Source organism: Spirosoma areae (assembly GCF_054781775.1).
In genome coordinates, this window is record NZ_BAAGTT010000015.1 from 1 (window position 1) to 41479 (window position 41479).

Below are 41479 nucleotides of genomic sequence, written 5' to 3' on the forward strand. Positions count from 1 at the left end.
CCTCACCTAACCCGTAAAACGCTGTCCTTTGCCAAAACGGATGATAGTCATTTTGCGCGTACACTCAACTTTATTAACCATTATAATCAAACTAAATCAGCTTGACATTTACCACTACCTAATTTAACGATGAGTGTAGCTATCAAATCAATCGCCCTCGGATTAGTTCTGGGGGTTCTTTCGATTGGCTGTGCAGTAACCAACATTGGCGCACCAAAAGATGCGGCCAAGCTCACGCCGAATGAGCAGCAGGTTTTCGTGAAAGGAGCTGATATAGGCTGGCTGCCCCAGATGGAAGCAACGGGCTACAAATTTTATAACGACAAGGGCGTTCAACAGGACTGCTTCCAAATCCTGAAAGATCATGGCATAAACACCGTTCGCCTAAGAACGTGGGTCAATCCATCCAATGACCGGCACAGTGGTCACTGTAGTAAAGAAGAGACCGTTGCCCTGGCCCAGCGCGCCAAAAAATGGGGTATGCGGATTATGCTTAATTTTCATTACAGCGATACCTGGGCTGATCCTGGCAAACAGGTCAAACCAGTCGCCTGGCAGGGGCACGACTTTCCAACCTTATTAACCGATGTATATGGATACACGTATGGCGTAATGACAGCGCTGAAAGCGACAGGCATATCGCCCGAATGGGTACAGGTTGGCAACGAAATTCCCGGCGGCATGATCTACCCCGAAGGGAGCACGGCAAACTGGAGTCAATTGGCCCAACTGATTAATAAAGGATATGAAGCCATTAAGGCCGTAAGCCCAGCGTCGAAGGTTATTCTTCATCTGGATCAGGGCAACAACCGGGAGCGGTTCAGAACCTGGTTTGATAACGCAAAGGCACAGGGCGCCCGGTACGACGTCATTGGCCTGTCCTATTACCCTTACTGGTTGCCCGGCAATCCTGATTATACGCTCTCCATTGAGGATTTAGCCGCTAATATGAATGATCTGACCACGCGGTACGGCAAAGAAGTCATGGTGGTTGAGGTGGGTGGCGAGGATACCAACGTTCAGAACACGTATGATATGCTGGTAGCTGTTCAGCGCAAAGTCAGGGCCGTACCGAATCAAAAAGGGCTTGGCGTACTTTATTGGGAACCGCAGGGAGCCAGAAGCTGGAGTAAGTATGCGCTGAGCGCCTGGGGTGCGGATGGCAAACCGACCAAGGCATTAGATGCCTTTCTGGTTGACTAAAGGTAGATTCAGGGATCCGGATAGTCGCTTCATACAGGAGAGTGCAGGAGTCATATACGTTCGGTGGGTACGTACTTTACCTGAAGAATCCTAATCGTCAGAATAGGCTGATGTTTAGGCTCCGGTTACTTTTGAAGATTATAAAACAGATAACGTGGCGGCTTATTGAAATACATCGCTCAAATTGAGTTCTATACCGTTTGTCGGATCAATGAGGGATGCGTCGTGAAAAACAGAGATTTTTTGGTCAGGGGTAAGTAAGAAAATTGTTTGTAGAGATGGTTGTACTAACCAGTCTGAATGCACGCCAGCCCCAAAATAAACATCGAACTTAGCTACCAATTCTTCTACCGACTGCGTAGGCGACAGGATTTCCATAGCGGTTAGTGGTAGTTCAGTCATGCGGATTTCATCATGACGGCTATCAAATGGAATAAGTGGGTACACGCAAATGTCGGGTGTGTAGTCTAATCCACTTATTTTCAATGCGTATCTCTGTTGCAATACGATACTGCTTACGGTAAGCATATAAAATACCTGTAAGATTAGTTTGAATAAAGGCGTGATTTTTACTGGGCATGGGCTTACGGCGGTCGGCTTCGTAATCAGATAGGAGCGGGGCAACGAGCGTTTCCATAAGTCAAGGCTGTTTTAACAAAGATAACAAAACCAGACGGTATACATGAGGAAATATACGAGAACAGGTCTACTCCTGACGGTCCTGCTAATGGGCAGTATCAATATACAAGCTCAGCCCAAATGGCCCGCCATTACGCAGCAAACCAAACCCTGGACGCGCTGGTGGTGGATGGGCAGCGCCGTTAACGACAAAGACCTCACTCGCCTGATGGAACAGTACCGGCAGGCGGGGTTAGGTGGCGTTGAGATAACCCCAATCTATGGCGTCAAAGGCGAAGAGAAACGGTTCATCAACTTCCTGTCGCCGACCTGGATGGACCGACTTACCCACACACTTACGGAAGCGAAACGGCTTGGCCTGGGCGTCGATCTGGCGCAGGCGTCGGGATGGCCGTTTGGTGGTCCCTGGGTAACATCGGCAGATGCCTGTAAATATGTTGCTTACCAGACCTACGCCCTGAAAGCCGGAGAGCGGCTAAACGAAGCCATTACCTACATACAGAAGCCCATCATCCGAACTGTCGGAGAGAAAATTGACCTCACGAAACTAGTGGAGCCGGTCGCAAAAAACCCTGATTTGCAGCTTCATGCCTTCGATCAGGTGCGGTTTGAGAAACCGTTGCCCCTAATAGCACTGATGGCATACCCGGAAAAAGGCGAGCCTATCGACCTGACGAACAACGTAGATGCCCGTGGGAAACTGAATTGGGTTGCCCCCATCGGTAACTGGACGCTCTATGCGGTATTTGAAGGCTGGCATGGCAAGCAGGTCGAGCGGGCGGGGCCGGGGGGCGAAGGCGATGTCATTGACCATTTCTCTAAAACTGCTACGCAGCATTATCTTCAGCGTTTCGATGATGCCTTCAAGGGCCGGAATCTGACGGGCCTGCGGGCATTTTTCAATGACTCCTACGAAGTAGACGACGCGCAGGGCGAAGGCAACTGGACGCCCAACCTATTCGCGGAGTTTACTAAACGGCGTGGCTACAACCTTAGATCCCATTTACCTGCTTTATTCGGCAAAGACGAGGAGGCTATGAACAAGCGCGTTCTGAGCGACTATCGGGAAACCATTTCGGAACTTTTACTGGAAAATTACACCAAAACCTGGAGCGATTGGGCCAAAAGCAAAGGCAAGATTATTCGCAATCAGGCGCATGGCTCCCCGGCCAATATTCTGGATTTATACGCCGTAACCGACATTCCCGAAATTGAAGGGACAGAGATGCTGCGAATCAAATTCGCGTCGTCGGCAGCGAATGTGACGGGCAAAAAATTAACCTCGTCGGAGTCGGCGACCTGGAATAACGAGCATTTTTTGTCGAAGTTGAGCGACATCAAGAAAGACATGGACCGCTTCCTGCTTGGGGGCGTGAACCACACATTTTATCATGGCACCAACTACTCGCCCCAAAGCGCCCCCTGGCCGGGCTGGTTGTTCTACGCAGCCGTGCATTTCAACCCGAACAACACCTTCTGGATCGATTTTAGTAAGCTGAATCAGTACGTAACTCGTTGTCAGTCATTTCTGCAAACAGGCAAACCTGACAACGATGTGCTGGTGTATCTGCCCATTTACGACGCTTATACCCGGCCCGGTAAAGTGTTGCTCCAGCATTTCGATGGGATGGAACATGGCTTTACGGGAATGCCCGTGGAGCGTTACGCCGAAACGCTGCTGGAAAAAGGGTACGGCTTCGATTTTATTTCGGATAAGCAATTGCTCAATGTTACTTCGGCCAATAGACAGTTGCAGACGGGCGGGGTGGGATACAAAACCATTCTTCTGCCCGAAGCGCAGTTTATTCCACTGCCGACATTCCAGCAATTACTGAAACTGGCGCAGAACGGCACAACCGTAGTTGTCTGCGGGCAATTGCCCGGCGATGTGAATGGGTTAGGCAACCTCAACAGCCGCCGAAGCACGTTCAAAAGCCTGCTGGCTCAACTTAAATTCGTGGATACGGAGAAGGCGGGCATTCAGAAAGCTTCAGTCGGCAAGGGGGCGTTTGTGCTCGGAAAGGATGTTGATACCCTGCTGGCCTATGCAGCCGTGAAGCGCGAAGCGATGGTCGATAAGGGTTTGCAATACGTCCGGCGGAGCCACGCAAATGGAAACTACTACTTTATTGCCAATTGGGGCGAAAAGGCGGTAGACGGCTGGGTGCCGCTTCAAACCACCGCCCAATCGGTGGCAATGTACAACCCCATGACGGAGAAAATGGGCATGGCCGGGCTTCGCACATCGGCAGGTGGGACGCGTGAGGTGTACCTGCAACTGGCTCCCGGCGAATCCTGCATTCTGGAAACGAACACGGCCAAAATAAATGGACCAATTTATGCTTACGCCAAACCGGCTGGAGAAGCGCAACCCATCAATGGCACCTGGTCAATCAACTTCGTGAAAGGCGGGCCGACGCTTCCGGCAACCATTAAAACGGATAAATTAGTATCGTGGACGGAACAGAAAGGCGAGGACGTAAAGACGTTTTCGGGAACGGCGGCTTACACCATCACATTCACTAAACCAACCGGAACCGCCACTAACTGGCTGCTCGACCTGGGCAACGTTGCCGAAAGTGCAGTGGTTCAGCTAAATGGGAAGGACATGGGGACACTCATCGGGCCAACTTACCAACTCATTATCCCCGCTACTGCGCTCAAGGCGAGCAACACCTTAATGGTAAACGTTTCCAACAGCATGGCTAACCGCATTATCGACATGGACCGGAATCATGTGGCGTGGAAGAAATTTTACAACATCAACCTGTCGGCCCGCCTGCGCGAAAATCGCGATGAAAACGGAAACTTCACCGCCGAACGCTGGACGCCCAAACCATCGGGTTTGCTCGGCCCGGTAACGCTCACGCCAATGGCTTCAGTAGACGAGGGTGCTTCTATAAGACCCTAACTCCCCACATTCGGGGATTGATTCCCACCCGCGCATCATCGTACTTTACAGGAAATGATTTCTTATGCGCGTGCTTCTCTACGAAGACAACCCGGCTATCCGCGATGCGCTGTTGGTTCTGCTCGATGGAATGCCGGACATTGAACTGGTTGGCGCGTTTCCCAATCCGGTCAGTTGGGCAAGGCAGGTGCGCGATACCCGCCCGGATGTTATTATGATGGATATTGAAATGCCCGGTCTCGACGGCATTCAGGCCACGCAGGCTATCCATGCAGCGTTTCCAGCCATCAATATTGTCATGCTGACCGTCTTTGAGGAGGAAGACAAAATATTTCGGGCCTTATGCGCCGGAGCCGTCGGCTATATCCTGAAAAATTCGACGCCTACCCGCCTGATTGATGCCGTACAGGATGCCCATGCCGGAGGTGCGCCACTCTCCCCAAGCGTGGCGCGCAAGGCTGTGCGCTTCTTTCAGCAGTTGCCACTGGCCCGCTTTGCTCAATCCAATGCCGAGCCGCTAACCAATCGTGAACACGAAACCCTGCGCTATTTAGTGGAAGGGTTGAGCTACAAAATGATCGCCGACCGGATGAGCATTAGCTACGAGACGGTGCGAACGTACATGAAGCACATTTACGAAAAACTTCACGTTGTTTCGATGACCGAAGCCGTCGCGAAGGCGCTGCGGGAGGGCTTGGTGTGACGTGGCGATACCATGCCCTTCCCGCTAAGCCACTCGTCCATAGTCTTCTCCCCGAATTTGGGGATTGACAGTTAGTAAGAACCAGTCCACCTTTGCGATACACAAAACACGTATTGCACCCATGAAAAAACTGCTACTCACCATTGCCTTTGCCGTGACTAATCTGATTCTCTACGCCCAAAATCAGGATATGATTGAGGATTGGGAACGGGCCAAAGCCTACACGAAGGCCTACTTAGATGCCATGCCCGAAGACGGTTATGATTTCCGCCCAACGCCCGACATCCGCAGTTTTGCCCAACAGTATTTGCACACGGCCGCAGTCAATTACCGCTACATCAATTTTGCCACTGGCCAACCCAATCCTTACCCCGGCGATGATCTGGAAAAAGTAAAAGAGATGCAGTCGAAAGCCGCCGTTACCAAAGTGACAATGGAAAGTTACGACGCCGTGATCCTTGCCCTAAAAAATTTAACCAAAACACAGGCGCAGGAGAAAGCAGTCTATTACCGCTGGGAGACTACTAAAGAGATGATATTCCGAAAGGGCCTGGAGCACCTGTCGCATCACCGGGGCCAAACAACCCTCTACCTTCGTCTAAAAGGAGTTATACCGCCCGGCGAAACACTATTGAATGCCACTGAACGAATAAATACTGTTGAGACAAAACCGTAGTCGTCATATGGGCAGGTGAGAAACAAACTTGTTCTACACCCATCAGTATAGCAGCCTACGGTAATACGCAGATTTTCAGTAGCTTTGGTTTATGCGTAAACCATAACCACCATGTTGCTGAAAGGAAAAACGTACCGAATCGTTCCGCAATCGTTCGGGCGGGCGATGGGTTTATTAGTTGGCTTCTGCCTGTGCTTTTCTTCAGCGTTTCCCCAAAAAAAACCCGTCTGGTTTGAGCGGCTCAGTGTGAAAGATGGGCTTTCGAGTAACAACGTGCGTGCCATCATTCAGGATCGGCAGGGGTTTATCTGGTTCAGTACCTACGGCGGCATCAGCCGCTTCGACGGCTACTCGTTCAAAAACTACCAATATGATGCACAGGATACCACTACGCTCGGTAGTAATCACGTTATCGACCTCTGGGAAGACCCAACGGGCATTATGTGGGCGGCAATTTCGAACGGTGGGCTGGCCCGGCTTGACCCACGCACGGATCGTGTCCGGCGGTATCTGGCCAACCGAAATCACCCCGGTGGCCTGCATACCAACGACGTAACGGCCGTTCGGGGCGACCGGTACGGAACTATCTGGGTGGGCACCATCGAAGGGTTGTGCCAGTTCGATCCGCAAACGGAAACCTTTACCCGGTATCGGCACAATCCGACCGATTCGACCAGTATGAGCACCAATACAATGGTTGCCGATTTGTGCGAAGATCACACCGGAACCCTTTGGGCCGCCACCATCGAAAAGGGCATCAATCGCATCAATGTAAAGCAGGGTCAAGCTGGAGAACCGCCGGGCGTTACGTTTACCCGCTATCTGCACAATCCGGCCGATGCGACCTCTATCATCAGCAATCAGGTCATGGATATTTGTGTGGACCACACTGGCGCGTTGTGGATTGGTACACTCAGCGGTCTGAATCAATTTGACCCACGAACGGGCCGTTGCATTGCCCTGTATCAGAATAAGCCTACTAATCCAGCTTCACTCAGCAACAACCGTGTTAATCGGCGATCCATTGCCGAAGATCAGCACCGGAATCTCTGGATTGGCACCGACAATGGCTTAAATCGCCTGAATCCTGAGCGGACCCACTTTGACCGGTTTTATCATGACCCAATCAATCCCCACAGCCTGTCAGACAACGCCATCAACGCCGTTTTGATTGACCGCACCGGTGTTTGCTGGTTCGGCACCAACGATGCCGGTATCAGCAAATTCGACCCGAACCGGCGAATGCTGACCTTTACAGACTATCAGCCGGATCAGGTCAACCCGTTCGGCCGCTATAACATTCGATCCATTTGTCAGGATAATGCCGGAATCTTCTGGATCGGAACGGAGGGCGGGGGACTATTCCGATACGACCCAGCCACCCGGCGATTCCGAAATTTTCGCCGTAGCAATACACCCGACGGCTTATCGACAAACTTTATTGGGCCGATGCTGAAAGACCGCGATGGGAGCATCTGGATTGGCATGGGCAGCGACTGGAAAAGTGGTACGCCGGGGCAGATAGCCCGCCTTGACCCGAAAACTGGTCGGTTTACCACGTTTCTACCCTTTAAGGCGCCCCATAATTACGCCTTCGTGCTGGATATCGTTGAGGATGAACGCGGTATACTCTGGTTCGGAACGGGGTTCCTGGGGATGATTTTGTATGACCGGAAGCAGAATCGCTGGCACCGATACGCGCACGATCCGGGGAATCCGGCCACGCTGCGGGGAAAATGGTCGCGGGCCGTAGTCAGCGACCGGCAGGGGCATATCTGGATCGGTACCGATGCCGGACTGGACCGGCTGGACTATCAAACCGGCCGCATTACGCACTTCATTAATGACCCTAAAATACCCAATAGTCTTAGTTCCAACTACATTATGAGCTTGTGCCTTGATCGGGCTGGCCGGCTCTGGATTGGTACGGATGGGGGTGGGCTTTGTCAGTACGATTCGGCTCATCAACAGTTTATCCGCTACACCCAGAAAGATGGGCTAATCGACAACAGCGTGAGTAATCTGGTGGAAGACAATACCGGAGATTTATGGCTGAATACACGAAAAGGGCTTTGTCGTTTTTCGCCCGGAACCAGCACGTTTACGGCCTTCGATGCCGATAATGCCGATGAGAATTATTTCATTTCAGGAAATGTCCACCTCGGAGCCGCTTTCAAAGCTGGTGACGGAACCCTTTATTTTGGCGGCAAAACCCGTATCGTTCAGTTTCACCCGCACGATCTTCGGTTTAATCCGACCAAACCACCGGTTGTGTTGACCGCTCTACGCTTATTTGACAAACTTCTGCCGGGAAACTACAATGGGCAAACAGTGACGCTCGACCATGATCAAAACAGCCTGACGTTCGAGTTTGCCGCTCTGAATTATACCTCTTCTGAAAAGAACCAATACGCCTACCAACTCGAAAACTTTGAACCGAATTGGGTCTACGCGGGTACTCGCCGAAGTGTTACGTATACCAACCTTGACCCTGGCACCTATACCTTTCGAGTCAAAGGGTCTAATAACGACGGCCTTTGGAATAACGCAGGCACGTTTCTAACTCTCATTATCCAGCCCGCCTGGTGGCAAACCGGCTGGTTTCGGGCGATGCTGCTTCTGACCATAGCGGGACTGATTTATGCCTTTTATCGCTACCGATTGGCGCAGATTCGCCATATTCAACTCCTGCGCGACCAGATCGCCCGCGACCTCCACGACGACGTTGGGGGCGTTTTGAGCGGCATTTCGTTCTACAGCGAAGCCGCCAGCGCCATGCACCGCGAGGGACGCTTTCAGGATTCCTACCACCTCCTGCAAAAAATTGCCGACAACGCCCGTACCACCATTGAGCGCATGAGTGATGTGGTCTGGTCGATGCGCTCCGACACCAACAATGCCCTACGTCTGGCCGAACGATTAGAAAGTTTTGGGCACGAACTGCTGGCGCACCGCAACATCCAGCTAATCGTCGAAACGGAGCCGGTGCTGGAAAAATTTAGTCTCTCGCCCGATGTGATTCGGAACCTGTATTTGATTGGTAAAGAAGCCCTTCATAACGTAGCCAAGCATTCCGGAGCGACGGAAGTACGATTAATGATTTGGCAAACCGGCGGCAAAATAAGTCTAACAGTGCAGGACAACGGGCAGGGCTTTGTCAGCTCAGCCAACGGCAGAGGGAACGGGCTGGACAGCATGATGAAACGGGCCGAAGCTATCGGAGCAACCTATCACCTCAGGAGCCCGCCAAATGGCGGAACCGGCGTGTACGTCGAGCGATGAGGAGCTTCTTCTCCCCGAATTTGGGGATTGACAGCCGCCCGGAAACCAGTCAACTTTGCGATACACAACTCTCGTATCGCACCCCATGAAAAACCAGCTATTCACGATTGCCTTTGCCTTAATTAGCCTCGGTCTCTATGCTCAAAATGCAGACGAAGAAGCGATTAAGAAACTCTGCGTTGCCCAGCACGAAGCCTGGACCAGGCGCGACACTCCGACTCTGCTGGCTATGAACGCCCCTGTTCCCTACAGTAGCCGGTATTGGGCTACAGAAAGTGGCTGGATAGGAGCCGTCAATGGAAGCGACCGAATCAGTAAAGCCTACACCGATGCCATCAGTAAGTCGCCCCAACCCATGAACACGAACGCGGTGCAGTCAAACTGGCAACTCAAACCATTGGGCGAAAACTACTTCTGGGTTACCTATGACCAAACTTCGACTGGCACTGACGGCAAAGCAAACCGCCAAAAAGAAGCCAAGTTATTAGAGAAAATAAGCGGGCAATGGAAGTTTGTATCGGTCATTAGCCTGCCGTTAGCCAAAAACTGATTATTATCCGGTAAAACGTCCGCAACCCCCAAACCAGAAAAACTAATGGAATCGACGACAGAAACTATCCACGCCATTGACATCCCGGTTGCCATTTCGGCTTACGCAGCCCTCGAAGCCGGTCAGCCGCTGATGCCGTACAAGTACACGCCTAAAACGCTAAGTGCTCTGGATGTGGAGATTAAGATTACACACTGTGGCATGTGCCATACCGATTTGCATTTGGTGAATAACGATTTTGGTATTAGTGCTTATCCATTCGTGCCGGGTCACGAAATTGTCGGTGTCGTGTCGCAAGTCGGGGTGTCTGTCACAGACCTGAGTGTAGGGCAGCGGGTTGGCGTAGGCTGGCTGGCCGGTGCCGATTTCACCTGCGAGCAGTGTCAGACGGGCCGGGATAACCTCTGCGTAAATGGCCAGCCAACCTGCTTAGGGCGGGAGGGCGGCTATGCTCAGTATATCCGGGTGGATTCGCGCATGGCTTTTCCAATACCCGATGCTCTGGCCTCCGAATATGCAGGTCCACTCCTGTGCGCCGGGATTACCGTGTTTGCCCCCCTGATTCGACATCATGTCTCGGCGGCTACCCGATTGGGCGTGGTCGGAATTGGTGGTCTGGGGCACCTGGCGTTGCAGTACGGCCGGGCGCTTGGCTGTCAGGTAACAGCTTTTTCCTCGTCGCCCGACAAAGAAACCGAAGCCCGGCAGTTTGGCGCCGACCGGTTTGTGAACACGAGCGCTGAGGGCGCGTTGGCTGCTGCGGCCAACTCCTGCGACTTCCTGCTCTCGACCGTAACCGCCGACCTGCCCTGGGCTGAGTATGTAAACGTGTTACGCCCTGATGGTAAGCTGTGCTTAGTTGGGGTGCCCGATGCGGACGTAAAAATATCCGCCTTACAACTGATTCTGGGTCAGAAGAGTTTGCTCAGCAGTATTATCGGCTCCCGGTCCGAGATACGGACCATGCTCGACTTCTCGGCCCGTCACCAGATTAAACCCCAGATTGAGGTGTTCCCGCTGGCAGAAGTTAACATCGCCCTGCGCCGGATTGCCGACAATTCTGTTCGCTATCGTGCCGTGTTGACGATGGCTTAATCCTATTTTAATGCAAAATAAATAATGGAGAATGAAGGTTGAGTGGCCTTCATTCTCCATTATTTATTTTGCATTATTCATTACCTATTAAACCAGCTCTTCCTCAGGTTGCTCTTGCTTCTCCATGTTGAGGGCGGGGTCTTTCTTGCCAAACCACTTCATCCGAATGCGTTCGTTAACCCAGTACATACAGGGTACAATCACAAGCGTTAATACGGTTGAGAATGTCAACCCGAAGATGATGGTCCAGGCCAGGATATTCCAGAATATCGAACTATCGCCACCGATAACGATGTGCGGATCGAAGTCACGGAAAAGGCCCACGAAATCCACGGTGATACCGAACGCCAGCGGAATCAGACCCAGCACGGCAGCCGACGCGGTCAGCAAAACGGGTGTCAGACGAATACCGCCCCCTTCAATGATGGCTTCGCGCAGGGGAACGCCCCGGCCCCGCAACTCTTCAATGAACTCGATGAGCAGAATCCCGTTTTTCACCACGATACCGGCCAGCGCGATAATACCAATACCCGACATGATGATCGAGAACGTTTTACCGGCGATGACGAATCCAAGAAGCACTCCAATCAGGGAAAACAGGATGGTTACGAAAATAATAAGCGGCTTCACAACCGAGTTAAACTGCGTCGCCATAATTAGGTAAATGAGTAACATCGCGATCCCAAACGCAGATACCAGGAAATCCATCGACTCTTTCTGGTCTTCCTGCTCACCACCAATCCGAACTTCGTAGCCATTTGGCACCTCTAATTCTTTGATAACCCCCTGAATCTGAGCAACAATCTCGTTGGCATTGTAGCCTGGCACCACATCGGAACTCAGGGTAACAATCCGCTCCTGATTCTTGCGGTTAATCTGGCTGAACGTGGTCGAATAGCTGATGTTGGCGACCGACGTAATCGGAACCTGCCGCAGTTGACCACCCATCACCATGTCGCGATAGACGACATTCAGGCTTAACAGCCGGTCAATCTGGCTGCGATCATCCGGTTTCAGTCGAACCATAATTGGGTATTCATCCTTGGCATCGCGGAATTTCGACACCTCAAGACCGAACAGAGCGGTCCGAATGGCCATGGCAACCTGCGCGGAGGAAATGCCTTCGCGTTCCGCTTTTTCGCGGTCGATGTCGATCACGATCTCGGGCTTGTTCGTAATCAAATCCGACTTCAACTGGTCGATGCCCTGAATCCCCGCCTGACTGATTTTCTGCCGAACCTGTTTTTCCAGGCTTCTCAGTTCGTCAAATTCTTCGCCCGCAATTTCGATGGCGATGGGCTTACCCGTTGGCGGACCGCCTGCTTCGCGTTCTACCGAAATTTCGCTGCCTGGCAGGCCCTTCATGGCCGTCCGTACCTTCGCTAATAAGGAATCCGTTGAAATACCGTTCCGCTCTTCATTGCCTTTAAACGCCACCGTCACTTTCGACTTTTGGGGCGTTGCCGACCGGTCTGGATTTTGCGGATCGCCCGCGTTTTTACCGATGTTCGAGATAACCGAGTTGACAATATCCGTCGCCTTGTTGTCGTCAAGCACCTTAAAGACGCGCTTTTCAATCACCCGCGTCACCGAATCCGTTACGCGGGCATCGGTGCCAACGGGCATCACATTATAAACGTAGATGTAATCAGGCTCACCACTGGGGAAGAAAATCACTTTAGGCTTGGCAATGCCAACGATAAAGAATGTCAGAATCAGCAGGCCAAAGGAAGCCAGGATAGCAAACACAGGTCGCCATCCGGTTAATACCCACGAAATCAATCGGCGATACCCATTTTTAAGGCTCGGCAATACGCGCTCCTGGAAGGGAACAATCAGTTTTGGCGTCAGCACATAATGATTGAACACGTACAGGATAATAAACAGAACGAATAAATTGCCAATCCCCCGGTCAATCACATAACCGATACCAGCTAATACGGTCATGATAATAAGGGGCCGTCTGATTTCGGCAAACGTCTGGCGATCTTCGTGGTTATCGTCCTCGTGCCGCTTCATGAACGTTACGGCGAAGACGGGGTTAATCACATAGGCCACAAAGAGCGATGCAAACAAGGTCAGAATGAGTGTTAGCGGCAAAAATTTCATGAACTCGCCCACAATACCCGGCCAGAACAACAGCGGAAAGAACGGCGCAATCGTCGTCAGGGTACCTGACAGTACAGGTGCAAACACTTCGCCCGCAGCCGCTTTCACGGCCTGTTTGATGTCCCAGTCTTTGTTTTGATTGAATAATCGGTGCGAGTTTTCAATAACGACAATGGCATCATCCACCACCAGCCCTAAACCGAGCAGGAAGGCAAACAACACCATAATGTTCAGCGTAAACGATGTGCCGACAACCGGCCCAACCACCGGCATGAGAACAAAGGCTACCAAGGCTGAAAGTGGCACCGAGAGGCCTACGAAAATGGCATCCCGAACGCCCATAAAGAACATAAGTACCAGCACCACAAAAATGAAACCCAGGACGACCGTGTTGATCAGGTCATTAACGTTTTCGCGGGTCCGCTCCGACTGGTCGGCGGTGATTTTAACATCTAAGCCCTTTGGAAAGCGCGTTTCCTTATATTCATCAATCGTTGTTTCAATCCGGTCGGCGGCAGAAATCAGGTTGGCTCCGGCGCGTTTGATCACGTTCAGCGTTACAACCGACTTGTTGTCCAAACGGGCAAAATTCTGCTGCTCCTCGAAGTTATCCCGAACCTGAGCAATGTCGCCGAGCCGAACCGTTGCCCCGGTTGCGGTGCGGATTTGCAGATTCTGAATCTGCGAAACGTCGGTAAACTCACCCTTTACCCGTACTGTCCGGCGAACGCCATCGACGCTCAGATCACCGCCCGATACGTTGACATTCTCACCCTGAATGGCCTGCTGAATATCGGAGAACGCTAACCCTGCCGATTGCATCCGGGGCAGATCGACGTTGATCTGGATTTCCCGCTCCAGCGCGCCAATGATGTCGACACGGCGGATTTCGGGCATTCCTTCAATCACATCCTGCAAATCTTCGGCATACTCTTTCAGTTGTTTCAGAGAGAAATTACCAGCCATGTTGATGTTCATAATCGGCAATTCCGAGAAATCAACATCCTGGGCCGTTGGGCCTGCATCGAGTTTCTGCGGCAGGTCGGGCTTCGCTTTGTCAATAGCATCGCGAACGCGCTGCAGGGCTTCTGCCGACTGCACATCGGGGTTGAATTCAACCAGAATGACCGATACGTCCTGCAAGGCATTTGATTTAATGCGTTTAACGCCCGAAACAGACTTTAACTGCTTCTCAATTTGTTTGTTAATTGTGTTTTCAATATCAGCCGGGGCTGTGCCAACATACACGGTGTTGATATACACCTGCGGTATTTTGATGTCGGGAAACTGCTCTTTCGGCAGATTATTGTATACAAATAGCCCGCCGAGTGTAATCAGGAAGGTGAAGATGTAAATCGCCGTCCGGTTTTCAACGCACCAGTTGGTGAATCCGAGGGTTTTATATTGTTCAAATTTCATGTTGAAATCGTTTGTCGTTTGTAAAGACACAACCCTTTGCGTCTCCTGACCGGATGGTTTTGGCTGACGCATACAAGACGCAAAGGGTTACGTCTCTACAAACTAAAAATTAATCGCTTGTCCGTCAACCAAGTCCTGATAACCAGCCGTCACGATTTGGTCGCCCGACTGTAACCCCTGCGTCACCTCAATTTGACCGCCATATGATTGGCCGGTTTTCACTGTTTTTGCTTTCGCTACTTTCTTACCGCCTTCATTCACTGCCACATAAACTAATTGACCATTCTCTGTGCTTTGAATCAGGTTCTGGTTAATCACAATCGCATTGGCCTGTGTCTCATCATTGATTTTAATCCGGGCCAGCATATTTGGTTTCAGCGAATTGTCGGAAGGTAGTGGCGCTTCGATGGTAAACGTCCGGGTGGATGGGTCTACAATCGTGGCGACAAACGAGATGCGCGAGTTTAGTTTCTTATTGATGTCGGGAAACTCAACCGTTATCGCGTCGCCTTTCCGAACGCTGCCCGCATAGGTATCGGCCACTTTAGCCACTACTTTCAGTTGCGACAGATTGACAACCCGAACCAACCCTACGCCCGGCATGGCCGACTGGCCCACTTTAATCATAACCTGATCGACAACGCCCGAAATGGGGGCCGCAACCGTCGATTGACTCAATTGGGCGTTCATTGTAGCTAACCGGCGTTCGAGCGATTCTTTGTTGTTTTTCGCCTGCAGGTACTGAATCTCCGTACCAATTTGCTGTTTCCACAAAGCCGCCTGTTTTTCATAAACCGTATTCACAAGGGAAAGCTGCGTTTTCAGTTCAGCCATCGACTCCCGCAGCAGTTGGTCGTCCACTTTGGCAATGGCCTGGCCCGCCCGCACCCGATCACCTTCTTTCACGTAAACCGCCGTAACGATCCCGCCCGACTTAGGCGAAACCTGTACGTTGTTTTTTGCATCAATTGTCCCCTGTAACTCCACAAAGTGCCGGAACGTACTGGCGGCCAATGGAGCCACGGTTACCTCTTTCACGCGGGTATCCTCGGCCTTTTTCGGATCGAGTTTAGCAACTTCACTCTCCAGCGTCTTAACTTTTGTGTTCAATTCAGTCTGCTGCGATTTCAACTCGGTGAGTTCATCACGTTTGCTCTGCAAGTCTGACTTTTTCTCCCCTGAGCAGGCAGCGAATAGGCTCACGAGGGCAATGGCGTAGTATGGTTTCATAAGTTTTGGTGAATGAATCATGTGAAATGAACAATGGGTCCTTTCCCTTATTCAGTTAGCATTATCCATTATTCATTATTAATTAAAAATTACTGGCCTGTGTACAGTTTTCCGCTGGCTTTGTCTGCGTCGACTTTGGTTTGCAGGAAGTTATAGAGCGATGCGAAGTAGTTCGTTTGCGCCTGCCGGAACGAGTTTTCGGCATCCAGCACTTCAATATTCGACCCAACCCCTTCCTGATACTTAATCTTCGTTACGCGGGCTACTTCCTGCGCCAACTCAACATTACGTTTCTGGGTCCGAAGCGTTTGCAGGCTGTTGCCAATGGTGATGGTAGCCTGCCGGATTTGCAGATCGATAGAATTCTTCAGCAACTGACCGCTGTTCTGGGCCTTCTGCAACGTAAACCGCTTCTGCTGAGCTAAGTACTTCTTCTGAAATCCATCGAAAATCGGAACCGAGAAATTGATGCCTATAACCGACGAGTTGAACCAGGGAGATGCGAACAAATCGCCAAATTTATTCCGACCGGTATTGTAACCATAATTAGCGAAAGCTGACAGGCGCGGATAGTACTGTTTAGCCACACTCTGAACGTCCAGGTCGGCCAGTTGGATCTGCGATTGCAGTGTCGAAAACTCAATTCGCTGACTGTAATCAAACTCAGCGGCTGCCTGGGCATTGGCCCGCTCAAGCGCATCGAGGTCGATATCCTGGATCTGCTCCGTCAGGGTAATATTGTCGTTAATACCCAGCCCCATCTGAAATTTGAGGAGGTAGTAACTCAGATCAACCAGATTCTTAACGTTTTGACGCTCAGCTTTCAGGTTATTGACCTGTACTTCAAGGCGGCTAACGTCAATTTTTTCGGCGAACCCCTGTTTGTTTAACCCCTGCGTATTTCGGAACAGCGTATCAACCCGGGCAATGTTCAGGTCAAGCAGTTTTATCTGTTGCTCATTCACTAACACCCCATAATAGGCTTTGGCAACCTGCTCAGCCACCGTGATTTTTGAGGCCAGCACGTTTTTCTGAGCCAGTTGCCGATACGTATCAGCCGCCTTCAAACCCAGTCGATACGATGCATCGAACAGAAGTTGGTTAAGGCTACCCGTCAGGCTACCCGAATAGCTTACCCCAAACTGCACCGGAACAGCGGGCGCATCGGCCGAAGCATTTGGATCGAAAAAGACGGCTGGCAAAAAGACCCGCTGAATAATCAGGTTATCCGTTACCTGACCCGATACACTTACCTGTGGTAAAGCTACTCCGCGTACTTCCCGAATACGGGCCTCAGCACTTAAGGCATCTAAACCCGAATTTTTGACATTGATGTTATTCTCAACGGCAAACTTAATGGCTTCGTTGAGCGAAAACTCTTGGCGGTTCTGAGCCAGCAATGGACCGGCGCTACCCAATAGGGTGAGCAGCCAGATCGCCATTGCCTTTTGTCGATTATTGAACTTCATGGTTGTACTGATTAACATACTGATTGTAAATGGTGAAGCCTGTTTCCGTCAGCATACCGCGCACAAAGTGATGCATCAATTCAGACTGAATGTCGTGCATGGTGTACTGGTCTGTTGGGAAGATTTCATTATTAAAAGCCAGTTCAATTTGCTCAACCCGAAGCCGAGCAAGAATAGCCGGATTTATGTCGGATCGATATATACCCTGACCAATACCTTTTTGGATATTTTCAAGAATAGATCGCATAATATGCCCTTCCTTATACTGTCGAAACAGCGCAAATGCCTGCGGGTAGTACCGTTTAATATCCATTAGAAAATTAGGACTAACCTTATCAGCATTCTTTTGCATTAAGTTCAGAACATTCAGAATTTCCTCAACTGGATTGCCAGGCTCAACGACCATACAATCCATCTCTGATTGATTCCTGACCATTTTATCCTGAATAACCTGATAAAGAATCTGCTCTTTATCCGTAAAATGCTGATAAATAGTCTTCTTTGAAATGCCAAGCTGGCGGGCAATATCCTCCATGGTTACGGAGCGGACCCCATATTTCCAAAACAATCGTTCGGCCTCTGCCAAAATTCGTTCCTTCATCAAGTAAAATAGAACTTTTACAGGAAGAACTACGGAAACTCAAATATAGTTCTGAGTTTCCAGTTTATTTTTTACTAAATGATGAACGGCCCAAAAAGCAGAGTAAAGCGGCTAAAAACGCCGACGAACTTGGGAAACGCAGGGGTAGGTGGCCGCTTATTGATGGGAAATAAGGAGTTGATTAAGCACCAATTTCAAAAAACCGCACGTCGGTTTTAACCGAGTCAAGCAACTCGCGGGTGCGCTCAGGGCGGGCGTCTGTAATAAAAATCTGACCAAATGCACCCGCATCCATGCGTAGAATAAGTTTGCCAATGCGCCGGTCGTCTAATTTGTCGAAGATGTCGTCAAGTAGCAGGATGGGCTTAATACCTTTCTCCATCAGTAGCTGGTCGAATTGAGCCATTTTAAGGGCAATCACAAATGTTTTCTGCTGTCCCTGTGAGCCGAATTTTTTCAGCGGCACCGACCCGTCCGACCGCGAAACGCCAGACCGCGAATTACTGGAACCAGAATTGCCGGACTGCCCCCCAATTAAAAAGGAGTAGTCATCTTTGTGAACGCCCATCGTGGTGCGTTGCAGAACGGTATCGCGTCGACGGAAATGCCGGAATTCATCGGCGAAAGCGGGATTGCTCACTTCCGACTCATATACGATACTGACTTCTTCACGTTCGTCGCTCAGATAGGCATAGTGCGCCCGGAAGCCGGGCAGAAACTCGTCAACAAAAGCCCGCCGACGGTTGTGAATCTTCTGGCCGAGGTCGAGCAGCGGCTCATCATAGGTATCGAGCAGGTCGTTGTCTACCTGGTTTCGCTCGGCAAATAGTTTGAGCAGGCTGTTGCGCTGCTTCAGCACCTGCTGATACAGCATATAGTCGCGCAGGTAATCGGCATCGAGCTGCGACAGTACGCCATCAAAAAAATGCCGTCGGTCTTCGCTGTGTTCCCGAACCAAATCGGTATCGTTTGGGGCAACCAGAACGATTGGGAAGCGGCCAATGTGTTCACTGATACGCTCATACGGTTTTTTATCGGCCATGAGCACCTTTCGCTGTCCGCGTTGCAGGCTACTGGTTATCTGGACGGTGCGGTTGTCATGTTCCTCAAAAATTCCGTCGATGATAAAATAATCGGCATCGTGCTGAATACTGAGCGCATCCTGACTTTGGAAGGCACTTTTGCTGAGTGCCAGAAAATAAATAGCGTCTAAAAGGTTAGTTTTACCGCTGCCATTCGGTCCTACCAGTACATTGATTTGCTTACCAAAGACATATCGCCCATCTTCATAATTTTTAAAATTGGTCAGGCTCAGCTTTTCGAGGTGCATAGATGTAGCGCATAACGTGATAATGCGTAATTTCGCGGCAGTCAATTACGCATCCTGCTCACCAACAAAATGAGCAACTGAAATTGGCAACAAAGATACGGTCGGTTTGTTAGTAGTTGAGAAGTGCTCTCAGATTGTTGTTTTTCAACTTCAGCAACCCTTTTTCCAATAATCCGGCAGCAATAGTTAGCTTTATCGAATACATTCCTCATGGCAAGCGTTAAAGAGAAAAACTCCGCCGGTACGCCGGAGCGCGGGAAAACAAAACAGAATGGTCAGGCTTCGGCGGCCCGCCCGGTTGTTGCTGCCAAAACGCAACATCCGAAAGAGCGCTATATGTATTGGTATGAATCCATGCAGTTGCAGCGGAAGTTTGAAGAAAAGGCTGGGCAACTTTACGGTCAGCAGAAAATCCGGGGCTTCTGTCATCTGTACATTGGTCAGGAAGCCTGCTCATCGGGGTCCTATACAGCGCTGACCAAAGACGACAAGTGGATTACGGCCTACCGCGACCATGGCATTCCACTGGCGCTCGGCTCGGACCCAAAAGCGATTATGGCCGAGTTGTTCGCCAAGCAAACCGGCTCGTCAAAAGGCAAAGGTGGCTCGATGCACATCTTCGACAAGTCAGTCAATTTTGTGGGCGGTCATGGCATTGTTGGTGCTCAGATTCCGATGGGTGCGGGGATTGGCTTAGCCGAGAAATACAACAAGACCAAGAACTTGTGCATTACGTTTATGGGCGACGGAGCCGTGCGTCAGGGCGCGTTGCACGAAGCCTTTAACATGGCGATGCTCTGGAAAATCCCGGTCATTTTCGTAGTCGAAAATAACGGCTATGCGATGGGAACCTCTGTAGCTCGTACCTCGAACGTCACAGAACTTTATACCCTTGCCGAGGCCTATGATATGCCTTCCGAACCCGTTGATGCGATGAGTGTTGAGGCCGTTCATGAGGCCGTCAGTCGTGCCGCCGAACGTGCCCGCGCTGGCGAAGGCCCGACTTTCTTAGAATTTCGCACCTACCGCTATCGGGGTCACTCCATGTCGGATCCGCAAAAGTACCGGTCGAAAGATGAAGTAGAGAAATATAAACAACGTGACCCGGTTGAGCAGGTAAAAGCCAGTATTCTGGAAAAAGGCTTTGCAACCGAGGACGAGTTGGCGGCTATTGACCAGAAAATAAAAGGCATTGTAGACGAGGCTGTCAACTTTGCCGAAGAGTCGCCCTATCCTCTGCCGGAAGAAGCATTCAAGGATGTTTACATGCAAAAGGATTATCCCTTCCTGATGGAATAAATAAGATGACTTCTTATCCTATTCTATTATCTACGTCCAGACTTTTCGGTCTGGACGTTTTTCATTGAACATTTTTTTTGTTTTAAATGTATATACATTAAATGTATTGACATTTAAGAATACCTGAAACTGTCTTCCTGATTCTTCACTTTCAATGAGCTATGGAAACTCTGATTAATGGCCTTCACCACGTTACTACCCTGGCAGGCGATACACAACGAAATGTTGATTATTACACGGATATTCTTGGCCTTCGCCTGGTAAAAAAAACCATCAATTTTGATGCGCCCGACGTCTATCATTTATACTACGGTAACCAAACTGGTTCGCCCGGCACCATTCTGACGTTCTTCCCGTATGGCAGCTTGCCTCGTGGTCGGAAAGGCGTTGGTCAGTTGACATATACCGCCTTTTCGGTGCCAACGGCCGCGCTGCGTTTCTGGATGGACCGTCTGCACGAACGTACCATTCCGTATGCCGGGCCACACAAACGCTTCTCAGAAACGTATCTGCGTTTTGAAGATTTCGACGGTATGGGCATTGAACTCGTTTTCACCGATGAAGACGGGCGCCCCGGCTGGGATAATGGCCGGATTCCGGCGGAGTTCGCCATTCGTGGTTTTCATACGGTTACACTTAATGAATCGAATCCCGACCGGACAATTGAACTCTTAACCGAAACGATGCAACATACATTGGTAGGGGAGGAGGAAGGTCGCTTCCGGTTTAAAGCGGGTTCTGGTGAGTCGGGTAGTTTTGTGGATGTACTCCATTCGCCAACTGATGTTCGGTCCTTGCAGGGAGCTGGCTCGGTTCACCATGTCGCCTTTTCAACGGATTCTGACGATACGCAACTGGCCATTCGCGAAGCGTTGATGTCGGCGGGCTATCACCCCACAACCGTGCTTGACCGGAATTATTTTCACAGCATCTACTTCCGTGAGCCGGGTGGTATTTTGTTTGAAGTGGCTACAAATCCACCCGGTTTTGCTGTCGATGAACCCGTTTCAGAATTGGGGCAGTCGCTCATGTTGCCTCCGCAGTACGAATCCCGCCGGGCGAGTTTAGTGGAAGCCTTGCCAGAGATAACTGTAAAATAAATTAAACACGGAGCTAACAGAGACCGACACGTAGGTCTCGGAGTATTAACAATAATCTCTGTTAGCTCCGTGTTTAGCCTAAACGTATGATACACAATCCCAACAATATCCGAACAGCCGGGAAGCCGCTCGAAGAAGCCCAGAAAGTCATGGTTATGGTGCATGGCCGGGGCGGTTCGGCCAGCGATATGTTGTCGCTATCGAGTTCTATTCAGGATAAAGATTTTGCGTTTATTGCACCCGAAGCGCAGGGAAATACCTGGTATCCACAATCATTCCTACGGCCATTGTCGGAGAACGAACCCTATCTATCTTCGGCGCTTGAGGTTCTTGCCAGTCTGCGCGGGCGACTACAAGCTGACTATAATTTTAAATTACCGCAGATTTACTGGTTCGGTTTCTCGCAGGGAGCCTGCCTGATGCTGGAGTTCGTGGCTCGGAACGCGTCAGACTACGGGGGTGTTTTTGGGTTAAGCGGTGGCTTAATTGGCCCACCCGATGCGCCCCGAAACTATGAAGGTTCGTTTACGAATACGCCTATTTTTTTGGGTTGCAGCGATAATGATTCGCACATTCCCAAAGAGCGCGTTCTGGAATCGGAAGGTGTATTTCGACGGATGGGCGCGGATGTGATCACGAAATTGTATCCAAATTTTCCGCACTCGATTAACGAAGATGAGTTAAACAGTGTTAATTTGCTGATAGCCGGAGACCAGCAACGTCCGACTGTTTTATAACACGTATGCCTATGAGCCAATATATGGTTGAATTTGATCTTCCAACCGTGATAGATGAAGGGTTTGAGAACCGCATACCTGCCCAACGGCTCAAAGTAGAAGAATTAATGGAGAGAGGATTTTTGCTTTCCTACTCACTTTCGATTGACCGTCATAAACTCTGGTGCATTTTTAAAGCCGACTCGGAACTGGAAGTTATGGAATCAATTTCGGAGTTTCCGCTCATAAAATACATGACGCCTATGATCACTGAGTTGATGTTTCATAACATGGTGGCAGCCCGAATTCCTCTTTTTTCTCTGAACTGATTAAATCGAAAAACCCTTCTTACGGAGGGTTTTTTTCATGCATGAAAATCGTGTTTCACGTTTAGTATTTTGCTAAAAACCATTAAGTAACCAGGGCAAAACTGGTTACATAGCAATATAACTTATTGATTATCAGTTCCACGTGGAACATCCAGTATAGTTGATTTTCTCACGTTAATTTATGAAAAACGCATGACACCGAACATTCTCATTTGCCAGTCGGAGCGTGAGTTGGAAGCTCATTTCGCCAGTGATTTCATTGCTCATATCAATGGGCAAACTGTACTGACGCTCCGAAAATTCTACGAAGAACTTGCCGACCTACTCGAAATTCCTGACTTTGGTTTTACGCTCGACGCGCTGAATGATTCGCTGAATGACTTGCAGTGGCTGGAAGACGAGCGGATTGTTTTGTACTTCACAAACACCGGTGAGCTCGTCAGTAAAGAACGCGACCCAGCTAAATTGGGTAGTGTGTTAAACATACTGGATGCTACAGCCGAAGATTGGAAATGGACGAATGACGACGAAGACCTCGCTAAAAAAGAATTAATAATTGTGTTTGAAGATAGCTCAAGAATCCGAAAATTGCTGGATAGCGAAGCCATAAATTATCAGATGCTGGCAGAGCTGAAATAAACGGTTGACGCAACAAATTTCCAAAACCTACTGTTACTTAAACATGCCGCCGGAATAAGTCTTCCAGCGGCTTTTCGTGTTCGACATACAACCTGATCTCACTTGAAGCCAGACGAATTACTCGGTCTTTATACCGACGATAGTTATATAAAATTACTTGCTGAACCCTTCAGCCGAAAACCGACCAGCGAACCACAAAGGCTACAAATTAAAGGGTTGGCCGGTAGCTTAGATGCGGTACTGGCCTCGGCCGTTTTCAAATCTGTCGGTGGCAATCATCTGTATGTAATGACCGACCGTGATGAAGCTGCTTATTTCTTCAACGACCTGCAAAACCTGCTCAGCCGTGAGGTGCTGCTCTTCCCGATGTCGTACAAAAAACCGTATCAGTACGAGGAAGTTGAGAACGCCAATGTACTGATGCGTGCTGAAGTGTTGAACAAACTGAATCCGGCTCCAAAAGATGGCTTGCTGATGGTAACCTATCCCGAAGCTTTATTTGAGAAAGTCATTAACAAGCGGTCGTTGCAGGCAAACACGCTGACCATCCGGGTAGGGGAGAAAGTGGATACACAGTTCGTATCAGAGTTGCTCCAGACGTATGAATTTGAAAAGACCGATTTCGTCTATGAGGCTGGTCAATTCTCAGTACGAGGTGGTATCATCGATGTGTTTTCTTTCGCCAGTGAGTTTCCATTTCGGATTGATTTGTTCGATGATGAGGTGGAAAGCATCCGCAAATTTAATCCCGAATCGCAGCTTTCGACCGATACCGTTGAGTTCATTAACATCATCCCAAATATTCAAACTAAGCTGATTGAAGAAACCCGCGAACCGTTTTTTGACTTTCTGCCTGAAGTCACCACTATTTGGGCTAAAGATATTGAGTTCACCCTTGAAATTATTGAAACCTGCTACGAAAAGGCCGAGCAAAGTTTCGCTACCGTGCTGGCCAACAGCGGGGGCGTTCAGATCGTATCGGACCCCGGCGAATTATTCGAAACCCGGAGGACATTCCTGAATGAATTAAAACGATTCCGCACGGTTGAGTTTGGTCGTAAATTTTACTTTAAAACCGATGGCCGTCAGCAATATCAATCCAAACCGCAACCCTCATTCAATAAGGATTTTAAACGGTTAGTCGATACACTTGGCGATAATCAGGCCAAAGGCTTTACGAACATTATCGCGGCTGAATCTTTTAAACAACTCGACCGGCTTCGAACGATCTTCGAGGAATTAGACCCATTTGTCAAGTTTCAGCCGATGAACATTGGCCTGCGGGAAGGGTTCATGGACGACGCGCTAAAAATTGCGTGTTTCACCGACCACCAGATTTTCGATAGATACTATAAGTACCGAGTTCAGGACAAGTTCTCCAAATCAAAGGCCTTAACACTACGCGAGTTAAAAACGCTTCAACCTGGCGATTACGTTACGCACATCGATCACGGAATTGGTCGGTTTGCCGGTTTGGAAAAGGTAGATCACGCCGGAAACGAGCAAGAAGCCATTCGGCTTATTTATCGTGACAATGACATTCTGCTGGTTAGCATTCATAGCCTACACAAGATTGCCAAATACAGCGGCAAGGAAGGCGGTCCGCCAACCATGAGCAAGCTGGGTTCGCAGGAGTGGGAGCAGAAAAAATCCCGCATTCGCAAGCAGGTCAAAGACATTGCCCGCGAGTTGATTGCGCTCTATGCCAAACGTCGGACTGCACCCGGTTATGCCTACAGCCGCGACTCGTTTCTGCAGGCCGAACTCGAATCATCATTCCTGTATGACGACACGCCCGACCAGGCAAAAGCCACGAATGATGTAAAAGACGACATGGAACGCCCGCATCCAATGGACCGGTTAGTTTGTGGCGATGTGGGCTTTGGTAAGACGGAAATCGCCATTCGAGCCGCCTTTAAAGCAGTGGCCGATAATAAGCAGGTTGCCGTACTCGTTCCAACAACCATTCTGGCGATGCAACACTACAAAACCTTTACGGAGCGCATGGCAGACTTCCCGGTCAAGATTGAGTATATCAATCGGTTTCGGTCGGCCAATCAGGTAAAAGAAATTCTGAAAGGAGTAGCATCGGGTGAAATCGGTATTTTAATTGGCACCCACCGAATTGTTAATAAAGACATAAAATTTAAGGATTTAGGATTATTGGTGATTGACGAAGAGCAGAAGTTTGGCGTAAAAACCAAAGACCGATTAAAAGAAATGCGCGTAGAAGTCGATGTGCTCACACTCACGGCCACACCCATTCCCCGAACACTGCATTTCTCGCTTATGGGCGCGCGCGATTTGTCAGTCATAGCTACGCCCCCGCCCAATCGCCAGCCCGTTACCACCGAAGTCCATATTTATAACGAAGCGATCATCCGCGACTCAGTCAGTCAGGAGATCCGGCGGGGGGGGCAGGTTTTCTTTGTTCATAATCGCGTGAGCGACATCGAATCCATCGGCAATCTGATTATGCGCTTAGTGCCTGAAGCCCGCGTGGGTGTGGCACATGGGCAAATGGAGGGCGACCGATTGGAGCGGATAATGACCCGATTCATTGAGGGTGACTACGACGTGCTTGTCTCGACCAACATAATTGAATCGGGCCTGGACATTCCGAATGCCAATACGATTCTTATTAATAACGCGCACTACTTTGGTCTGTCAGACCTGCACCAGATGCGCGGCCGGGTGGGGCGGTCGAACCGAAAAGCCTTTTGTTATTTATTAACGCCCCCACTGTCGGTAGTCACGGCCGACGCCCGCAAACGTTTACAAACCCTTGAAGATTTTTCTGACCTCGGCGAAGGCTTCAAAATTGCGATGCGCGACCTCGACATTCGGGGGGCGGGCAACTTGCTTGGCGCCGAACAAAGTGGTTTCGTGAATGACCTCGGCTTTGAGATGTACCACAAAGTGCTTGATGAAGCCGTTCAGGAACTACGTGAAAGCGAGTTTAAAGACCTGTTTGAAACTAAACCTGGCGACCTGAAACTGACTCTTCCCGATACAGTTATCGAAACTGATTTGCAGGTAGTTATTCCCGAACGGTATGTGTCAAATATTTCGGAGCGGCTGGCGTTATACACTCGGTTGGACAGTCTTCAGAACGGCGACGAGTTAATGGCTTTTCGGCAGGAAGTGGTCGACCGCTTTGGCCCAATGCCTGCGGAGGTCGAGAACCTCATCAAAATGGTCAATGTTCGCTGGAGAGCCGAACAAGTATACCTTGAAAAACTGACTCTTAAGAATAATATCCTGAAAGGATACTTCGTTTCTAACGGGAACGATGCTTTTTTCAACTCTGACCAATTTGGCAAGGTAATTGAGTACATCAAGCGAAACCCAGCCAAATGTTCGTTAAAAGAGTCGAAAGGGCGGCCTGTATTTACTCATGCTGACGTGTTCTCGGTAGAGCAGTTAGATGAAATTTTGGGCGCAATGACGAATTAAATCAAGATTTTTGCACCTACGTTTTTTTTACACAAATAGAGCAATGATTCAAAAGTATCACCTGCAACGAGCGGCCTATGTATTGCTGGCCACGGTAGCCCTGGCATCCTGCAAGTCTAAGCACCCGACCAGTGTGCAGCCTGGTAAGAAAAGTACAGCGACGGGAATTGCTTACAACCAGAAAGAAGGGTTTCAGGTTAAAAAATTTGTAGGACAAAAGGCTGGTCCAAACCTTGTTTTTATTGAGGGTGGCCGGTTCACGATGGGCGCGCTCGAAGAGGATATCATGAACAGCCGCGACAATAAGGAGCGCACCGTTTCCATTCAGTCCTTTTACATGGATGAAACCGAAATGGCCAATGTTCACTACCTTGAATATTTAGATGCCATCACCCGCGATTCCTCAGAGGAAGTGGTGGCGAGAGCGTTACCCGATACGACCGTTTGGGCAAACCCACTTTCATTTAACGACTCTTACGTCACTCAGTACTTACGTTACCCCGCCTTCCGTTACTATCCGGTTGTGGGTGTTTCCTGGGAACAAGCTACTGACTACGCAGCCTGGCGGTCTTCAGCCGTAAATAACGAATTGGCCAAAGGCGGTGGCAGCACCAAGAAGAAAGGGGGCGGTTTCTCGCTAAAGCGGAAATCGAAGAAAGAAGCTGAACCTGCTTTAGCTGAAGCAACCGCAGCAGCTCCATCAAAACCAAGCCTTGAAAGCGGCACAATTCTACCAGATTATCGGCTTCCAACCGAAGCTGAATGGGAATATGCAGCAAAAGCGCTGATTGGCACGCAATACATGGACGAGAACCAAATTAATCAGCGGATTTATCCCTGGGATGGTTCGTCGGTCAGAAACCCTAAGAAGGGGCGTAAACAAGGTCAAATGCTGGCTAACTTTAAGCGGGGACGCGGTGACCACGCCGGTATTGCAGGCCGCTCAAACGATGGCGCCATCATTACCAACGAAATTTATGCTTATCCAGCTAATGACTTTGGTTTATATAACATGGCTGGAAACGTTAATGAGTGGGTATATGATGTGTATCGCCCTCTCTCTTATCAGGATGTGAGTGACTTGAATCCTGTTCGGCGAAATGGCTATATGGATGAGGCTAAAAACTATGACACCAAGAATAAACAGTCGTTAATTGACGATAAAGTGCGCGTTTTTAAAGGAGGTTCATGGAGCGATGTGGCTTACTGGTTATCACCTGGAACACGTCGCTTTCTGCCCCAGGATTCAGCAACTGCTACTATCGGGTTCCGATGTGCAATGATAGCTGTCGGACGAAACAAATAAGGTTAGTCCTCTGTAAGGCAGATTAGTCCATTGCCGGTTAATAAGTCAAAAAAGCGGTTATCCAGTAATGGATGACCGCTTTTTTGTTGTTGAAAAGCTACCCGGTAATTCGCTTAACTTTATCGGTGTGTGGTTGCAAGCGTTAAAATACCTACAGACTTACAATTAGCCCGTAATAATTCAATCGTACAGGCCTCGAGTGTGGCACCGGTCGTTAGAACATCATCTACCAAAATAACACGTTTACCTCTAATCACGTCTGGATTTACCACCGCAAAAACGGTTTTTACATTTTCCCAGCGTTCCAGGCGATTTTTGCGCGTTTGTGATTCTTTAAACCGCTTTCGCACTAAGACGTCCGTCCGCATGGGAACACAAAGCGCTTCTGCCAGGCCTTCGGCAATCCAGTCGGCCTGATTATAACCCCGCTGTTGTAAACGACTCTGATGCAACGGGACGCCAATAATTACGTCTATATCCCGTATGTGCTTACTCTCTGTTTTGAGTTGATGTCCATACCAGCCTGCCAGCGCTTTTGCGGCTTCTTTCTGGCCCTTATACTTGATGCTATGGATTAACTTTTGCACAATCCCGCCTTTTGTAAAATACATAAAAGAAGCTAAAAATTGAATGGGTACTTTTCCGGCAAACTTATTGAGGAGATTTTGGTCGTAAGGCTCCCGGTGTTGCCCGGTTTCGGGTAAATTGATTCGACACGACGTACAAAGAATTGTTTCATTAGCGCCTAATGACTGACTACAGCCGAGGCATAGTGTAGGAAAAAGAAGGTCTATAAAATCGACAATTAATCTCTGAACAAACTGAAGCATGGGCAGTACTCGTTTTTGAGTATAATTCGTTGTAATTTAGATAGAACAATTACTAAATAAACGTCGTGGACGCTAAAAGTATAGATAAGGCATGGGAAGAGTTACTTAACCAGTTACAGTTGCTGGTTGGAAAACGCCCTGCTGACTTGAATGCCGTTTTATTTCTGATTGGCGTGCAGGAATTGGGTACAGGTCCGAAACGGTTTTCTAAAGAAGCCAAACAAGATCTGATGCATATTGCCGTTTGCCGGGTGTTGAGCCAGGAGGGTTACTATATGTTCGATGGCTATGATAAGGACGGCTGGCCATTATGGACACTGACAAAACCCATTCCACAAGGTGATCTGCTGGCTCAGGAAAACTTTTTGAAACAACATGTTATTCAGTATTTTGAGTCCCTCTTAGTTTAACTGCTCAACCTGACTTCTTATGCAACCTTCAACTGCTTATGCTACCCTGCTACAACGTATAGACGAGTACAAAAAGCGCTACTTTCAGAACCAGTTGGTGAAGGGAAGTTTGTTTTTCATCGCCTTGCTCGGCAGTGGCTATCTGCTCATTAATACTGCCGAATTTATTGGCCGGTTTAATTCTGTTGGTCGGGGAGCATTATTTTTTGGTTTCCTGCTTACGATTTTGACCGGCTTGTATCTGTTCATCATTCGGCCCCTGATGAGTTTGTATGGGCTCAACAAACCCTTGTCGAATGATGAAGCTGCCCGACAAATCGGGACGTTTTTTCCGGAGGTTGGCGATAAGCTGTTGAATACGTTACAACTTCAGCGCATTTCTGCCGATCAGGGCGATTTGCTTCAGGCCAGTTTGAATCAACGGTCGCAGCAATTAATGATTAATCGCTTTGCCAACGCTATCCAGATCAGTCGCAATCGCCAGTTTCTGAAATACGCCATTCCACCGCTTGCCCTGATTTTGTTAATTCTAATCGTTAACCCGGCTTTCTTCACGAAGTCCTCTACGCGGCTTGTTAACTACAATGAGGATTTTGTTGAAGAAGCTCCGTTTCAGTTTGTCGTTCAAAATAAATCTCTAAAAGCCTTTCGGAACGAGGATTTTGCTTTAAAAGTGAAACTTACTGGCAACGCTCTACCACGGGCTATTTATGTTGTGGCGAATGGAACACGTTTCAAACTTGAACAGTCGGGGGAGGAGTTCACTTACAATTTTGATAATCTTCAACGTGATGTTGACTTCCAACTTGAGGCTGCTGGTTTCAATTCGCCTAAGTACAAAGTAACGCTGATGGACCGGCCAGCCGTATTATCGTTCAGCGTTAAACTCGATTATCCTGCTTACCTCAATAAGCCTACTGAACGGCTTTCAAACGTTGGCAATCTGCTTGTACCACAGGGAACAATTGTTAACTGGGAGTTTGCTGCCGATCACACTGACTCGCTTTTACTTCGGTTCAACACTGATGCCAGACCAATCGCAGCCCGGCTAATTGATGACAATACATTTGTATTGAACCGCCGGTTGATGCAGAATGCCAGCTATAGCGTATCGCTTAAAAATGGACAAATTGCTGCGCCGTCGGTTATTCAATACAATGTTCAGGTTATTCCTGATCGTTACCCACAAATATCAGTAGACCGAATTCAGGATACAGTTACCTATAATTACATTGCGCTTTCCGGGTTAATTTCTGACGATTATGGATTCTCCAAACTCCGGCTTAATTACAAAATAAACCGGAGTGGTAAAGTATCAACTCCATACGTAAAAGATATTTCGATTAACCGATCGACTACTTCTCAGAATTTCGTTTACAACTGGTTGCTCGATAGTTTAAAACTTGGGCAGGAGGACAAACTTGAGTATTTTGTTCAGGTTTGGGATAACGACGGCGTGAACGGTCCAAAGTCCAGCCGTTCGAATCAGTTGAATTTTGTGATTCCCTCAAATGCCGAAATTCAGAAACAGGTTAACAAATCAGCCGAGAAAACTGAAGAACAGATTGATAATGCGTTAAGTAAAACGCAGGCTATCAAGAAAGAGTTGAACCAGATGGAAGATCGGATGCGAACGAAAAAATCATCCGATTTTCAGGATAAAAAGCAGCTTCAGGACGTCCTGCAAAAGCGCGAAGAATTGCTGAAAGAGATCCAGAAATTGCAGGAGCAGTTTCAGAAAACGAACGACACCCAGCAGCGTTTTGCCGAAAAAAATCAGGCTGTGCAGGATAAGATGGAATTATTACAGAAGCTATTTAAGGATTTACTCGACCCAGAATCCAAACAGTTGTACGAACAATTAAAGCAGCTTCTGGAACGTAAGCAGGATGAGAAAGCGTCGGACATGCTCGATAAGCTAAGCCGTAAAGAACGTAACCTGGAGCGTGATTTAGATCGTGCACTGAAGCTGTTCAAGCAAATGCAGTTAGAGCAAAAGGTTAATAATATTGCCGAGAACCTGGAGAAGCAGGCTGAAAACCTTGAGAAGCAGGCGCAGGAAAATGAGAAGAAAAACGAGACATCTCAGGAACAGCAAAAGCAACAGGAGAAGTCGCAGGAGGATTTCAAAAACACCCAGGAGCAATTAGATGAGATTGAGAAGCAGGCTGAAAAGGATGAATTAACCAAGCCTGAAACGTTGGAGGAAGAGCAGAAAGCCATTGAGAAGGAGATGGAAGAAGCCACTAAAAACATGAAAAGCGACCAGGGTAAAAAGGCCGCTTCCAAGCAGAAAAAGTCGGCTAAATCCATGCAGGCTATGAGTAAGGCTATGAAAGAATCCATGCAATCGGCCGAGATGGAAGAGATGCAGGAGAACATGGATGACCTTCGCAATATTCTTGATAACCTGATTACGCTCTCCTTCGGACAGGAAAAAGTAATGAAAGAGTTTAGAGGAATGAGTTTACAGGATCCGCGCGTTACCAAGCTGTCGCAAGAGCAATTGAAGCTTCAGGATGATGCTAAAATTATTGAAGATAGCTTAAATGCGCTGGCCAGCCGAGTAGTTCAGATTCAGTCGTTTGTTACTCGTGAACTTACTAATATGAAATCCTATATGGATGAAAGTGTTCAGCAACTACGCGAACGTCGGTTGAGTATGGCATCAGCCAAACAGCAGTTTGCTATGACATCCATTAATAATCTTGCTCTGATGTTGAGTGATGTCTTGAAAAATATGCAACAACAGATGAACGCGATGGCGATGCCCGGCAAAGGCAAAGGTGGCAAAAAAGGCGAAAATCCAAGTGGCATGGGAGAGATGCAAAAACAGCTAAATGCTAAAATGCAGCAGCTTCAAAAGGGTGGCAAATCGGGCCGGGGACTATCCGAAGAGTTGTCACAAATGGCTGCTGAGCAAGCCATGATACGTAGTATGCTGAAGAAATTAGAGGAGAGTGCGAAGGGTACAGAAGTTGGCAAGCAACAGGAGAAACAGGTTAAAGAGTTAATGGAAAAGATGGACGAAAGTGAAACCGATTTAGTTAATAAACGTGTGAACCCTACCACGATTAACCGGCAAAACGAAATCCTAACTCGCTTGCTTGAATCCGAAAAAGCGTTGAAGCAGCAAGAAGAAGATCCTAAACGTCAGGCAGAAGCTGCTAAATCTACGAAGCGCAGTATCCCTGCTTTCTTTGATTCTACTAATCTCCAGCAGCGAACAAAACAAGTCGAAGTACTTCGTTCAGTTACGCCTAACTACAATCTCTTCTATAAAAAAGAGGCTAATCAGTACTTACAGAAAGTCAGTAAATAATTCCGTATTCGTTTTAAACCGCTGACTTCGCACAAAAGTCAGCGGGGTTTTGTTGCCCGTTTAGTACAATTTATTTGTGTTTCTCGGTTTCGTCAACTTTTAACAATTATGTGTAAAGTTTCCACGTGAAACATTTTTTTAAAATTATCAGAAATGTATTCTACTTACGATGTCATTGTAGTTGGAGCAGGGCATGCCGGTTGCGAAGCAGCAAATGCGGCAGCAACAATGGGTTCACGAGTTTTGCTCATTACGATGAATATGCAGACAATCGCGCAAATGTCCTGCAACCCAGCCATGGGGGGTGTGGCCAAAGGGCAAATTGTGCGTGAAGTTGATGCGCTGGGTGGCCTGTCTGGTATTATCAGCGATAAAAGCATGATTCAATTTCGAATGCTTAACCGCTCTAAAGGCCCGGCAATGTGGAGTCCACGTTGCCAAAGCGACCGAAATATGTTTGCCTGGGAATGGCGAAAAGCTTTAGAAGAAAATAGAAACATTGATTTTTGGCAGGATACGGTAAATGAAGTTATCGTAAAAAATAGACGCGTGTCAGGAGTAAAAACCAGTTTAGGCGTAGAATTTTCAGCCAAAGCGGTTGTATTGACGAACGGTACATTCTTGAATGGGCAAATGTTCATTGGTGAGAAAGTTTTTGGCGGAGGGCGAACAGCCGAACGTGCTGCGACAGGGTTAACCGAACAGTTAGTTCACCTGGGATTTGAATCTGGTCGTATGAAAACCGGAACGCCCCCACGAGTAGATGGGCGTAGTCTGAATTATAAACTGATGGAAGAACAACTCGGTGACGAAAATCCGGGAAAATTCTCCTATACCGAAACGCCAAAACTGACTAAGCAACGTAGCTGCTGGATAACCTATACCAATCAGGCTGTCCACGACGAGTTGAAAAAGGGCTTCGATAAGTCTCCCATGTTTACGGGGCGTATTAAAGGATTAGGGCCACGGTACTGCCCATCCGTTGAAGATAAAATCAACCGCTTCGCTGATAAAGACCGGCATCAGATTTTTGTAGAACCCGAAGGATGGGATACGGTCGAAGTATATGTAAACGGTTTTTCGACCTCACTGCCAGAAACGGTTCAGTACAATGCCTTGCGAAAAATTCCGGGTTTTGAGAACGTTAGAATGTTCCGCCCCGGCTATGCAGTGGAGTACGATTTCTTCCCACCAACGCAGTTGAAGCCAACTCTGGAGACCCAATTAGTAGGAAATCTTTTTTTTGCCGGGCAAATAAATGGTACAACAGGTTACGAAGAAGCCGCTTGTCAGGGATTAATGGCGGGGATTAATGCCCACCGAAATGCTAATGAAGAAGCTGAATTTACAATCAAGCGGTCGGAAGGATATATTGGGGTTTTAATTGATGACCTGATTACCAAAGGCACAGATGAACCGTACCGAATGTTCACGTCACGGGCTGAATATCGAACATTACTGCGGCAGGACAATGCCGATTTACGCCTTACCGAAAAAGGATATAATATCGGATTAGCCTCGCAGGAACGATATCATAATGTGCTTACCAAACGTGACGGCGTGGCCAAACTGACCGAAGCTATACGGGATACCAAACTAAAACCCGAAGAAATAAATGGCTGGCTGGAAACAAAGGGAAGCGCGCCATTGCGTGAAAAAAGCAGCTTTTACACGTTACTCAAACGCCCCGAAATCGATCAGGATGACGTAAAAAAACTGCTTCAACTTGTCCCCAACATGCCCGCAGTAGGAGATGAGATTGTTGAACAGACCGTCATCGAAATTAAATACGAAGACTATCTGCATCGCGAAAAGCAAAACGCCGAAAAATTAGACAAATGGGAAAACCTGGCCATCAGTCCCACGTTCGATTACGAACGGCTAAAAGCACTCTCGTTTGAAGGAAAGGAAAAACTAAAACGGTTGTGCCCGGCGACGATTGGACAGGCGTCCCGAATCAGCGGGGTAAGCCCATCAGACGTATCTATTCTGCTGGTTTACATGGGCCGTTAATACATGTGTTTTTTAATAGTTAAAATATAGATAGACAAGGGCACAGGATTTACGGGAAAATTTTATGTCTAATCAGTAAATCCTGTGTTAGTTCTATTTACTTGTGGTCGCCAAAACTTCTGTTTCACACAATTCTACGCTTGCTTTGGAAACTATAACTCAATGCCCTGTTTGTGGCAATAGTCAGTTTAAACCGTTTTTAGTTTGTAAAGATTACTTAGTAAGCAGGCAGGACTTTAGTATCGAGACATGTGTAACGTGTAGTTTTCGGCTAACAAATCCCCGGCCAGATGCCGATTCGATTGGTTCATATTATAAATCAGAAGACTATGTTTCACACAATGATGAGGGCAGTGGACTCATAAACACAGCCTACCGTCTTGTTCGAAATTACACCCTTCGGTCAAAACTAAGCCTGGTAAATAAGTTAAACGCTGGCCAAGGTCGCATTCTTGATGTCGGTTGTGGAACAGGGGCTTTTCTGGAGAGTTGCAAAACTGGTGGCTGGCAAGTGATGGGTATGGAACCAGACAAGGATGCCCGCACCCTTGCTCAGCGAAAGCTACAGGCTGAGATAAAACCGAACGTAAATGCGTTGGTTGGAGCAGAACCATTCGACATTATTACGCTTTGGCATGTTCTTGAACACATCCCAAACCTGAACGAAACTATTCCGCTACTTCATCAGCTTCTTGCCCCGCAAGGAACACTCCTGATTGCCGTCCCAAACTCCGATTCATATGACGCCCGCTATTTTAACCACTATTGGGCTGCCTATGATGTTCCCCGCCACCTGCACCATTTTACGCCCTCAACCATTGAGTCTTTACTCAAAAAACACGGCTTCAGCTTAGTTGACAAGAAACCGATGATCTTCGATGCGTTTTACATTGCCATGCTCAGCACGCGCTATCAGACTGGGAAAACGGATTACCTGAAGAGCATTCGGATAGGCTTATCATCAAATGCCGAAGCTCGCCGAACCGGTAATTCATCCAGTCTCATTTATCTGTTGAAAAGGGCATAAAAGTTGTTGCTTATTCAATAGGATTGAATTGTTTTGACCTAACCGGAAAAGGTCTATTCTAACTTAAAAAAGTGAAAATCTTCTGTGAATAACGTTGTGCATAACTCAAGGAGTTAAGTGGAAAACTTGTTTATAAAGGCCAAATTGTGTGTGGATGAATAAGGCAGTAATCCACAAAGTAATTTAAGAGACTAGACCGTGTGGAGAAATCCCTACATATCACCAGTAGCTCCACACATTTTCCCCACTAAAAAGTGTGCATAAAGTTTATACACAAATCCACAACTTCTAAACACACAAAATGTGGATAAGATGTTATTAACTTAAATATGAGTACATTAGATGTGGATAAGCCCAAGTAATAGGGTGGATAACTAATGAGTTTTTTCCACACAGAAACCGTCTGAACGTGGACAACTTATTTGTTCACATATCCACACAGGTAATGGTTATAATAACGTTTCTTTTAAAAAGCTTTTATATAAAATGTTAATAAGGTCAAAAGTTATTATCGCGCTCCTATGGGTGTCGTCGGTCGGTTTGGCCTGGGGGCAGGTGGGGGGAACCCTTGCTGAAGAATATTACAAGGCAGGCGAGTTTGAAAAAGCGGCCAATGAATATGCCAGGTTATTAAAAACTGAAGTGACCTGGGCGCGGCTGTCCCGATACGTGACAAGTCTGCAAAAAATTAACAAGAACGAGGACGCCCTTAAGTACCTCCGAAAGCAGCAACGCAGCGACGAAGCCAACCGGGCCTACTACGAGTTATTGACCGGACAACTTGCCACTCAACAGGGTGATACAACGCTGGCGAAAACTCAATACACAGCCGCTGTGCAGTCGAGTAAATCATCGATAACTAAACTCGAGAAGCTGGCGACTGCCTTTAGCGAGGCCGGAGAGACCCGCTGGGCGATTCGCGCACTCGAAACCGCCCGGGAGGTCAGCAAAGATCAAACGTCGTACAGCGAGGAGTTAATGGCCCTCTACCGGGCGACGGGTCAGACCGAAAAAGCAATTGACGAGATCATTATTACCAGCAAGCAATCTGATAAAAAAGAGACTGTGCTGGCAGCTTTGCAGGGATTTATCAACACTAAAGATGAACCCCTTGTAGAAAAAGCTTTGTACACCAAAATTCAGCAGGAACCGAATGAACTGGCTTATAATGAATTATTAATCTGGTATTTTGTACAGAAACAAAAATTTACCCGCGCATTATTGCAGGAAAAAGCAACCGATAAACGCCTTAAGCTAAACGGAAGCCGCGTCTATGACTTGGGTATGCTGGCCATGAACAACAAAGAATACAAAGCTGCGGCTGATGCCTTCGAATACGTTACCCTAACCTATCCACAGGGTCAGCTTTATCCATTTGCCCGCCGGTTGGTCATCAACGCCCGCGAAGAACAGGTAAAAAACACCTATCCAATTGACAAAATTGAAATCCGCAAGTTGATTGGTGATTACCAGCGAATGCTTCAGGAAATTGGCACCAATGTTAAAACACTGGAGGCCCTTCGCAGCACGGCCAATCTGTATGGCAATTATCTCGACAGCAAGGACACAGCCCTAACCGTCTTAGACTTAGCCATTGATTTAGGCAAGACTGATAAAAATTTTGTTGACCGCTGCAAACTCGACAAAGGTGATATTTACCTGCTCAAAGCTGAACCCTGGGAGTCTACATTGCTGTATTCGCAGGTAGAGAAGTCCCAGAAAGAAGAACTGTTAGGATACGAGGCCAAACTGAAGAATGCCAAACTGCACTATTACAAAGGTAATTTTACGGTGGCCAAAGAGTTGTTGGATGTACTGAAACTGGCTACCTCGCGCGAAATTGCCAACGATGCCGAACAGTTGAGTTTGTTAATTGTGGATAACACGGGCATGGACAGCACCGAAGCCGCCATGCGCTGGTATGCCGATGTTGAATTGCTGCTTTTACAGAATAAAACCGATGAGGCTGTGAATAACCTCAACCAAATGTTAACAAAATATGCCGACCATACCATTATTGACGAAGTGCTTTGGCTCCGGGCAAATACGTACATGAAGCAGGGTAAAAATGGGGAGGCCCTCGAAGACCTAAAACTGATTGTCAGCAAATATCCGAATGATATTTTGGGTGATGACGCGCTGTTCATGCAGGCGAAAATTTACGAAGAGCGACTAAAAGATAAAACAGCCGCTATGGAAGCCTATCAGAAGGTGTTGACCCAATACCCGGGTAGTATTTACGGAGCCGAAGCCCGCAAGCGATTCCGCGCATTAAGGGGCGATACCGTGAATTGATACATACCGAACGTGTCAATTATCCACCAAAAGGCCCGACATTCAGAATGTCGGGCCTTTTGGTTTAAACTACTGTTTGTAATAAAGATTCTTTAAAAGCCTGGTATTGAGCCGGAATGCGAATACTCTGCTTTAGGCGTTCTGCCAGTGTAGCCAATCGCTCAGGCACATCTACTGTGATGCCAAGAACGTCTTCGACCAATGGTTTAAACTTCGCCGGGTGAGCCGTTGCCAGTGCAACTCCAACATAATCCTGTTTCGTTTCAGTCAAATACGCCTGCAAGCCCATAATGCCAATAGCCGTGTGCGGACAGGATACATAACCATACTGCTCATAAATACGCTTCATGCCAGCCCGTGTTTGATCATCGTCATAGAAATAGCCGGAAACATTCGCTTTGAAGCGGTCATAATCATCGCCATACAAATGGGCCAACCTGACAAAATTGCTTGGGCTACCCACATCCATTGCGTTAGAAATGGTTGCTACCGAAGGCTTTGGCGAATAATTACCCGTTTCGAGATAAGTCGGTACAACGTGATTAAGATTAGTGGCTGCGACGAAATGTGCCACCGGCAAGCCCATTTGCTGTACCATGGCACCAGCACTCAGATTGCCGAAATTACCACTGGGTGTCGAAAAAACGACTGACTTTCCCAGTTTCCGGACCTGCCCATACGCCCGAACGTAATAAAAGCCCTGCGGAATTAATCGAAAAATATTAATCGAATTTGCAGAAGAGAGTGACAAATTGGCGTTCAGTTCGGAATCTACAAAAGCCTGCTTAACAATCGTCTGGCAATCATCGAAGGACCCATCTACTTCAAATGCCTGTACATTACCACCCAAAGTAGTCAATTGCTTTTCCTGTAAATCACTAACCCGTCCGCGAGGATACAAGATAGAAACCCGAATACCCGGAACATTGTGAAAGCCCATTGCCACGGCCCCACCCGTATCGCCTGATGTTGCAACGAGAATATTAACTTCTTTATCACTGTGGGTTGAGTAATGAGACATCAGAGCAGCCATGTAGCGTGCGCCAATATCCTTAAACGCCAGTGATGGGCCATGAAACAACTCCAGAACGCCAGTTTTTCCCATTTCCAAATCAACGACTGGTGTATCAAATGGAAACGCCCGATGGCATAATTCTTCCAAATCAGCCTTTCTTAGTTCGTTACCAAACAAAGCGCTACTAACCTCGAAACCAATATCAGCCAACGACAGTCCGGCAATATTTTCAAAAAAATCGGCTCCTAAATTAGGTAAGGGTGTAGGCATGTATAAGCCTTTATCAACAGGCATGCTGTGGAAAAGAGCTTGTTCGGACGTTACAGTCGTCTGTGGACTATTCGTGCTGTAAAAACGCATAACTGATGTCAAAATAAGGCCACAAAGTACGGTAAATCAGCCCAATGATGCGAAACGAAGCCGCTAAAATGTGGAAGATGGACTTGAATTAGTGGATAAGTGAGGCAATCCGTAAATTTACGGGCCTGTTATTTCACCTACGTTAGGCTAAATAACCGGTGCAATGACAAACTTATATCAACAACTATGTCTTTCGGACAATTCAACGTACCAACACCGACCAACGAGCCGGTGAAAGAATACCGTCCTGGGTCGCCAGAACGTGAAGCTCTCAAACAGTCCCTGGCAGATTTTCGCGCTCAGGAAACCGATATTCCCATGTACATCGGGGGCAAAGAGGTTCGCACCAACCGAAAACTTCGCGTTGCCCCTCCGCATGACCATCAACATACGTTAGGCTATTTTCACGAGGGTGATGCTCAGCACGTCACACAGGCAATTGACGCTGCTTTACTGGCAAAAGATGCGTGGGCGAATTTGTCGTGGGAACATCGCGCCAGCATTTTTCTGAAAGCTGCTGAACTCATCGCAGGGCCATATCGCGCCCGGCTGAATGCGGCTACGATGCTCGGTCAATCAAAAAATGCCTACCAGGCCGAAATTGATTCTGCCTGCGAACTGATTGACTTTCTGCGCTTTAACGTGCATTATGCAACCGAAATTTACCGTCAACAACCCGGTTCTTCACCGGGCGTGTGGAACCGTTTAGAATATCGCCCACTCGAAGGGTTCGTTTTCGCACTAACGCCCTTCAATTTCACAGCCATTGCCGGAAACCTGCCAACGTCAGCCGCCTTAATGGGCAATACAGTCATTTGGAAACCAGCCTATTCGCAAGTGTTATCGGCCAAAGTAATCATGAACGTGTTGCAGGAAGCAGGCTTGCCCGACGGTGTAATCAACCTTATTTATGTAGACGGGCCAGTTGCAGGCGACATAATCTTCACCCATCCTGACTTTGCGGGCATTCATTTTACAGGTAGTACAGGCGTTTTTCAACAAATCTGGAAAACAATTGGCACGAATATCCATAAATACAAAAGTTATCCACGAATTGTTGGCGAAACAGGAGGAAAAGACTTTGTGCTCGTTCACGAGTCGGCGAATACTGACGAAGTAGCCACTGGTTTAGTGCGAGGAGCCTTTGAATATCAGGGACAAAAATGCTCAGCCGCATCCCGTGCCTATGTTCCATCAAGCTTATGGCCTGCTGTTGAAGCAAAGATGAAGCAGTTTTTAGGTGAGATAAAAATGGGCGGAACAGAGGATTTTACCAACTTTATTAACGCTGTAATTGATGAACGAGCTTTCAAAAAAATCACTGCCTACATCGACGAAGCCAAAAAAAGCGGCCAGGTGGAAATTATAGCAGGTGGAAATTACGATGGCTCAAAAGGCTATTTCATTGAACCGACCGTCTTGCGGGTTAACGACCCCAATTACCAAACAATGTGTGAAGAAATTTTCGGTCCGGTCTTATCAGTGTATGTATATGAGCCATCTGAGTTTGACGCTATCATTACTATTGTCGATGCAACATCGCCATATGCGCTTACAGGAGCCATTTTCGCAAAAGACCGTTATGTGATTGAGCAGGTTGAACACAAACTACAAAATGCTGCCGGAAACTTTTACATCAACGATAAACCGACTGGTGCTGTTGTAGGTCAACAACCGTTTGGCGGGGCGCGGGCATCGGGCACAAATGACAAGGCAGGGTCTGCATTAAACTTATATCGTTGGGTATCAGCCCGCACCATTAAAGAGACCTATGTGTCGCCTACGCATTACGACTATCCATTTTTACAGGGCGACTAAATTCTATAAAAAAGTTTAAAAGAAGACTTGCGAAAAGCAGTTTATAATGCTACCTTTGCAGTCCCAAATCAATAGGGAAGGCCAACAACGGTTGGCCACCATCATGCCAAAAGGGGTGTGAGACAGTTCTTTGACGTATTGACATCAATAGGTTAGCACTAATTAAGGCTAAAAACATAGTGATTGGCCTTTTGGCTGGTCACGCATTTATTTACGATGGAGAGTTTGATCCTGGCTCAGGATGAACGCTAGCGGCAGGCCTAATACATGCAAGTCGAACGGAATTAACCCTCGGGTTGGTTTAGTGGCAAACGGGTGCGTAACGCG

At 48.1% G+C, this 41479-nt stretch carries 29 protein-coding genes and 1 rRNA gene; 21 read left to right on the top strand and 9 right to left on the bottom strand.

The window, feature by feature from the left end; translation table 11 throughout:
• Positions 1 to 129 precede the first annotated feature (129 nt).
• The gene (locus ACYVI1_RS05910; RefSeq protein WP_460907762.1) at positions 130 to 1203 is read left to right on the top strand and encodes a glycoside hydrolase family 53 protein; all 1074 of its coding nucleotides are present in this window, start codon (positions 130 to 132) and stop codon (positions 1201 to 1203) included.
• 162 nt (positions 1204 to 1365) lie between these two features.
• Here the strand turns inward: ACYVI1_RS05910 and ACYVI1_RS05915 are convergent, their stop codons facing one another.
• Both ACYVI1_RS05915 and ACYVI1_RS05920 read right to left on the bottom strand, forming a co-directional pair.
• Positions 1366 to 1650: a Uma2 family endonuclease gene (locus tag ACYVI1_RS05915; RefSeq protein ID WP_460907764.1), complete on the bottom strand. Its 285-nt coding sequence runs from the start codon at positions 1648 to 1650 to the stop codon at positions 1366 to 1368.
• The gene (locus ACYVI1_RS05920; protein ID WP_460907766.1) at positions 1628 to 1840 is read right to left on the bottom strand and encodes a hypothetical protein; all 213 of its coding nucleotides are present in this window, start codon (positions 1838 to 1840) and stop codon (positions 1628 to 1630) included. The genes ACYVI1_RS05915 and ACYVI1_RS05920 overlap by 23 nt, the downstream gene beginning before the upstream one ends.
• A 45-nt stretch (positions 1841 to 1885) precedes the next feature.
• On the opposite strand from ACYVI1_RS05920, the gene ACYVI1_RS05925 reads away from it, so the two are divergent.
• The 6 genes from ACYVI1_RS05925 to ACYVI1_RS05950 all read left to right on the top strand — a co-directional run bounded on the left by ACYVI1_RS05925 (position 1886) and on the right by ACYVI1_RS05950 (position 11059).
• Positions 1886 to 4753, top strand: a complete 2868-nt coding sequence (locus ACYVI1_RS05925) for a glycosyl hydrolase (RefSeq protein ID WP_460907767.1) — start codon at positions 1886 to 1888, stop codon at positions 4751 to 4753.
• 64 nt (positions 4754 to 4817) lie between these two features.
• Complete coding sequence (locus ACYVI1_RS05930) at positions 4818 to 5456, top strand: response regulator transcription factor (RefSeq protein ID WP_460907768.1); 639 nt, start codon at positions 4818 to 4820, stop codon at positions 5454 to 5456.
• 121 nt (positions 5457 to 5577) lie between these two features.
• Positions 5578 to 6132 (top strand): DinB family protein, encoded by a 555-nt coding sequence (locus tag ACYVI1_RS05935; RefSeq protein WP_460907769.1) that lies wholly within the window; start codon positions 5578 to 5580, stop codon positions 6130 to 6132.
• A 111-nt stretch (positions 6133 to 6243) separates the two neighbouring features.
• Positions 6244 to 9414: a two-component regulator propeller domain-containing protein gene (locus ACYVI1_RS05940; protein ID WP_460907770.1), complete on the top strand. Its 3171-nt coding sequence runs from the start codon at positions 6244 to 6246 to the stop codon at positions 9412 to 9414.
• A gap of 85 nt (positions 9415 to 9499) precedes the next feature.
• Entirely contained in the window at positions 9500 to 9964 is a 465-nt protein-coding gene (locus ACYVI1_RS05945) for a hypothetical protein (protein WP_460907772.1), read from the top strand.
• 45 nt (positions 9965 to 10009) lie between these two features.
• Entirely contained in the window at positions 10010 to 11059 is a 1050-nt protein-coding gene (locus ACYVI1_RS05950) for an NAD(P)-dependent alcohol dehydrogenase (RefSeq protein WP_460907774.1), read from the top strand.
• An 87-nt stretch (positions 11060 to 11146) separates the two neighbouring features.
• Here the strand turns inward: ACYVI1_RS05950 and ACYVI1_RS05955 are convergent, their stop codons facing one another.
• From ACYVI1_RS05955 to recF, 5 genes are all read right to left on the bottom strand, one after another.
• Positions 11147 to 14587 carry an efflux RND transporter permease subunit gene (locus ACYVI1_RS05955; protein WP_460907776.1) on the bottom strand — a complete coding sequence of 1147 codons (3441 nt, stop codon included), beginning with the start codon at positions 14585 to 14587 and terminating at the stop codon, positions 11147 to 11149.
• A 102-nt stretch (positions 14588 to 14689) separates the two neighbouring features.
• Positions 14690 to 15817, bottom strand: coding sequence for an efflux RND transporter periplasmic adaptor subunit (locus ACYVI1_RS05960; RefSeq protein WP_460907778.1), 1128 nt, complete (start codon positions 15815 to 15817; stop codon positions 14690 to 14692).
• Between the two features lie 89 nt (positions 15818 to 15906).
• The gene (locus ACYVI1_RS05965) at positions 15907 to 17286 is read right to left on the bottom strand and encodes a TolC family protein (protein WP_460907780.1); all 1380 of its coding nucleotides are present in this window, start codon (positions 17284 to 17286) and stop codon (positions 15907 to 15909) included.
• Positions 17273 to 17887, bottom strand: a complete 615-nt coding sequence (locus ACYVI1_RS05970) for a TetR/AcrR family transcriptional regulator (protein WP_460907782.1) — start codon at positions 17885 to 17887, stop codon at positions 17273 to 17275. Before ACYVI1_RS05970 ends, ACYVI1_RS05965 begins: the two co-directional genes overlap by 14 nt.
• Positions 17888 to 18068: 181 nt before the next feature.
• Positions 18069 to 19217 (bottom strand): DNA replication/repair protein RecF, encoded by a 1149-nt coding sequence (gene recF, locus ACYVI1_RS05975; protein ID WP_460907784.1) that lies wholly within the window; start codon positions 19215 to 19217, stop codon positions 18069 to 18071.
• A 210-nt stretch (positions 19218 to 19427) separates the two neighbouring features.
• Between recF and pdhA the strand changes: the two genes are divergently transcribed.
• The 7 genes from pdhA to ACYVI1_RS06010 all read left to right on the top strand — a co-directional run bounded on the left by pdhA (position 19428) and on the right by ACYVI1_RS06010 (position 28062).
• Positions 19428 to 20516, top strand: a complete 1089-nt coding sequence (gene pdhA, locus ACYVI1_RS05980) for a pyruvate dehydrogenase (acetyl-transferring) E1 component subunit alpha (protein ID WP_460907786.1) — start codon at positions 19428 to 19430, stop codon at positions 20514 to 20516.
• 161 nt (positions 20517 to 20677) lie between these two features.
• Positions 20678 to 21616, top strand: coding sequence for a ring-cleaving dioxygenase (locus ACYVI1_RS05985; RefSeq protein WP_460907788.1), 939 nt, complete (start codon positions 20678 to 20680; stop codon positions 21614 to 21616).
• Between the two features lie 86 nt (positions 21617 to 21702).
• Positions 21703 to 22353 carry an alpha/beta hydrolase gene (locus ACYVI1_RS05990; protein WP_460907791.1) on the top strand — a complete coding sequence of 217 codons (651 nt, stop codon included), beginning with the start codon at positions 21703 to 21705 and terminating at the stop codon, positions 22351 to 22353.
• 11 nt (positions 22354 to 22364) lie between these two features.
• Positions 22365 to 22661: a muconolactone Delta-isomerase family protein gene (locus tag ACYVI1_RS05995; protein ID WP_460907793.1), complete on the top strand. Its 297-nt coding sequence runs from the start codon at positions 22365 to 22367 to the stop codon at positions 22659 to 22661.
• 192 nt (positions 22662 to 22853) lie between these two features.
• Positions 22854 to 23300, top strand: a complete 447-nt coding sequence (locus tag ACYVI1_RS06000) for a barstar family protein (protein ID WP_460907795.1) — start codon at positions 22854 to 22856, stop codon at positions 23298 to 23300.
• 102 nt (positions 23301 to 23402) lie between these two features.
• Positions 23403 to 26756, top strand: coding sequence for a transcription-repair coupling factor (gene mfd, locus ACYVI1_RS06005; RefSeq protein WP_460907797.1), 3354 nt, complete (start codon positions 23403 to 23405; stop codon positions 26754 to 26756).
• 43 nt (positions 26757 to 26799) lie between these two features.
• The gene (locus ACYVI1_RS06010) at positions 26800 to 28062 is read left to right on the top strand and encodes an SUMF1/EgtB/PvdO family nonheme iron enzyme (protein ID WP_460907799.1); all 1263 of its coding nucleotides are present in this window, start codon (positions 26800 to 26802) and stop codon (positions 28060 to 28062) included.
• 119 nt (positions 28063 to 28181) lie between these two features.
• Here ACYVI1_RS06010 and ACYVI1_RS06015 read toward each other — a convergent pair whose 3' ends face one another.
• On the bottom strand, positions 28182 to 28892 hold the full coding sequence (locus ACYVI1_RS06015; protein WP_460907801.1) for a ComF family protein: 711 nt from the start codon (positions 28890 to 28892) through the stop codon (positions 28182 to 28184).
• Positions 28893 to 28957: 65 nt separating this feature from the next.
• Here ACYVI1_RS06015 and ACYVI1_RS06020 point away from each other — a divergent pair, with 65 nt between their 5' ends.
• From ACYVI1_RS06020 to ACYVI1_RS06040, 5 genes are all read left to right on the top strand, one after another.
• The gene (locus ACYVI1_RS06020; protein WP_460907803.1) at positions 28958 to 29302 is read left to right on the top strand and encodes a hypothetical protein; all 345 of its coding nucleotides are present in this window, start codon (positions 28958 to 28960) and stop codon (positions 29300 to 29302) included.
• A 19-nt stretch (positions 29303 to 29321) separates the two neighbouring features.
• Positions 29322 to 32624: a DUF4175 family protein gene (locus ACYVI1_RS06025; protein ID WP_460907805.1), complete on the top strand. Its 3303-nt coding sequence runs from the start codon at positions 29322 to 29324 to the stop codon at positions 32622 to 32624.
• A 153-nt stretch (positions 32625 to 32777) separates the two neighbouring features.
• Positions 32778 to 34637: a tRNA uridine-5-carboxymethylaminomethyl(34) synthesis enzyme MnmG gene (mnmG, locus tag ACYVI1_RS06030; RefSeq protein ID WP_460907807.1), complete on the top strand. Its 1860-nt coding sequence runs from the start codon at positions 32778 to 32780 to the stop codon at positions 34635 to 34637.
• Between the two features lie 103 nt (positions 34638 to 34740).
• Positions 34741 to 35664 (top strand): class I SAM-dependent methyltransferase, encoded by a 924-nt coding sequence (locus ACYVI1_RS06035; protein ID WP_460907809.1) that lies wholly within the window; start codon positions 34741 to 34743, stop codon positions 35662 to 35664.
• 486 nt (positions 35665 to 36150) lie between these two features.
• Complete coding sequence (locus tag ACYVI1_RS06040) at positions 36151 to 37959, top strand: tetratricopeptide repeat protein (RefSeq protein ID WP_460907811.1); 1809 nt, start codon at positions 36151 to 36153, stop codon at positions 37957 to 37959.
• A 64-nt stretch (positions 37960 to 38023) separates the two neighbouring features.
• Here ACYVI1_RS06040 and thrC read toward each other — a convergent pair whose 3' ends face one another.
• Positions 38024 to 39334: a threonine synthase gene (thrC, locus tag ACYVI1_RS06045; RefSeq protein ID WP_460907813.1), complete on the bottom strand. Its 1311-nt coding sequence runs from the start codon at positions 39332 to 39334 to the stop codon at positions 38024 to 38026.
• 186 nt (positions 39335 to 39520) lie between these two features.
• Between thrC and pruA the strand changes: the two genes are divergently transcribed.
• Both pruA and ACYVI1_RS06055 read left to right on the top strand, forming a co-directional pair.
• Positions 39521 to 41152: an L-glutamate gamma-semialdehyde dehydrogenase gene (gene pruA / locus ACYVI1_RS06050; protein ID WP_460907815.1), complete on the top strand. Its 1632-nt coding sequence runs from the start codon at positions 39521 to 39523 to the stop codon at positions 41150 to 41152.
• A gap of 213 nt (positions 41153 to 41365) precedes the next feature.
• Positions 41366 to 41479: ribosomal RNA gene (locus ACYVI1_RS06055) — 16S ribosomal RNA — on the top strand; the annotation flags it as partial.

Excerpts from the sequence above, each read along its gene's own strand:
- recF (WP_460907784.1), bottom strand. The coding sequence starts at position 19,217 with ATGCACCTCGAAAAGCTGAGCCTGACCAATTTTAAAAATTATGAAGAT.
- ACYVI1_RS06000 (WP_460907795.1), top strand. The coding sequence starts at position 22,854 with ATGACACCGAACATTCTCATTTGCCAGTCGGAGCGTGAGTTGGAAGCT.
- ACYVI1_RS06040 (WP_460907811.1), top strand. The coding sequence starts at position 36,151 with ATGTTAATAAGGTCAAAAGTTATTATCGCGCTCCTATGGGTGTCGTCG.
- ACYVI1_RS05955 (WP_460907776.1), bottom strand. The coding sequence starts at position 14,587 with ATGAAATTTGAACAATATAAAACCCTCGGATTCACCAACTGGTGCGTT.
- ACYVI1_RS05940 (WP_460907770.1), top strand. The coding sequence starts at position 6,244 with ATGTTGCTGAAAGGAAAAACGTACCGAATCGTTCCGCAATCGTTCGGG.
- ACYVI1_RS06010 (WP_460907799.1), top strand. The coding sequence starts at position 26,800 with ATGATTCAAAAGTATCACCTGCAACGAGCGGCCTATGTATTGCTGGCC.
- ACYVI1_RS05960 (WP_460907778.1), bottom strand. The coding sequence starts at position 15,817 with ATGAAACCATACTACGCCATTGCCCTCGTGAGCCTATTCGCTGCCTGC.
- ACYVI1_RS05970 (WP_460907782.1), bottom strand. The coding sequence starts at position 17,887 with ATGAAGGAACGAATTTTGGCAGAGGCCGAACGATTGTTTTGGAAATAT.
- ACYVI1_RS05950 (WP_460907774.1), top strand. The coding sequence starts at position 10,010 with ATGGAATCGACGACAGAAACTATCCACGCCATTGACATCCCGGTTGCC.
- pdhA (WP_460907786.1), top strand. The coding sequence starts at position 19,428 with ATGGCAAGCGTTAAAGAGAAAAACTCCGCCGGTACGCCGGAGCGCGGG.
- ACYVI1_RS05910 (WP_460907762.1), top strand. The coding sequence starts at position 130 with ATGAGTGTAGCTATCAAATCAATCGCCCTCGGATTAGTTCTGGGGGTT.
- ACYVI1_RS05930 (WP_460907768.1), top strand. The coding sequence starts at position 4,818 with ATGCGCGTGCTTCTCTACGAAGACAACCCGGCTATCCGCGATGCGCTG.
- ACYVI1_RS05990 (WP_460907791.1), top strand. The coding sequence starts at position 21,703 with ATGATACACAATCCCAACAATATCCGAACAGCCGGGAAGCCGCTCGAA.
- thrC (WP_460907813.1), bottom strand. The coding sequence starts at position 39,334 with ATGCGTTTTTACAGCACGAATAGTCCACAGACGACTGTAACGTCCGAA.
- ACYVI1_RS05935 (WP_460907769.1), top strand. The coding sequence starts at position 5,578 with ATGAAAAAACTGCTACTCACCATTGCCTTTGCCGTGACTAATCTGATT.
- ACYVI1_RS05995 (WP_460907793.1), top strand. The coding sequence starts at position 22,365 with ATGAGCCAATATATGGTTGAATTTGATCTTCCAACCGTGATAGATGAA.
- pruA (WP_460907815.1), top strand. The coding sequence starts at position 39,521 with ATGTCTTTCGGACAATTCAACGTACCAACACCGACCAACGAGCCGGTG.
- ACYVI1_RS06015 (WP_460907801.1), bottom strand. The coding sequence starts at position 28,892 with ATGCTTCAGTTTGTTCAGAGATTAATTGTCGATTTTATAGACCTTCTT.
- ACYVI1_RS06025 (WP_460907805.1), top strand. The coding sequence starts at position 29,322 with ATGCAACCTTCAACTGCTTATGCTACCCTGCTACAACGTATAGACGAG.
- ACYVI1_RS05945 (WP_460907772.1), top strand. The coding sequence starts at position 9,500 with ATGAAAAACCAGCTATTCACGATTGCCTTTGCCTTAATTAGCCTCGGT.
- ACYVI1_RS05965 (WP_460907780.1), bottom strand. The coding sequence starts at position 17,286 with ATGAAGTTCAATAATCGACAAAAGGCAATGGCGATCTGGCTGCTCACC.
- ACYVI1_RS05985 (WP_460907788.1), top strand. The coding sequence starts at position 20,678 with ATGGAAACTCTGATTAATGGCCTTCACCACGTTACTACCCTGGCAGGC.
- ACYVI1_RS05920 (WP_460907766.1), bottom strand. The coding sequence starts at position 1,840 with ATGGAAACGCTCGTTGCCCCGCTCCTATCTGATTACGAAGCCGACCGC.
- ACYVI1_RS05925 (WP_460907767.1), top strand. The coding sequence starts at position 1,886 with ATGAGGAAATATACGAGAACAGGTCTACTCCTGACGGTCCTGCTAATG.
- mnmG (WP_460907807.1), top strand. The coding sequence starts at position 32,778 with ATGTATTCTACTTACGATGTCATTGTAGTTGGAGCAGGGCATGCCGGT.